Annotated in this window: 51 protein-coding genes and 1 tRNA gene (1 of these 52 only partly in view); 11 read left to right on the top strand and 41 right to left on the bottom strand. The window is 44.2% G+C overall.

Going from position 1 to position 57671, the window contains the following annotated elements:
* A protein-coding gene (locus AM279_RS17805) for a DUF4403 family protein (RefSeq protein WP_054409400.1) crosses the window boundary here: on the top strand, window positions 1-36 show its end. It extends 1356 nt beyond the left edge of the window; 36 of the gene's 1392 nt are visible here — the last part of the coding sequence; its start codon lies beyond the left edge, outside the window; it ends in the stop codon at window positions 34-36.
* Window positions 37-69: 33 nt separating this feature from the next.
* On the opposite strand, the gene AM279_RS17800 is transcribed toward AM279_RS17805, so the two are convergent.
* The 16 genes from AM279_RS17800 to AM279_RS17725 all read right to left on the bottom strand — a co-directional run bounded on the left by AM279_RS17800 (window position 70) and on the right by AM279_RS17725 (window position 19500).
* The gene (locus tag AM279_RS17800) at window positions 70-315 is read right to left on the bottom strand and encodes a hypothetical protein (RefSeq protein ID WP_054409399.1); all 246 of its coding nucleotides are present in this window, start codon (window positions 313-315) and stop codon (window positions 70-72) included.
* Window positions 315-863: a DUF420 domain-containing protein gene (locus AM279_RS17795; protein WP_054409398.1), complete on the bottom strand. Its 549-nt coding sequence runs from the start codon at window positions 861-863 to the stop codon at window positions 315-317. The genes AM279_RS17800 and AM279_RS17795 overlap by 1 nt, the downstream gene beginning before the upstream one ends.
* Window positions 864-1589, bottom strand: a complete 726-nt coding sequence (locus tag AM279_RS17790; protein WP_054409397.1) for an SCO family protein — start codon at window positions 1587-1589, stop codon at window positions 864-866.
* Window positions 1586-2242, bottom strand: coding sequence for a hypothetical protein (locus AM279_RS17785; protein WP_054409396.1), 657 nt, complete (start codon window positions 2240-2242; stop codon window positions 1586-1588). The genes AM279_RS17790 and AM279_RS17785 overlap by 4 nt, the downstream gene beginning before the upstream one ends.
* 74 nt (window positions 2243-2316) lie before the next feature.
* Complete coding sequence (locus AM279_RS17780) at window positions 2317-2670, bottom strand: cytochrome C oxidase subunit IV family protein (protein ID WP_054409395.1); 354 nt, start codon at window positions 2668-2670, stop codon at window positions 2317-2319.
* A gap of 20 nt (window positions 2671-2690) precedes the next feature.
* Window positions 2691-3671, bottom strand: a complete 981-nt coding sequence (locus tag AM279_RS17775; protein ID WP_054409394.1) for a cytochrome c oxidase subunit 3 — start codon at window positions 3669-3671, stop codon at window positions 2691-2693.
* Window positions 3672-3717: 46 nt separating this feature from the next.
* Window positions 3718-4311 (bottom strand): cytochrome c oxidase subunit 3, encoded by a 594-nt coding sequence (locus AM279_RS17770; protein ID WP_236688529.1) that lies wholly within the window; start codon window positions 4309-4311, stop codon window positions 3718-3720.
* Window positions 4311-5225 (bottom strand): heme o synthase, encoded by a 915-nt coding sequence (cyoE, locus tag AM279_RS17765; RefSeq protein WP_054409393.1) that lies wholly within the window; start codon window positions 5223-5225, stop codon window positions 4311-4313. Before cyoE ends, AM279_RS17770 begins: the two co-directional genes overlap by 1 nt.
* Before the next feature lie 243 nt (window positions 5226-5468).
* On the bottom strand, window positions 5469-6212 hold the full coding sequence (deoC, locus tag AM279_RS17760) for a deoxyribose-phosphate aldolase (RefSeq protein ID WP_054409392.1): 744 nt from the start codon (window positions 6210-6212) through the stop codon (window positions 5469-5471).
* Between the two features lie 41 nt (window positions 6213-6253).
* Entirely contained in the window at window positions 6254-6625 is a 372-nt protein-coding gene (locus tag AM279_RS17755) for a VanZ family protein (protein WP_074961388.1), read from the bottom strand.
* The gene (gene gcvH / locus AM279_RS17750) at window positions 6618-6998 is read right to left on the bottom strand and encodes a glycine cleavage system protein GcvH (RefSeq protein ID WP_054409390.1); all 381 of its coding nucleotides are present in this window, start codon (window positions 6996-6998) and stop codon (window positions 6618-6620) included. The genes AM279_RS17755 and gcvH overlap by 8 nt, the downstream gene beginning before the upstream one ends.
* A 61-nt stretch (window positions 6999-7059) precedes the next feature.
* Complete coding sequence (gene sov / locus AM279_RS17745; protein WP_054410403.1) at window positions 7060-14319, bottom strand: T9SS outer membrane translocon Sov/SprA; 7260 nt, start codon at window positions 14317-14319, stop codon at window positions 7060-7062.
* 39 nt (window positions 14320-14358) lie between these two features.
* Window positions 14359-14940 carry a Holliday junction branch migration protein RuvA gene (gene ruvA / locus AM279_RS17740; protein WP_054409389.1) on the bottom strand — a complete coding sequence of 194 codons (582 nt, stop codon included), beginning with the start codon at window positions 14938-14940 and terminating at the stop codon, window positions 14359-14361.
* A 56-nt stretch (window positions 14941-14996) separates the two neighbouring features.
* Complete coding sequence (locus tag AM279_RS17735) at window positions 14997-17288, bottom strand: NADP-dependent malic enzyme (protein ID WP_054409388.1); 2292 nt, start codon at window positions 17286-17288, stop codon at window positions 14997-14999.
* A gap of 95 nt (window positions 17289-17383) precedes the next feature.
* Complete coding sequence (locus tag AM279_RS17730; protein ID WP_054409387.1) at window positions 17384-18070, bottom strand: response regulator transcription factor; 687 nt, start codon at window positions 18068-18070, stop codon at window positions 17384-17386.
* Window positions 18067-19500: a sensor histidine kinase gene (locus AM279_RS17725; protein ID WP_082344261.1), complete on the bottom strand. Its 1434-nt coding sequence runs from the start codon at window positions 19498-19500 to the stop codon at window positions 18067-18069. The genes AM279_RS17730 and AM279_RS17725 overlap by 4 nt, the downstream gene beginning before the upstream one ends.
* A 126-nt stretch (window positions 19501-19626) precedes the next feature.
* On the opposite strand from AM279_RS17725, the gene AM279_RS17720 reads away from it, so the two are divergent.
* Window positions 19627-20235, top strand: a complete 609-nt coding sequence (locus AM279_RS17720) for a hypothetical protein (RefSeq protein WP_054409385.1) — start codon at window positions 19627-19629, stop codon at window positions 20233-20235.
* A 4-nt stretch (window positions 20236-20239) separates the two neighbouring features.
* On the opposite strand, the gene queG is transcribed toward AM279_RS17720, so the two are convergent.
* Genes queG through AM279_RS17700 form a run of 4 tightly spaced genes read right to left on the bottom strand, consistent with a single transcriptional unit; the run spans window position 20240 to window position 23157 of the window.
* Entirely contained in the window at window positions 20240-21169 is a 930-nt protein-coding gene (queG, locus tag AM279_RS17715; protein ID WP_054409384.1) for a tRNA epoxyqueuosine(34) reductase QueG, read from the bottom strand.
* Window positions 21170-21204: 35 nt separating this feature from the next.
* Complete coding sequence (locus tag AM279_RS17710; RefSeq protein ID WP_054409383.1) at window positions 21205-21807, bottom strand: hypothetical protein; 603 nt, start codon at window positions 21805-21807, stop codon at window positions 21205-21207.
* 1 nt (window position 21808) lies between these two features.
* A complete protein-coding gene (gene ruvB / locus AM279_RS17705; RefSeq protein WP_054409382.1) occupies window positions 21809-22834 on the bottom strand; it encodes a Holliday junction branch migration DNA helicase RuvB in 1026 nt (341 codons plus the stop codon).
* A gap of 29 nt (window positions 22835-22863) precedes the next feature.
* Window positions 22864-23157, bottom strand: a complete 294-nt coding sequence (locus AM279_RS17700) for a GNAT family N-acetyltransferase (protein WP_054410401.1) — start codon at window positions 23155-23157, stop codon at window positions 22864-22866.
* Between the two features lie 136 nt (window positions 23158-23293).
* On the opposite strand from AM279_RS17700, the gene AM279_RS17695 reads away from it, so the two are divergent.
* Window positions 23294-24718, top strand: coding sequence for an APC family permease (locus AM279_RS17695; RefSeq protein WP_054409381.1), 1425 nt, complete (start codon window positions 23294-23296; stop codon window positions 24716-24718).
* 457 nt (window positions 24719-25175) lie between these two features.
* On the opposite strand, the gene AM279_RS17690 is transcribed toward AM279_RS17695, so the two are convergent.
* The 8 genes from AM279_RS17690 to AM279_RS17655 are packed head-to-tail and all read right to left on the bottom strand — an operon-like array spanning window position 25176 to window position 36831.
* On the bottom strand, window positions 25176-26984 hold the full coding sequence (locus AM279_RS17690; protein WP_054409380.1) for a cytochrome c oxidase subunit I: 1809 nt from the start codon (window positions 26982-26984) through the stop codon (window positions 25176-25178).
* A 36-nt stretch (window positions 26985-27020) separates the two neighbouring features.
* The gene (locus AM279_RS17685) at window positions 27021-28229 is read right to left on the bottom strand and encodes a cytochrome c oxidase subunit II (RefSeq protein WP_054409379.1); all 1209 of its coding nucleotides are present in this window, start codon (window positions 28227-28229) and stop codon (window positions 27021-27023) included.
* A gap of 19 nt (window positions 28230-28248) precedes the next feature.
* Window positions 28249-29799, bottom strand: a complete 1551-nt coding sequence (locus AM279_RS17680; RefSeq protein WP_054409378.1) for a hypothetical protein — start codon at window positions 29797-29799, stop codon at window positions 28249-28251.
* A gap of 37 nt (window positions 29800-29836) precedes the next feature.
* Window positions 29837-30376, bottom strand: coding sequence for a c-type cytochrome (locus AM279_RS17675; protein WP_054409377.1), 540 nt, complete (start codon window positions 30374-30376; stop codon window positions 29837-29839).
* A gap of 8 nt (window positions 30377-30384) precedes the next feature.
* The gene (locus AM279_RS17670) at window positions 30385-30909 is read right to left on the bottom strand and encodes a DUF3341 domain-containing protein (RefSeq protein ID WP_054409376.1); all 525 of its coding nucleotides are present in this window, start codon (window positions 30907-30909) and stop codon (window positions 30385-30387) included.
* A gap of 5 nt (window positions 30910-30914) precedes the next feature.
* Window positions 30915-32339: an NrfD/PsrC family molybdoenzyme membrane anchor subunit gene (nrfD, locus tag AM279_RS17665; RefSeq protein WP_054409375.1), complete on the bottom strand. Its 1425-nt coding sequence runs from the start codon at window positions 32337-32339 to the stop codon at window positions 30915-30917.
* A gap of 41 nt (window positions 32340-32380) precedes the next feature.
* Window positions 32381-35464 (bottom strand): TAT-variant-translocated molybdopterin oxidoreductase, encoded by a 3084-nt coding sequence (locus tag AM279_RS17660; RefSeq protein WP_054409374.1) that lies wholly within the window; start codon window positions 35462-35464, stop codon window positions 32381-32383.
* Window positions 35465-35499: 35 nt separating this feature from the next.
* Window positions 35500-36831, bottom strand: a complete 1332-nt coding sequence (locus tag AM279_RS17655) for a cytochrome c3 family protein (RefSeq protein WP_054409373.1) — start codon at window positions 36829-36831, stop codon at window positions 35500-35502.
* 215 nt (window positions 36832-37046) lie between these two features.
* On the opposite strand from AM279_RS17655, the gene AM279_RS17650 reads away from it, so the two are divergent.
* Complete coding sequence (locus AM279_RS17650; protein ID WP_054409372.1) at window positions 37047-37424, top strand: SPOR domain-containing protein; 378 nt, start codon at window positions 37047-37049, stop codon at window positions 37422-37424.
* A 63-nt stretch (window positions 37425-37487) separates the two neighbouring features.
* Here AM279_RS17650 and AM279_RS17645 read toward each other — a convergent pair whose 3' ends face one another.
* Window positions 37488-39536 carry an insulinase family protein gene (locus tag AM279_RS17645; protein WP_054409371.1) on the bottom strand — a complete coding sequence of 683 codons (2049 nt, stop codon included), beginning with the start codon at window positions 39534-39536 and terminating at the stop codon, window positions 37488-37490.
* Window positions 39537-39548: 12 nt separating this feature from the next.
* Window positions 39549-40871 (bottom strand): M16 family metallopeptidase, encoded by a 1323-nt coding sequence (locus AM279_RS17640; protein ID WP_054409370.1) that lies wholly within the window; start codon window positions 40869-40871, stop codon window positions 39549-39551.
* A gap of 197 nt (window positions 40872-41068) precedes the next feature.
* Here AM279_RS17640 and rplU point away from each other — a divergent pair, with 197 nt between their 5' ends.
* Window positions 41069-41428 (top strand): 50S ribosomal protein L21, encoded by a 360-nt coding sequence (gene rplU / locus AM279_RS17635; protein WP_054409369.1) that lies wholly within the window; start codon window positions 41069-41071, stop codon window positions 41426-41428.
* A 28-nt stretch (window positions 41429-41456) separates the two neighbouring features.
* Window positions 41457-41717: a 50S ribosomal protein L27 gene (rpmA, locus tag AM279_RS17630; RefSeq protein ID WP_054409368.1), complete on the top strand. Its 261-nt coding sequence runs from the start codon at window positions 41457-41459 to the stop codon at window positions 41715-41717.
* A 79-nt stretch (window positions 41718-41796) separates the two neighbouring features.
* Here the strand turns inward: rpmA and AM279_RS17625 are convergent, their stop codons facing one another.
* Together AM279_RS17625 and AM279_RS17620 are read right to left on the bottom strand one after the other, a co-directional pair.
* Window positions 41797-42423, bottom strand: a complete 627-nt coding sequence (locus AM279_RS17625) for a hypothetical protein (protein ID WP_054409367.1) — start codon at window positions 42421-42423, stop codon at window positions 41797-41799.
* 83 nt (window positions 42424-42506) lie between these two features.
* Window positions 42507-42577: transfer RNA gene (locus AM279_RS17620), tRNA-Gln, on the bottom strand.
* Between the two features lie 148 nt (window positions 42578-42725).
* Between AM279_RS17620 and AM279_RS17615 the strand changes: the two genes are divergently transcribed.
* The 3 genes from AM279_RS17615 (at window position 42726) to AM279_RS17605 (ending at window position 50037) form a co-directional block, all read left to right on the top strand.
* Window positions 42726-46004, top strand: a complete 3279-nt coding sequence (locus AM279_RS17615; RefSeq protein ID WP_054409366.1) for a glycosyltransferase family 117 protein — start codon at window positions 42726-42728, stop codon at window positions 46002-46004.
* Window positions 46005-46114: 110 nt separating this feature from the next.
* On the top strand, window positions 46115-49402 hold the full coding sequence (locus tag AM279_RS17610; RefSeq protein ID WP_054409365.1) for a DUF2723 domain-containing protein: 3288 nt from the start codon (window positions 46115-46117) through the stop codon (window positions 49400-49402).
* Window positions 49399-50037 (top strand): polysaccharide deacetylase family protein, encoded by a 639-nt coding sequence (locus tag AM279_RS17605; protein ID WP_054409364.1) that lies wholly within the window; start codon window positions 49399-49401, stop codon window positions 50035-50037. Before AM279_RS17610 ends, AM279_RS17605 begins: the two co-directional genes overlap by 4 nt.
* Here AM279_RS17605 and AM279_RS17600 read toward each other — a convergent pair.
* The 9 genes from AM279_RS17600 to AM279_RS17560 all read right to left on the bottom strand — a co-directional run bounded on the left by AM279_RS17600 (window position 50034) and on the right by AM279_RS17560 (window position 55335).
* A complete protein-coding gene (locus tag AM279_RS17600; RefSeq protein ID WP_054409363.1) occupies window positions 50034-50330 on the bottom strand; it encodes a thioredoxin family protein in 297 nt (98 codons plus the stop codon). The two genes, AM279_RS17605 and AM279_RS17600, sit on opposite strands and share 4 nt — an antisense overlap.
* Before the next feature lie 86 nt (window positions 50331-50416).
* Window positions 50417-51637, bottom strand: a complete 1221-nt coding sequence (locus AM279_RS17595) for a metallophosphoesterase (protein WP_054409362.1) — start codon at window positions 51635-51637, stop codon at window positions 50417-50419.
* A gap of 93 nt (window positions 51638-51730) precedes the next feature.
* Window positions 51731-52237 carry a DinB family protein gene (locus tag AM279_RS17590; protein WP_054409361.1) on the bottom strand — a complete coding sequence of 169 codons (507 nt, stop codon included), beginning with the start codon at window positions 52235-52237 and terminating at the stop codon, window positions 51731-51733.
* A gap of 83 nt (window positions 52238-52320) precedes the next feature.
* On the bottom strand, window positions 52321-52776 hold the full coding sequence (locus AM279_RS17585) for a VOC family protein (protein ID WP_054409360.1): 456 nt from the start codon (window positions 52774-52776) through the stop codon (window positions 52321-52323).
* 63 nt (window positions 52777-52839) lie between these two features.
* Window positions 52840-53358, bottom strand: a complete 519-nt coding sequence (locus AM279_RS17580; RefSeq protein WP_054409359.1) for an SRPBCC family protein — start codon at window positions 53356-53358, stop codon at window positions 52840-52842.
* On the bottom strand, window positions 53358-53888 hold the full coding sequence (locus AM279_RS17575; protein WP_054410398.1) for an SRPBCC family protein: 531 nt from the start codon (window positions 53886-53888) through the stop codon (window positions 53358-53360). Before AM279_RS17575 ends, AM279_RS17580 begins: the two co-directional genes overlap by 1 nt.
* Window positions 53889-53908: 20 nt before the next feature.
* A complete protein-coding gene (locus AM279_RS17570; RefSeq protein ID WP_054409358.1) occupies window positions 53909-54463 on the bottom strand; it encodes a dihydrofolate reductase family protein in 555 nt (184 codons plus the stop codon).
* Between the two features lie 2 nt (window positions 54464-54465).
* A complete protein-coding gene (locus AM279_RS17565; RefSeq protein WP_054409357.1) occupies window positions 54466-54906 on the bottom strand; it encodes an SRPBCC domain-containing protein in 441 nt (146 codons plus the stop codon).
* A 12-nt stretch (window positions 54907-54918) separates the two neighbouring features.
* Entirely contained in the window at window positions 54919-55335 is a 417-nt protein-coding gene (locus tag AM279_RS17560; protein WP_074961418.1) for a DoxX family protein, read from the bottom strand.
* Window positions 55336-55496: 161 nt separating this feature from the next.
* On the opposite strand from AM279_RS17560, the gene AM279_RS17555 reads away from it, so the two are divergent.
* Window positions 55497-56456, top strand: a complete 960-nt coding sequence (locus AM279_RS17555; protein WP_054409355.1) for a GlxA family transcriptional regulator — start codon at window positions 55497-55499, stop codon at window positions 56454-56456.
* Window positions 56457-56662: 206 nt separating this feature from the next.
* Window positions 56663-57649 (top strand): beta-ketoacyl-ACP synthase III, encoded by a 987-nt coding sequence (locus AM279_RS17550; protein WP_054409354.1) that lies wholly within the window; start codon window positions 56663-56665, stop codon window positions 57647-57649.
* Window positions 57650-57671: the final 22 nt, after the last annotated feature.

The raw sequence follows: 57671 nt of genomic DNA, 5'->3' as shown, positions 1-57671 counted from the left end.
GGCACCGTAGACCTTAAAGTAGACGGTATGAAATAGTAAAAAAGGCGCTCAGTGAGCGCCTTTTTTTGTTTATGATTCAGCCTCAGCAAGAGGCTTTTTCTTTTTAGTGTACAGCCTGTAAATGGCAAATCCTACTACACCCACAAGCAGGTATGGAAATATCATAAGGTACACAATACCGTCGTTTACGGCTTCGGCCTGTCCGGTATCGCCACCGGTTTCAAGGGCAGCACGGCACATGGCACACTGGGCATTAGCCTGCACAGAAAGCAACAGCAGGAGCCCTGCAAAAATAATATGTTTTAAGCTTCGCATTAGTGGTTGTAATAAGGGGAAATCATTAAATATACTATTACACCGGTAACCGCCACATACAGCCACATTGGGTACGTTATACGTGCCAGTTTTTTGTGGCGCACAAAGCTTTTAGAAAGCGCCCTTACATAAGTAAACAATACAAATGGTATAATAATAACCGACAGCGATATGTGTGTTATAAGGATAAAGAAATACACATAACGTATAATACCCTCACCACCATAAGGCGTAGAATCAGCCGTCATGTGGTAAGCCACATACATAGCCAGGAATGACACCGAAAGCCCAATAGCAAACTTCATAAGGTTTTCATGCAGCTTTTGCTTTCCGTTTTTAATAGCCCATACTGCCGACATCAGTACCACAGCCGTTAGGCCGTTTATTGTTGCATATATAGGCGGCAGGAAACTTAGCGGCTTAACATCATACCCCAGCTTGCGCAGGTTAACACCAAACAGCAGCGCTACCACAAGGGGTATAGCCACTGAAAGGATTACAATCCAAACGTTATATTTTTTCTCTATGTTCTGAGCAGTAGTATCCATTTATTCGTCAAGTAGTTTTTTTATATCTTCTTTTAAAGCATCAACACCCGGTTTGTACTTACCCTGCGGATCTTCCTCCATACCATCGGTATCGGCATAATTAAGGCCCGAGTAATACATTATTGGGTTTCCGGTTTCATCCACTCGGCATCTTATATTCCCGTCCTTATCAATCAGGGCATAATTTCCGCTGTGTTCAAATCCACCGGCAGCCTCCTGATTTTGCCCGGCAAATAGCTTAAACCCATCGTTAGACAATTTGTGGATGTAGTCTTTATCTCCGGTTAAAAAGTTCCAATTCTCGCTGGTTATGCCCAGTTCTTTTTTGTGATTTTTCAATACAGCCGGTGTATCATATTCCGGATTAATGGTGATAGATGCCACACCAAAATCACGCTGGCCTGCAAATTGTTTTTGCACCTCTACCAGGTTTTTATTCATTATAGGGCAAATAGACGGGCAAGTAGAAAAGAAAAACTCAAGTACATAAACCTTGCCTTTATAAAAATCCTGGTTTACAGTAACACCGTCCTGATTGATAAGTGTAAACTTGGGCGCCACACCCAGTGTATACAGACCCGAATCTTTTTCACCGCCCTTAACGTTAAGACGGTCGTTTTGCACTACGGTGCCATTGCTTAACCTGTTAATTATTTTAGGAACGAAGATAATCCCGAACACTAAAATGATAAATGTTATGCCTATGTATGATTTATTCTTCATTATATTTCGCGTTTATTAGGCCCGTTGCGGCGCAATGCCAGGCGGTATTCCCTAAGTACAATCTTTAAATCATCGGTCATTTCATTACTAAGCTCAGATGGTGATAAAGAATTGTAGCAGTCTTTATATTCTTCAACCCCGGCCTTGTTTTTACCTTTGCGGCCGCGCAGCGCCTTTTTCTTATCTATTATAAAAAGGTTGCCGCTTCCGCCATCTTCGGCCAATGGCTCAACCACATTTAATGACACATAAAATTTTTTGATGTCTTCCGGCTTTGCAAATAAAAATTTCCAGTTGGTTATATCTGCCATTGATTTCAGCTTTTCAGAAACCTCTGCCACCTCTGCCTCTTTACCTTCAGGAACCAACATTACCATCTGAAAATCTTCAAAATCCCTGTACTTGGCATTAAGCTTCTGGTTAATATTAAAAATATTCTCCCTTCTTGCCAGCACATCATTTCCCAAAAAACCAACAATACTTATTTTTTCTTTTAGCTGCAATGGTTTATCATTGGCCGTTTTGCCTTTAGGCAGGTCTGCCACCTCTTTAGTGACTATAGGCAGGAAGAGCGAATTGTGTTTTACCATCGAAAAATACACATAAAGCATTAGCGGAAATGCAAGTAAAAACAAGAGCACTATTTTTCGTTTCATAAGGCAAAATCAAATACGGTACAAAATTAAAAAAGGCGGTTGAAAAAACCGCCTTTTTTATGAATTATGTGTTGTTAGAAAATCCACTTATATTGAGAATTGTGAAACACGTCAAAAACATAGTTACCTTCTATTAGTAATATTACTACAAGGTAAATAATCAGGAACACCAGCGGTGCTACTATTGACCACCTTAAGCTGGCTTTTTCGCCTTCAAGGTGCATAAACGCCCACATAATGTAGTACGCTTTTACAATAGTAAGGATAATGAATATCCAGTTAAGAAGGCTTAACCTGAAAAGGTCGCTCATGAAAAGGAAATCAGGCTTAACAATACCTAATGCTACCTCTACAATTGTTATTACAGAAAGCAGGCCGAAAACGGTCCAGATTCTTTTAGTATTAGATTCGTGAGTATGTGCTCCCATTTTGATAACTTTTTATATAATTAAACAAGGTAGAAGAAGGTAAATACAAATACCCATACAAGGTCTACAAAGTGCCAGTACAAACCTACTTTCTCTACCATTTCATAACTCCTGCGTTTCTCATAAGTACCTACAAGCACGTTAAGGAATATGATAATGTTAATGATTACACCAGAGAATACGTGGAAACCGTGGAAACCTGTAATAAAGAAGAAGAAGTCTGCAAACAGCCTGTGGCCATATTCATTGTGCGTAAGGTTAGCACCTTCTACCACAAGGGCAGCACTTTCCATTGCTTTTTCAGACTCAGCCCTGTTAAGTACGGTCTTCTTTTTGTCTTTAATTATTTCAGTCCTTACAAGAACGTTAGGATGTGTTTTAAAGCCCTCGGCAACTTCGGCTACAGAGTAGCTTGTACGTGTAGGGGCATCCTGAAACCATATACCGTTACTTTTTCTTTTCTGAATTTCTTCTGTTGGAAGGTGCACAGCAAAATCAGCAAGCGCTACCCTTTTACCGGTTTCTGCATCTACAAACTGTAGTATTGCACCACCTTTGGTTTCTATAGCACCAAACTCACCTTTTATGAAGTTTTTCCATTCCCAGGCCTGAGAACCCACGAATATTAAACCACCCACAATGGTAAGCGCCATATAAATAGCAACTTTAGTCTTTTTTAGCTGATGGCCGGCATCAACAGCAAGCACCATGGTAACTGATGAGAAAATAAGGATAAAGGTCATTAACGCCACATAATACATTGGCGCTTCTTTGCCATGCATAAACGGGAAGTGGGTAAACACCTCATCTGCAATAGGCCAAATTTCTATGAATTTAAACCTTGAAAATCCATAAGCGGCAAGAAATCCTGAGAAAGTTAAAGCATCGGATACGATGAAAAACCACATCATCATTTTGCCATAGCTTGCTCCCATAGGCTCGTTTCCGCCATCCCATGTTTTGCCAGTAGTAACGGCTGTTGTAGTAACTGTCGCTGCCATATAACGATATTAAGTTAAAAAGTTTTCAAATGTACATTTTTTTCTATTAATAGAAATAGAAAAACAGAAACAAATATACCCACAAAACATCGAGAAAGTGCCAAAACATTGCACCTAACTCTAATCCAAGGGTTTGAGAAGGGGTGTATTTTTGTTTAAAATGATTATAAATTACAACCAGCAGCACAAGCAGCCCTGCAAACAGGTGCGCAAGGTGCGCCACCACTATAACATACAGGAAAGATGTGGTTACTGTACTGTTGCTTCCGGTAAAGTAATACCCCCCGCTAACAATCTGGTCAAAGCCATAAAACTGCAACGCAACAAACGCTGCACCAAGGCCTAAAGTTGTTAAAAGCAATGCCGTTGCATTACTCCTGTTATTTTGCTGAATAGCTTTTTTAGCCAGGTAAAATGTAATACTACTGATTACTATTACAACAGTACTAAGCAGGAATGCATTTGGCAACTCAAAGTCTTTAATCCAGTCTCTGCGCTTGCTGCTTACCACATAGGCACTGGTAAGACCGGCAAACGTCATAAACATACTTACCATAGCAAACCACATAAGCATTTTTTTAGAACGCGCAGTGCGCTCATTATGCTCTTCAACACTCATTTTAACCTGCTGTGCCATCATTACCTTAAAAATTTATCAATAACATATATTACCTGAAGCAGCGATATATAAGAAACACTTACCAGCATTAGCTTTTTTGCCGTTTGCGCGTCCATTTTCTTATACAGCTTTATTGCCGCCATTAGCATCCATACTCCCAGCAACAATACTATCGCCGCAGCATAAATACTTATTTTAAACTGGCCCGTGTAGCCCGCCACCGGAAGCAAAGATGCTACTATAAGCCATATTGTATACAAAATAATCTGAATTGCGGTTTTTTTATCTTTTTTGCCTGTAGGCAACATAAAGAACCCGCCTTTTTTATAATCATCAAATAAAAACCAGCCAATAGCCCAAAAGTGCGGAAACTGCCAGAAAAACTGAATCAGGAACAGCGTACCCGCCTCTATATCAAAACGGCCCACGGCTGCCACCCACCCCAGCATAAACGGTATGGCACCCGGAAAAGCACCTACAAATACCGAAAGGGGGGTTTTAGTTTTAAGGGGAGTATAGACACTTACATATAAAAAGATAGATATAGCCCCAAACATAGCTGTTTTAGGGTTTATACTATACAATATTGCAAGGCCGGCAATGGTTAAAACTGCACCAAGTGCAAATGCGCCTTTAACCGTTACTTTACCCGCAGGGATAGGACGGTTTTTTGTCCTGTCCATAAGGGCATCAAGGTCTTTTTCTATAATCTGGTTAAAAACATTGCTGGCACCTACCATACAGTAGCCGCCCACAGCCAAAAGAAAAAGCGTTAACCAGCTAAAAGGGTGTTCATCTGAAAAACCAAGTAAGTATCCTGCAACCGAAGAAAAAACAACACTTATAGCAAGCCTTGCTTTTGTTATGGCTACAAAATCAGCAAACAGCGAACGTGCAGAAACCTCGTTATGTGAAGCTTTTAAAGTAATTTTCATTGAATTTTAGAAACTGGCGCAAAGATAACCCAAAAAAAGCGTTTCGGCAAAGCATTAATTCTTAAAAGCTTTAACCAAAAAGTATATATTTTTTTACACCCCTACGCAACCTTTCATTTTTTTATGCGTCTATTATAAAATCACACTCATAAAGGTGTTATTGATTGTTGCTATAAAAAAGAAAAATTCCTTTAAACTTGCTATGAAAAAGGATGCCTCTCCCGAAAGGGGGAGGTTTTTTATTTAGTAACCACCCGATGTGGTTTCTCCATCTACAATTTGCTTTGCAGCCGATGTGCCTATACGCATTACACCAAAGTTAACCATTGCAACAGCCTCTTCATAATTCCTTACCCCACCTGCTGCTTTTACAGATAGCGGACCCGAATTATCGAGCATTACTTTAATCGCTTCAGGCGTGGCTCCATTTGGTTTACCACCTTCGGTTTTATAAAAACCTGTAGATGATTTTACAAATATTTTTTGATAATCGGCTTCCTTAAAATTTGCCAACACAACATCACGAATCAATACAGTAAGGCCTGCAATCTGATCATTATTTAGTGCCGCAACTTCAATAATCCACTTTACTACCTTTCCCTCATTAAGACCTAAAGCAGTACACTGTTTAACCTGTGCTGCAACAACATCAGCTTTACCGTTTATAAAAGCTGTATAGTTAACTACAAAATCAAGTTCATCAACCCCATTATTTATTGCCTCTGCCGCCTCTGTCATTTTTAATTCTACCGGAGCGTTTCCGTCAGGAAAATCTATAACAGTACCCACAAGCACGTTGCTGTTAGCGTTATCAATTATATTTCTTGACAACCCAACCATATCCGGCCTTACCATTACCAGCTTATAACTTTGTTCAACAGCCTCCTGCACAAAACGGGTTAAAATTTCCCGGTTTTGCTTGGCAGTAACACCAGCCTGTTCTGCTGTTTTTAAATAAGTAGCATCTAAATATTTCCTGATATCCATGTTATAAAAATAAGTAATCCCGGCCAAAACCGGGATTACTATTATTTCTTTTTTGAGAGTTTATCTTTAAGCCACATAAACAATACAGCCCCTGCACTGCCCGATGTATTAGCAATTACATCACCAATATCTGCACTACGGTCTTCAGTTAAAAACTCCTGGCAGGCTTCAATTATAGCACCAAATGAAAAGGCAAAAGCAAAAACAATTAAACGTATTTTAAATGAATTTCCGTTTTTGCTTTTAAGAAAAAAGCACCACAATATAGTAAAGATAAAGTAGAAGGTAAAATGAACATATTTATCTGCCGATCCAATATCTGCAGCCCCCTCAAACGTTTTAATACTTACGAGGCAACAAATAGATATAACTACTGTCCAAAATATCGCTGCCCAAAAGTATTTATTATGCACCTATAAGTTCTTTATATTGTTCGCTATCTAAAAGTTCACTAATTTCAGCCTCATTACTGATTTTTACCTTTACCATCCAGCCTTCGCCATAAGCATCGCTGTTTACAAGTTCAGGATTGGTTTCAAGCGCCTCGTTAAATTCAACTATCTCGCCTGATAATGGCAAAAACAGGTCAGATACCGTTTTAACCGCTTCTACAGTTCCAAACACCTCGTCTTTATCAAGAGTCTGGTCAAGGGTTTCAACCTCTACATATACAATATCACCAAGTTCTTTCTGGGCAAAATCTGTAATGCCTACAATGGCTGTGTCGCCTTCAATCTTAACCCACTCGTGGTCTTTGGTGTACTTTAAATCAGCAGGAATATTCATGTTTGTTGTTGTTTTTGGCAAATGTATGTTTTATCCTAATATCTCAAAATAGTTTTTACAATTAATTACCAAAATTATACCTTAAGGTAAAGCCCGAACGGATATTGGTAATAGGATATGCTGTTGATATAAGCGCTTTACTAAACTGATGGTCATAAAAGAATATGGCAGTAAGGTTTTTGCTAAACGCATAATCTGCCGTAAGCTTAACCGACCACATATCCTGGCCACCACCAAGCTGGTTGTTATCATAGTCCAGATAGCGGATAATAGTCATGTTTTTCCTTAACGTAACATCTGCCTTCAGGTTTATATCACTCTTTATGGTGTTAGTAGGGTTATCTGCCAGGCTTGAGTGTATAATTACATCTTTTATACGATAGCCCAGCCCTATAACATAATCATTACCCCTAACCTCTGTAAGCAGGTTGTTATCAAAACTCATGTTTAGGGTACGGTCTTTTCTAACCTCGGCATTAACACTAACCGAGTTTTTCATTTGCATATTTACCCTTATAAGCGGGCTAAACTGCTCGGTAAGGTTTATGTTAGATATAATGTACTTATTATTAAAGTTACCTACACCGTTATTGTCCTGCCCACCCGGGTTTTCATTATACTCAAGGTTAGAGCGGAAACTGTTTATGTTGTAAGAAGACTTATAGGCACTTTGCAGCGAGAAGCTCTTAAACCTGTCTTTAAAGAATTTGTAACGCATAAGCCCGGTGTACTTAATAGTCCAGTTAGGCAACGGAATATCTCTAAACAACCCGGTAGATGAAGACGAAGCATCTTTACCCGAATAAGCGGCTATAAACGCAGGCAGCAACACGGCCTGGTTGTTTCGGCCAAAACCTACAGGATAACCGGCATTAGCGGTTGCAAATTCATTAGCACCGGCCTGGTACCTTGGCAGCTGGCTTGCCGGCACACCATAATATTGAGAGGCAAGGCGCTCGGCAATTACCATCCTGTTTTGCCTGAACTGGTCAAACGCAGCCGAACCGTTTACATCGCTCTTTTCAAAAGCGGTATTTATTATAATGGTAGAGATTTCAAAGTTACCGTATGTATAAGGCGACCTTGGCATGTACATGCCATCATCAGTTACATCATATTGCTCAGAAAGGTTATTCTGGCGCATTCTTTTAGCAAGAAGCTCAATCTTAAGGTCAGGAAACAGGTCTACCGTAGCAGTAAGATCAAGCGTTTTTGTAGACGTTTGCGTAAAGCTCTGGTTAAATTCCTGGTAAGGTGTAAGGTAACCCAGCTTAGCGGCCTCATACCTTACATCTGGATCCTGGCTACCCCATACAAAGCCCAGTGTAGGCTTAGTAGTACCTAAAAACCCTATAGAAGGCAGGTAACCCGGCAGTATGGTACCATTATTTTCTGTATAGTTAATATCAATACTTTTTACACTGGTTAATACCCCCACAATACCATTTACAAATACATTACCGCTACTTTGTGGCTTTGGCGCCGCCGTTACTTTTTCACCCGGTTTAGGGGCTGCTTTTGGCGCTGCCTTAGGCGCTTTTTTAACCCCTATACCCAGGTATTTGTACAGCATATCCATACTAAATTTAGTATTAAGCCTATGCTGGCTGCTGTTTTGTATGGTATTACCTAACGCTATGCCATCTATAGTATAAGCTAACGCATCGGTAGAGCGAATCCAGTTATAGGTACCATTGTAAGTATAAGTTCCTTTAACAAAGCTCAGCACCGGTATTTTATTTAGCGGCAGCTCATAGTTAGCCGTAAACTGCTGTGTATGGGTATTAGGCTCACCGGTATTCCAGAAATCCTGCCACACAGTATACTCATCTATAGGCCTGTTGTATTCATCAAGATAATTGCGCACTATATTGCTGGTAGCCACCTGGTAGTTAAACCTAAGCGACTTGGTAAGGTTATAATTTAAGCCATACTGATAGTTAAAGAAATAGTTTCTGCGGTACAGCGGCGATATAGGTATACCCTCTACCTCTATATTTCTAAACTGCTGCATGTTGTACTGCCTTAGTATGGTTGAACTAAACGAAATACTGCTGGGCAGGTAATTAAAGTTAAAATCGCTTAATGGTTTCCAGTAGCTGCTTTTTTTCATAAAGCCCGTATTTTTAAACGGCTCTACCGGCTTGTTCTGGAAATTAAAGGTATAATCTGCCGAGGCACGCACCTGGTGGTCTATCATGTTCTCTATCTGGTAGTCATGGTGCTCTGTCTGGTTGTGCGACATTGAAACCGTAACGTTTTCAATATCATACACGTGTGGCTTTTGCTCCGGTGCCCTTTCTTTTTTAAGGCCTATAACGTTTATACTTTTTATCTTGGTATAGTCTATAGCCCTGTCTTTAATATTTTGACGCTCTGCTTCGCTGGTCGCAAGGTCCATAGCCTGCTCAAGCTTAATATCCTGGTAGAACGGATCGTACTCTGGCGTAATAATTTCTTCGCCTACGCTGTAATTAAACGGAACATTAAGATGCCAGCTTTTAGGCAATAGCTTGCCCGCATTAATATTAGTTACAAGGTTGTATTGTTTGCGGTCTTCCCTGCTGCGCTCATTAGGGCTTTGGTCTACACTGCCAAATCCTATCGTGCTTAGGTTACCCGTAGCCGAAAGCGTTAAAAAGTCGGCCATGTTAGTATCCATGGTAGCAGTTGCGGCCATACCGCCCTGGCTATCCATATCACTAAGGCGAAGCTCGTTAAACCACACCTCACCCCTTAAGTGGCGTGCACCGGCATCGCCCGGTTCATAACCGTTTCTTACACCCACCATAAGGGTGCGCACATAACCAAAGTTAGGGTTACCTTTTATACGTATCCTTATCCTTTCGTCTATGTCTTTATACACGGCATTTTCAGCATCAAGCGGAAGGGTTTCACCCCTAAGCATGGCCAGCTTAAGCGCCGTAAGCTCATCAAGCGGAATTACAAGGTCATTAGGCCACACCTCTTCTTCACTAATGGCATTAAATGCCGTTAGGTCAAGGCGCATTTCAACCTGGTAGAAGTTATCTGTAAAGTCGTTACCAAAACGGATAAAGGCTTTCATTTCCTGGTTTTGCAGTGCGTTGCTCTCCGGTATACTTACACTTGAAGTACTTGGCAGTGCCTCGGCATGGAAAAACATACGCAGTTTTTTGTACTGGCGCATATCTACGTTTACATTTTTGAATACTGCACGCGAGTCGCCCGGTTCAAGGCCGCTGGTATCGCTTGTAGAACCTGTGGTTGAATACACCCTAAGCGAAAGCGCCTGCTCATTCTGGTTAATAACCGCATTGTTACTGTAAAGCTGCTCGCGCATTACACCCGGCGGCGACACATAGCCTATAGGCCTCTTTTGCGCGTTTTCCTGTATACTTAGCGAAACCACATCAAAACCGGTTTCTTCATCGGTTGGATCACCACCAGTAAGTTCATCAAAAGAGTTGGTGTACCTCCTCCATTCGCCCCTTACAAGGTCCATAGCACCAAAACGCAGGGTTACATCATCTTTAAAGCCTGTCATAAACACCCTCATGAAACGGATAGAGCGCACGCTGCTTATACCACCCACAATACGGTCTGTATCGGTTGTGGCAATATCAATAGGTATTTTATATTGCAACCAGCGTGCAGGTATTGTTTGCCCGTTGGTAAGCTCTACATCACTAATCCTTTCATCTACAAGGTAGCCGCTGCCTACAACAGCGCCGGGCTCTATATTGATAGTATAACGGTAGTAGGCATCAATAGTGTTCATGGTGTTGTCCCTATTAATGTCTTCGGTATCCGGAAGGGTAGAGTTACCTCGGTTTGTATTGCCTACTTCTACAGGCGAGTTGCCCTGCGTGCCGTTATAGTTTTTATAACGGTCTACAACACCACCGGTAGCCTGAAGGTAAAACTGGTAGTTATCCTGTGCAGGGTCTTCAGTATTCTGGTAAACTGTACCTACACCTTCTGCATTATCAAGGCGGCCGTCAAGGCCTGCATCCTGCAGTGCACGGTTGGCATTATCTGTATCAAATGCATAAATAAGCGATTGCGAAACCGGCACTTCTCCCCACTCTGTAGTAAAGGTTGTAGCCTGGCCATCGGCACCCGGAAGACCGTTTTCATATTGCTTACGGTTATCTTTAAGTATATCTTCGCTTATTTCACCCAGGTTTATTTCAAGTACCCCGGTATTGGTAGGGTCTGCAAGGCTGGGGTCTGAAGATGCTCCATAATACGGGTCAAGTACCCAAAGCTGTATATACTCAACGTTAGTCTGCTCAAAGTTAGTAGAGGTAATAGCCCTTGTAATACCACCCCAATTTTGTACAGCCTGGGCATCGGTAATACCGTTTAGGTAGGCAGGGTTAAAGTTGTAAGGCCCCCTTTCTTTAGGGAAGTAAGATAAATCCAGCGTGGTTACAACCGCGGTTGAGCCGGGCACAACATCTACTTGCGGATATAACTCATCCATAAAAATACGCCTGGTGCGGCTCAATGCCAGGTCATCGCTGGTAATACCGCTTGGCAACTGGCTGGTTACATAAAAAGTAGGGTCTATATTATACCATGCCAGCTTACCCCTTTTATAGCCCGCCTCAAGATCGTTTACAAGTGGGTTAAGCTCTTCAAAAGCCGTTTTAACCGGCACACTTGAAAGGTTCCACCCGCTAACACCACGCATGTCTATAGTGGTTTGCGAACCTTCAAAATCGTCTACATAAGTAGTAGCCTCTCCATTAAACTGGTCTGCCTTGCTGGCGCCCGGCTTAAGGTATGCCACCTCTCCCCTGAACGAGAAGTTAGAAGGCACATCGGTATCAATATTAGGCAGCTTGTTTACCAGCCTGGTAAAGAACGGCACCTCTGTACTGTAATTGGCATTAAGGCCAAAAATGGTATTGTTTACTGATTCCTGGCCGTAGTTGGTTTTATTGGTAAACGGCCTTTCAGACATGTTGATAATAGTACCACCCAAAAGGAATTTATCTGTAAACTTGTGTTCTACGTTAACACCGGCAAAGCGGCGTGTTTGCTGACCAAAGGTAGCATTGTTTTCTACCGAAACCTCAATAGGGGTATTAGATGCCGCAAGTGATGGGTCAAGTATCTGCACGGTACCGGCCTGGTAGTTTACGGTATAGTCCTGCCCTTCTACAAGGGTACGGCCACCCGTTGTTACCACTACCGAGCCCTGCGGCACGTTAAATGCACCAAGCGATATATCGCCACCGGCACCCGATGACTTAAAGCTACCCTTAAGCTGGAATTTGTTTTTGTGGCTGTCCTGCAAAGCATCAGCCTGTGTACTGTTATAGAGCTTAGGGAAAACGTATTTTTTCTGGTTGGGATTAAAGCTTGTTTCGTTAACAGAGTTATAGTCTTCAAGGGGGTCTAATCTAAGCTTTTCAAACAAGTGTTCACCAAATGGCTCCACCGTAGTAAATATAATACGCCCGTTTTGGGTATCTACCGTTAAGCCCGGTATAAAGTCAAAGAAACCATCGCCGGCAAACTGCGGGTCGTTAGTATAATTAAGGCGGTCTACATTAAACACGCGTAAAAGCGGTGTATCTGCCACAGAAAGTTCCGGGTTTATATCCGGGTCTACGGGAGGGAAGCTTGTTCCCGGCACCGGTGTAATGTAATTAAGCGGAGACGGGTCTGTATACAATATATTAAACCTGAAGTCTTCCTGCGAAAGCTGGTAGGCGTTAGGCAGCTGATAAACGTTTTTCATCATCAGGTCCCAAACCGGCTCATTTACATTTACCAGATTACTCTTAAGCATTTTAAGTATCAGCGTTTGCGTGCTTACGTTATTTACAGCACCATCAGGGGCCTGGTCTACCACAGTGGCAGCAACACCATCTGTAGCAAATTCACCCACCTGATATACATCTGCACCTACAGTATACTGGTAAGCAACCGCAAGTACTTCATCATTATTAAGCCTTTGGTTAAGCGATATATACCCCAGCTGTGTGTGCACGGTATATTCATTTGCACTTAGCTTACGGGCGTTTTCAAGCTTAGAATAATCTGTACCCTCACTGGCTACAAGGCCGTTTGTAAAGCTGCTGTTATCTACCGTTACAATCTCACGGATTGAAGACGAAAGCCATCCGCCCGGTATAATTTCGGGGTTTAGCTTGTTGTTGCCGTTATCCGGGTAGCTGTTAGCCTGTACATTAAAAAATGCGGGATTTGGCGGGGTTGCAAAGCCCACAGCCTGTTGTGTAATATCTGCACCGTTACTATTTACCACAGCTGATTCACCTAAATCCTGTAATGCTATAATATTACGGCTGTTGTTTTCGGTTGCATTAATACGGTTTTGCCTGTTTGTTACCCAAACCTCTACACGGGTAATTTGCACGCGGCTATCAATAAGGGGGTAGCCCCTCAACGACCTGTCATAATTATTACGGAAGTATTGCGAAAGGAAGAAGTGCCTGTCGGCATCATACTCAAGTCCAAAAATATTGAATTCCTGCAGTGTACCTCCACCCTGTGCAGTAACCGTTTTGGTTTGAGACCTTTGCTCAGAGTAAATACCGGTAATGGTGGTTTTACCAAACTGAAACTGTGCCTTAACACCAAAAAGGCTTTGTGCACCCCTAACTAATGAGTTAGACAGCGGGAAACTCACATTACCCACTTCTATCTTTTGAAGGATATCATCTTCTGTTGGGGTATACTCAAGCTTTATAAGGTTTTGGAAAGCAAAACTGCTTTCGGTATCATAATTAGCTGTAACGTTTAGCCTTGTACCCACCTTACCCATAAGGCTCATGCTTATGCGCTGGTCAAAATCAAAGGTAAAAGTGCTGCGGTTTCGCGGAGATATTTGCGGGTTGTCCTGCTTGGTATAACGCACACCAAGGTCCATTTCTACCGAACCCTGGGGCTTTATATCTATGGTATTACCACCAAAAAGGGTTTCAAAAAAGCTTGACCTTACATAATACCTGGGCAGCAGGTCTTTTTGCTGATCTGGGGTGGCATTAGGGTCTAACGCCTTAGATTTTTCACGGTAGTAGTTGCGCATATTTTCGCGCAATACAAGCTCTTCATACTGTTCTGGCGTTAGTATAACGGGGTAATTAACGTTGTAGCCGCTAAGCACACTGGTAAGTATGTAGCGGTTTGTAACGGGGTCATAGCTATAGGCACTAACAATACTGTTTGGGTCGCCTATGGCAATTTGTCCTGTATTATACCCCTGCACAGAATCCTGCGCCTGTTCATATTCTTCTTCCTCTGTAATTTGAGCATTAGCTGCAATACCCAGAAATAAAAAAAAGACTGAAAAAGTATATTGAATCTTCTTGAAAAACTCGGTTGGGTAATCTGTTCTCAAAGACTATAAGTTTTTTAATGCTTGTTTTATAATTGCCTCAACCGTAGCGCCCGGCGTTGCTGCCAGCACTTTATCAACTGCCTTTTCGGCCAGTTTGCGGTTAAAGCCCAATACCTCCAAGGCAGATAACGCTTCATCGCGATTTGTATTGTAACCCGGATGCGAAACTTCTTCCAAATCATACACTTTTAACACTTTATCCTTCAGGTCGAGAATAATGCGCTGAGCTGTTTTTGCGCCAATGCCTTTAATTCCCTGCACAATGGCAACATTACCCGAAGCTATGGCCTGTATGATGTTTTTTGGCTCAAGCGAAGACAACATGGTCCTGGCTGTGCCTGCCCCTACACCCGAAACGGATATGAGAAGCTTAAAAAGTTCGCGCTCAGCTTTTTCAGCAAACCCAAAAAGGGTATGTGCATCTTCCTTTACCTGTAAAAAGGTATATAGTTTTATATGCTCAGAATCAGTAAGCAACGAATAGGTATGCAGCGAAATATTAACCTGGTAGCCCACGCCATGGCAGTCTATTACCACCTCTGTGGGCGATTTCTCTACCAGCCTTCCCTGTAGTTGTGCTATCATATCTGTTTTTTAAGGAGTTTCAAAAATAGCAAAATTATTTAACCGTGCATCACGGCTTATTTTTTTGCCATTTTAAGGCGTTTTTCTTTTTCCTGTGCATCAACCACAGCCACAGCACTCATGTTTACCATTTCTTCTACACTGGCGTTAAGCTGCACAATGTGCACCGCCTTGTCCATACCCATCATTATAGGGCCTATAGAAACGGTTTTGTTAAGCTCTTTCAGTAGCTTGTAGGTTATGTTAGCCGACTCCAGGTTAGGGAATATCAATATGTTAACCTTTTTACCCGACAACTTACTGAACGGGAATTTTTCGGCCAGCATTTCCGGGTTAAGGGCAAAGTCTGCCTGGATTTCGCCATCCACAATAAGGTCAGGGTGGTTTTTATGCAGGTAAGATACCGCCTGCCTTACCTTTACAGCACTTGGGTCCTGAGACGAACCAAAGTTTGAGAACGACACCATAGCGATAACCGGATCAAGGCCAAACATACGGGCTGTGCGCGCCGTCATAAGGGCAATACGCGCCAGTTCATCGGCAGTTGGGTCTGGGTTTATGGCTGTATCTGATATAAAAATCGGGCCCTTTCCGGTAAGCATAAGGTTTGTTGTTGCTACCCTTTCTACACCCTGAGAGCGGTCTACCAGCTGTAATATAGGCTTAACCGAAGCCGGGTAATTGCGCGAATAGCCTGTTATCATGGCATCGGCATCGCCCTGGTTAACCATCATAGCGCCAAAATAATTGCGCTGGGTCATCATCTTTTCGGCATCAAGCTGGCTCACGCCCCTGCGCCTGCGCGCCTGCCAAAAGGCATCGGCATACGCCAATAGGCGCGGATGTTTAGACTCTACACGCGGGTCTATAATAGTAACCTCATTGTCAAAACCTATCTCCTCTTTCATAGATTCAATAAGCTCCCTGTTACCCAAAAGTATAGGTTCGCCTATACCCTCTTCCTTAACAATCTGTGCTGCCTTAAGCACCTTAAGCTGGTCTGCCTCAGCAAACACAATTCGCTTAGGCGCACTCTTGGCGCGGTTGGTAAGCAGGCGTACAATTTTATTATCGTTACCAAGGCGCTCTAAAAGCTCCTCAGTATACTTATCCCAGTCGGTTATAGGCTTTTGAGCCACGCCGCTGTCCATGGCCGCTTTTGCAACAGCAGGGGCTACAACGGCAATAAGCCTTGGGTCAAAGGGTTTTGGGATGATGTAATCGCGGCCAAAAAGCAGCTTGGTTTCGCCATAAGCAATATTTACCTGCTCCGGCACAGAGGCTTTTGCAAGCTCGGCAAGTGCATGTACCGCAGCCATTTTCATGGCCTCGTTTATTTTGGTTGCCCTAACATCGAGCGCTCCGCGGAATATGTATGGAAAGCCCAGCACGTTGTTAACCTGGTTAGGGTTATCGCTGCGGCCGGTAGCCATTATCACGTCTTCGCGGGTGTTAATGGCCAGGTCATAATCAATTTCAGGGGTTGGGTTGGCCATAGCAAACACAATAGGGTCGTTTGCCATGCTCAGCAGCATTTCAGGCGAAAGCACATTGCCCACGCTAAGCCCAAGGAACATATCAGCCCCTTTTACGGCTTCTGCAAGTGTTTTCTGTTCGCCATCCTTAGCATACCTGCGTTGCACAGGCAGCAAATCTTCGCGGCTGGTAACCAGCATGCCGTTAACATCGAACATTACAATGTTTTCTACCTTAACGCCAAGCAGCACATAAAGGTTGGCACATGCCAGCGCCGCCGAACCGGCACCACTAACCACCACCTTTATTTCATCAAGCTTTTTACCGGCAAGTTCGGCAGCATTTATAAGCGCTGAAGACGATATAATAGCCGTACCGTGCTGGTCGTCGTGCATAACCGGTATGTTAAGCTCTTCAACAAGCCTGCGTTCTATTTCAAACGACTCCGGCGCCTTAATATCTTCAAGGTTAATACCTCCAAAGGTTGGGGCTATGTTTTTTACGGTTTCAATAAAGGCATCTACATCTTTAGTATCCACCTCAATATCAAACACATCAATATCGGCAAATATCTTAAATAAAAGGCCTTTGCCTTCCATTACCGGCTTACTGGCTTCTGGGCCTATATCGCCCAGGCCAAGTACAGCCGTACCGTTAGAAATTACTGCCACAAGGTTACCTTTGGCCGTATATTTATATACTTTATTAACGTCTTTTGCTATTTCAAGGCAGGGTTCTGCCACGCCCGGAGAGTAAGCCAGCGATAAGTCGCGCTGGGTTGCATAGGGCTTAGTTGGGGTTACCTGTATTTTGCCCGGATGGGGCTTGGCATGGTATAATAGCGCTTCGCGGCGCTTGCTGTATTGGTTCATGCTGTTTGGCTTTTGTACGAATGCACAAAGGTACAGGTATGTATGTAACTTTGAAATTTTTAACGGTTTTCTTTTTCGGTAATCGTTTCAGACCGTCAGCACACCAGTTTATAGCCATACCCGCGGATGTTGAGTATCTCAACCGAGGCATCGTTGTGCAGCTTTTTGCGCAGTTTTGTTATATAAACATCCATATTACGGGTGTTAAAAAAGCTGTCATCGCCCCAAAGTTTCAGCAGGGCATCCTTTCGGTTAAGCACTTCATTTTTGTTCTGGAGCAACAGCAACAGCAACCCGCATTCTTTGTGAGAAAGCTTCTGCACTACGCCATCACCGCCTTTTAGTTCCTGCCTGCGTTGGGAAAAGGTATAGCCCCCAACCATCAGCTCGTCCTGGGTTTCGGCAGGTGCAGACCGGCTGCGCCTTAACAACTCTGCCACCCGAAGGAATAGCTCATCAAGGCTAAAGGGCTTGCGCAGGTAATCGTTGCCGCCGCTGGCATACCCTGCTGTTACATCTTTAATATCGGCCTTTGCGGTAAGGAACATTACCGGAGTTTTGGAATCGCCCTGACGTATTTGCTGCGCCAGCGTAAAGCCGTCTTTATGGGGCATCATTACATCAAAAATACACAGGTCAAAATTACCTCCTGCATAAAGCTGTAATGCCTTTTGCCCATCGGGTGCTAATACCACCTCATAACCTTTCTTCTCAAGGCTTTCCTTTACCACCTTCCCAAGGAAAGGCTCATCTTCGGCTAAAAGTATCCTGTAGGGTTTCATAAGGGTAATAATAAGGTAAAAATGGCACCATGTGGTGTATTATCTGATACTGAAACGCTACCACCATGCATTGTGGCCACTTTTTTTACATAGCTAAGGCCAAGCCCGTAGCCTTTTATATTGTGCACATTACCGGTGGGGATACGGTAAAACGTATCAAACACCTTATTTTTAAACCCGTCAGGTATACCCGAACCGTTATCTGTAACGCTTATACACAGTGTGCTTTTCTCTACCTTGCACGAAAGTACAACCTGCTCCTCGCTATACTTCAGCGCGTTATCAAACAAATTGGCTACCGCCCTGCCCAAGTGGTTTTTATAGATACTTACGGTTATATTAGGCATAGCTTCAACATTTACCCTCGCTGCCTGCCCCACTCCTTGCACTACATCCTGCAAAAAGCCGTCAATCCCTACACTTTCCTTTTCCTCATTATCAACACCTAAACGGGCTCCGGCCAGTATTTCATCGGTAAGGGCATTGAGCTTATCGGCCTGGTAAAGGATGATATCAAGATAGTTTTGCTGCTCTTCGGGGCTATGGCTAAACTGCTTCAATGCCTGTGCCGTTACGGTAATACCCGCCAGGGGCGTGTGTATTTCGTGGGTCATGTTATTAATAAAATCATCCTTAAGGGCATTGAGCTTCTGCTGGCTGAGCAGCGTTTTAAGTGCATACCAGAAGCAAAAGAGTGTAATGCCTATTAACAGTAACGAGCCGGCAATAACCCACTTGAGCCTGTCAAGCAGGAAAACGCCCGTATTGGTAAAGCCTGCCCAAATATAGCGCTCGCCATCTGTGCCTATATTAACACCAAATGTGGTGTGGTCATAACCCAACCCCGGTTTCTTTTCGGTAAGTACAAAAGGCAGGGTAATGTTTTTGTGGCTTAGCGCCATGTGGTATTGCTGCCGCAAAACCACTGTATCTATTGGGGTTTTATTGTAGGCTTTGCTAAGCCTGTCGCCGAGTTCCTGTGTAAAATACCATACTGTGCCCCGGCTAAGGCCATCGCTAACGCTTTTCATTATATGGTTTATAAAAAGCTTTTTAGCCTGTGGGGTTATAGAATCAAACCGCTGGTTTAAAGTACTTATTGACATAGACATTTCATGTGCACCGCCAAGCTTTTCTATCGGTTTCAGGTGCTTCATTTTGAATACGGTTTCCTCTTTTTGGGCATCCCAATGGCAGGTAATGTTTACATAAGTAGTATCCTGAAGCCAGCCCCTGAACTCTTTTTCAAGCCTGCGGCGGTTTAAGGCCATGGTGCTGTCACGCGCGTCAAGGAACGCCTCGTCGGCATCCCTCTTAAAAATACCCTCTGCCACCGTATAGTTTACATAACTGTAATACAGCTGCAATGCCGTAATACCTATTACGCATACCGTCATCAACACAAAGGCCAGGAGAATCTTCCGTTTCATAAGTGCCAAAAATAACGCTTAAAAACCAAGCCCAAAATTTCTGTTAACACTAATTAACCTTAATACGGCTTAGTTAACCTAACAGCCTGTACGCAGGCAATACTTTTGCCAAAAACATTATACATTATGAAATCAATCCTGTTTAGCCTGCTGGCTATGGCACAAATTACACTATGCACTGCACAACAAAAACCCAAAGGCTCTATTGCCATGACTTCTAAAGTCTATTCTGAGAACAACGAAATAATGGACCTGATGCGGTTTGAGAACATCAACTATTTCAAAACGCTTTTTAAAGGTGACAGCCTAAAAAACAAGAAGTTTACCATTACGGCAAAACAATTCTGGAAAGGCAAATTGTCTAAAACGGACACCCTCTTAAATACAAGTATTTTTGAATACGTTGGTGTAAACAAAACTGATTCACTGCCACTTAGGGTTATAAGCAAGACACAGGGCAAAAACATTGAGGTTAAGTTTATTTTCGACCGTTTTGAAGTACCACATACGTTTAAAGGCCTGAAAACAAGTGATTACAGCTTACGTGATTTTGGCACCGACCTACCAATTGAGCCTAATAAGCCCTTTTATGCCTTTGCCTATATTTTACCCTATGAAAAAGACGGCGGAAAGTACTGGTGTGCGGTAGAAAGCAGCGGAAAAGACATAGAAACCTGGGGCAAAGAGTTTGGTATTAAGCACTATATACTTTTTGAGATGAATTTTATTGAGTAGTTAATCAAGGGGCTTTCAGGAAATCTATATTTCTCTTAAGCCCCTCAAATTTTGTGCGTTTTACTGCTGAGTTTTTAAACACCGCCCTAAAGGTATCTTCGGTAATTTCCTCCCAGTCTTTTTTACTAAAACCCAGTAAATCAGGATGCGGATTGAATAACGGCTCGCGGTGTGGCTTGCTGAAACGGTTCCACGGGCACACATCCTGGCACACATCGCACCCAAAAGCCCAGTCGGCAAAGCTGCCTTTCATTTCCTGCGGGATGTTTTCCTTAAGTTCTATGGTAAAGTACGATATACATTTAGAGCCATCCACCACATACGGCTGAATGATGGCCTGTGTGGGGCACGCATCTATACAGGCAGTGCAGGAGCCACAGTGGTCGGTCACAGCGTGGTCATACTCCAGTTCAATATCCACAATCAGTTCGGCTATAAAGAAAAACGAGCCCACCTGCTTGCTCAGCAGGTTGCTGTTCTTTCCTATCCAACCAAGGCCGCTTTTGGCTGCCCAGGCTTTGTCGAGTACCGGGGCACTGTCTACAAAAGCCCTGCCGCCTACTTCGCCAATGTGTTCATTTATAGAATACAAAAGCCCTTTAAGCCTCTCTTTTATTACGAAATGATAGTCCTGCCCGTAGGCATATTTAGATATCTTAAATGTATCAGAAACCTGTTTTTCTTCAGGGTAATAGTTGAGCAACAGCGAGATAACACTTTTAGCACCATCAACCAACAACGTAGGGTCGAGCCGCTTATCAAAGTGGTTCTCCATATACTGCATCTTGCCGTGGCGGTTCTCGTTGAGCCATTTTTCAAGCCTTGGAGCCTCCTCCTCTAAAAAGCCAGCTCGGGATATCCCACAAGAAATAAAGCCGAGCCTCTTCGCCTCAGCCTTAATTAAAGCACTATATTTCTGTTTGTTATCAATCATTCAGCATTAGCTCTCATCAAATTTGCCTGCTATCATTAATCGTAATCATCTGCTGCAAATATTATCAAATCATCATTTCTAATAATAACAAAGCAAACAAACCATCCTATAAAAAATTTACCCCACGGCGTTTTCGTTTCAAAAATTTTGTAAGGGCTATGAGATAAAAGCTTTTCTTTAAAATCATTAGTAATGGTTTTAATTTCCTTACAATCATAATTTGGTCCATAACAGGAACCCAACTGGAAAACACTTTCTAGTTCGTTGGCAAATTCATCAGCTGAAATTTCCCAAAAGTGAACGTCCCTAAAACGTTCCCTAGTATTAAAACGGGGAGACATATCGGTAAAACTGTCATCATCAAGGTATTTCCACTTTCCTATGATATCTGTATGAGTAAGAATATCAAAGGCAAAGTCCTGTATTGTTATATTTTTATCAGGATTAGTGTTTCCAGAAATATTGACTATATTATGAAGGTTTTTAACTTTTTCTTCAAATAATGACTGCGGAATAATACTCAGTCTTTTTAACACAGTACCTCTGTTGAAAGGTAGGGCTGAATAAGTAGAATAATAGTATGTCTCCTCCAGTTCGGAAGCATCAATTTCAATAATACTATAATTGTTGGATTCCATTTTAATCAAATAACCCACTTTGGTTGCCAAGCTTCACCTTACCTAAGTGCCTGTACGCTTTATCGGTAACTTCACGTCCACGTGGGGTACGGATAATAAAACCCTCCTGTATCAGGAACGGTTCATACACTTCCTCGATGGTTTCACCACTTTCCGAAACCGCTGTGGCTAAAGTAGATAAGCCCACCGGGCCGCCTTTAAACTTATCGATGATGGTATTCAGGATTTTATTGTCCATTTCATCAAGGCCGTGGGCATCAACGTGCAGCGCCTTAAGCGAATAGCGTGCAATTTCTATATCAATTTTACCATTACCCTTAATCTGGGCAAAGTCGCGCACGCGGCGCAGCAATGCATTGGCAATACGCGGCGTACCCCTGCTGCGGCCTGCAATTTCAATGGCAGCCTCCATGGTTATAGGCATTTTAAGGATGGCCGAACTGCGCTCTACAATAGTGGTAAGCAGCTCAGTAGTATAGTATTGCAGCCTGCTTTGTATACCAAAACGCGCCCGCATAGGCGCCGTTAACAATCCCGAGCGGGTAGTAGCGCCCACCAGTGTAAACGGGTTAAGCCCTATTTGTACCGAACGCGCATTGGGGCCGCTCTCTATCATGATATCAATCTTGAAATCCTCCATTGCACTGTACAGATATTCCTCAACCACAGGGCTCAAGCGGTGAATTTCATCTATAAAAAGTATATCGCGTTCCTCAAGGTTGGTCAGCAAACCCGCAAGGTCGCCGGGTTTGTCTAATACGGGCCCGCTGGTAATCTTAATCCCCACGCCCAGCTCATTGGCCAGTATGTTGGCCAAAGTGGTCTTACCAAGCCCCGGAGGCCCGTGAAACAGCGTGTGGTCAAGCGCTTCGCCACGCATATTTGCTGCCTGCACGAACACCTGCAGGTTGTCCAGAACCTGCTGCTGGCCTGTAAAATCGTCAAATGACAGAGGCCTCAGCCTCTTTTCCAGGTCAAGCTCTTCGGGGTTATAGTTTTGGTTTGTAGGGTCAAGATTCGCGTTCATAGGGCAAATATAACGCAAAATCAGTTAGCTTACATTTGGTAACCTTCAGAAAGGATAGCACGCCACTCAGGGTTATGGTTAACATAATCCGCCACAAAAGAGCAGGCCGGCACTACCACATACTTATGTTGTTTAGTATGTTCTAAACTACGCTTAACCAACTCTTTAGCATAGCCTTTACCACGAAGCGATTTAGGGGTTTCGGTATGGGTAAGGAAGATTTTCTTGCCTTCAAAAAAGTATTCCAGGTAGGCCACCTCGCCTTCAACGTGCAGTTCAAACTGTTTCAGGGTGTCATTTACCTTAAATTCAACGGGTTCCATAGCAGTGATTTTAAGGCAAAGGTACATTGTTCTATTGTTAAAACACCTTATTGCAATTGTAATGTTGTGTTATAATCAACGTGTTACCATAAGGTTAAAAAGCCTATCTTTAGGCCACACTAACCAATAAACAACAATGGATACACAACACGAAGACAAGCACTTAAAGCGTGAATTAGGCCTTTTAGACGGCACTATGCTGGTGGTGGGCAGCATGATAGGCTCGGGTATTTTTATAGTGAGTTCAGACATAGTGCGGCAGGTGGGCAGCGCGGGCTGGCTTACGCTAATATGGGTAATATCAGGGTTTATGACCATGATTGCCGCCGTAAGCTATGGCGAACTGAGCGCCATGTTCCCCAGGGCGGGCGGGCAGTACGTTTACCTTAAGGAGGCCTATAACAAGCTGGTGGCGTTTCTCTACGGCTGGAGCTTCTTTGCAGTGATACAAACCGGCACCATAGCCGCTGTGGGTGTGGCATTTAGCAAATTTGCAGCCTACCTGTATGAGCCTTTAAGCGACAAGCACATACTATGGCAAATAGCTGATTTTAAACTCAATGCCGCGCAAATAGTATCCATTGTAACCATAATACTGCTTACTTACATCAACAGCCGTGGGGTAAAAAATGGCAAATGGATACAAACCATTCTGACAATCACCAAGATAGCCTCATTGGGCGGGCTTATAGTATTTGGCTTTATAGCCTTTGACTCAGGCGTTTGGAGTGCCAATTGGGCCAATGCCTGGGAGGCGAAATCGTTCATTAAAGAGGCCTCGGGAGATGCCGGAACCTGGCTTACAATCGGTGGAACAGCCCTGTTTTCGGCCATTGCGGCCAGTATGGTTGGGTCGTTGTTCAGTAGTGACGCGTGGAACGGCGTTACCTTCATTTCAGGCGAGATTAAAGACCCGCAACGCAACGTAGGGCTTAGCTTATTCTTTGGCACACTGATAGTTACTATTATTTACATCAGCGCTAACCTGATGTACCTGGCCGTTTTACCGCTCGATGGCATTGCCTTTGCGGCAGATGACCGTGTGGCCGTAGCCGCTTCCCAACCCATTTTTGGCAACATTGGCACCTATATTATAGCCGTAACTATCATGATATCAACGTTTGGCTGCAACAACGGGCTCATTCTGGCCGGTGCGCGCGTGTACTATACTATGGCAAAAGACGGGCTGTTCTTTAAGCAGGCTGCTGGCCTAAACAGCGCCAGTGTACCCGGCTGGGGGCTGTGGTTTCAGTGCATCTGGGCATCAGCACTGTGCCTTACCGGAAAGTACGGACAACTACTTGACTACGTGATGATTATTGTAGTCATCTTTTACATCCTTACCATTGCCGGAATCTTTATTTTAAGGCGTAAAATGCCCCATATGCCGCGTCCTTACAGGGCTTTTGGCTATCCGGTGCTACCTGCGCTATATATAGTGTTGGCGGCCGCATTCTGTACGTTTTTACTTATAGATAAGACCGAAACCTGCGGCTGGGGCGTACTAATTATGCTGGCTGGTGTTCCGGTGTATTACCTTACAAAACCAAAAGTACAATAACATATCCATACATTCTAAAAAAGCCTGCCGGATGCATTTTCGGCAGGCTTTTTTATTGCAGTAAAAACCTACAATAAGATCCCAAAAAGTGCTTAATATTTCACTTTTGGACATTGAGATTGGTTAAGAAAGTTTAAGGTTTCAGGTCTAACGTTTCAGGTTTTGGAACCTGAAAATTGGATTGAAAATATCCCACCCAAAATCCGGTATCAAAAAACGTCTTTTTAGACAAATTTCAGCATCCCCGGTTAAGGTCAAAATACATCAGAAAGGATAAAATTCACGACATATCGTGAATTTTTTAAAAACCCATATTCGCATATAGCATCAAAAAAACTAAACCCACCTCGTATCCCACCTCAAAAAAAATTCACGATATATCGTGAAAATGGTTGCCTGAGGGTATAAAAAAAGCGACAGGATAACCTGTCGCTTCTATATGGGGTAAGATTAAATCTTAGTGGTGAAGTTGCTCCTCGCCTTCTTTCATAGGCACTGTTTGAGGTACAAAGTCTTCGTCATGCCCGGGCTTGCTGTAGTCATACGGCCACCTGTATACTTCAGGTATTTCACCCGGCCAGTTACCGTGTATGTGCTCAACCGGTGTAGTCCACTCAAGTGTGTTACTCCTCCATGGGTTTTGCACGGCGCGTTTACCTTTAAATATGCTGTAGAAGAAGTTCCACAGGAATATAAGCTGGAATGCAGCACCTATTATAGCAAACATGGTAATTAGCACGTTAACGTCCTGTAGCTCATCAAACAGCGGGAATGCCGAGTTTGAGTAGTAACGCCTTGGTAAGCCGGCCATACCTATAAAGTGCATTGGGAAGAATACACCATAAGCACACACCGCAGTTACCCAGAAATGGATGTAACCAAGGGTTTTGTTCATCATACGGCCAAACATCTTAGGGAACCAGTGGTAAATACCGGCAAACATACCGTATAGTGCAGAGATACCCATTACAAGGTGGAAGTGAGCAACCACAAAGTACGTATCGTGTATGTTAATATCCAGCGTAGAGTCACCAAGTATAATACCTGTAAGACCACCAGAGATGAATGTAGACACAAGGCCTATTGAAAACAGCATGGCAGGGTTCATTTGCAGGTTACCCCTCCATAGTGTTGTAATATAGTTGAATGCCTTAACCGCAGACGGTATAGCAATCAGTAGCGTAGTAAAGGTAAATACCGAACCAAGGAATGGGTTCATACCCGACACGAACATGTGGTGTCCCCAAACGATGGTTGAAAGGAATGCAATAGCAAGTATTGAAGCAATCATCGCGCGGTAGCCAAAGATAGGCTTACGGGCGTTGGTTGCAATAATTTCAGATGTAATACCAAGGGCAGGTAGCAGTACAATGTATACCTCCGGGTGGCCAAGGAACCAGAAAAGGTGCTCAAACAGTACCGGAGAACCACCCTGGTAGTGGGTAACCTCGCCTGCAATAAAGATATCAGAAAGGAAGAATGAAGTACCAAAGCTCCTGTCCATGATAAGCAGCAATGCAGCTGAAAGCAGTACAGGGAACGATACGATACCAATGATAGCCGTAACAAAGAACGCCCATATTGTAAGCGGTAGCCTTGTCATGCTCATACCTTTAGTCCTTAGGTTGATAACCGTAACAACATAGTTAAGAGAACCCATTAGCGATGAAGCAATGAATATGGCCATAGATACCAGCCAAAGCGTCATACCTGCACCCGAACCGGGAATAGCTTCAGGGATGGCAGAAAGCGGCGGGTAAATTGTCCATCCAGCAGAGGCAGGGCCAGCTTCAACAAAAAGAGAGATAACCATGATAACGGCAGACAGGAAGAACAACCAGTAAGAAACCATGTTCATAAAGCCTGATGCCATATCTCGTGCACCAATTTGCAACGGAATAAGAAGGTTACTAAAAGTACCGCTCAAACCGGCTGTTAGTACAAAGAATACCATTATGGTACCGTGTATGGTAACAAGGGCCAGGTAAATATCGTTTTTCATTACACCTCCCGGTGCAAACTTATCGCCTAAAAGCACTTTAAATACGGTAAACGACTCCTCCGGCCATGCAATTTGCATACGGAATAATAATGACATAACGATGCCTATTATACCCATTATGGTACCTGTAATCAGGTACTGCTTGGCAATCATCTTGTGGTCTATACTAAATATGTATTTAGTTATAAACGTTTCTTTGTGATGATGGTCGTGAGCATCGTGGTGGTCGTCGTGGCCGTGTATTTCGTGTCCTACTGCTGACATATTTCTTTAATTAAGAGTATTTAAAAAAATTATATTTTAATGAGCCGCAGGCTGTGCCGCCTGTGCTACCGGTTTAGTGGTGTCCTGTGGTATAACTGCTGCGGCAGTGTCTTTAGCTGCAGTATCTGTAGCAGGAGCGCCTTCGCCGCCTTCAGCCGGTTTTTCCTGGCTTTCCTTAACAGCTGTGCCCAGTGTTTTCTGGTCTGCTATCCACTTGTCAAAATCAGCTTTCTCGTCAACTACAATTTTCATTTGCATGTTGTAGTGAGACGGGCCGCATATTTTGTTACAAAGCAGCAGGTAGTCAAATGTATAAGGCTCAAGTGCAGGTTTGCCATCGGCAACCAGTTCCTCGCTCTTTTTAGAACGTATATCGTTAATGTGCGCCACCTTGTTCATTATCTTCTGGTCTTCGCGCATTTCGGCTGTAGTAAGTGTAGGTATAAAGCTAAACTCTGTTACCATGCCCGGCACCACGTTCATCTGCGCACGGAAGTGTGGCATATAAGCAGAGTGCAGTACATCCTGAGAGCGGAACTTAAATATAACACGCTTGCCTTTTGGCAGGTGCAGCTCGCTTGCAGGGATATCATCGGCAGCGTGAGGGTCGGCCATATCAACACCCATGGTGTTTACGCCTTCAATATACCTTACGTTAGCCTTGCCCAGTACACCGTCTTTACCGGCATAACGCACTTCCCAACTAAACTGTTTGGCATATACCTCTACATACAGTGCATCTTCTTTATCTTCATCGGCCACAAACATAATGTTAGTCCATGCATATAGCCCGTAAAGGATAAGTACAGCAAGAACAATAACCGGGATTATGGTCCATACAAACTCAAGTTTGTCGTTATCGGCATAGTAATATGCCACATTGCCCTGCTTGCCCCTGTATTTAAAGCTAAAGTAGTGTAGCAGGAACTGGGTTAAAAACTGAACTGTAAATATAATCCAGAATGATATGGCAAGAAGGTTGTCATACTGCGGGCCGTGCTCAGAAGCCGGTGTGCCCAGTGCAAAGTGACCCCATTTAACAAGGCCCACTATGGTGAAGATGTAGATGAAGGCTACAAAAGCAAACATCAGCCATCCGTTTACATTATTATCCTTATCGGTAGCAACTTCGCTGTTTTCATTATAAACTGCGGCGCCAATCTTGGTAAGCTGGAATATCTTAGATAGCTGCCAGATGGCAACGCCCAATAAAATGATAACTGCAAATATCAATAAACCTGTCATTTGTTTATTTCTTTAAATATTAATAATGAAAATGCTTACTTTCCTCAATTAGCGGGTTGCGCTTGGCAAGCAGCGGCTGCTTGGTTAGCGTAGTAAATACTACAAAGATAAACAGGCCAAGGAAAAACAGTACAGCACCTATTTCGCCTGCGCCGATAAACCACTGGTCGCCCACGGTAGCCGGCATAATCATGTTATAGAAGTCAATGTAGTGGCCCGTAAGGATAATAATACCTGCAAGGGTTACAATCCATGAAAGGCGCTTAAAGTCGGTATTGATAAGTATAAGAACCGGGAACACAAAGTTAAGTGCCACCATGCCAAAGAACGGCAGGTTATAGTTTTCTATACGCATTTTAAAGTAAGTAACCTCTTCCGGTATATCAGCATACCACATTAGCATAAACTGAGAGAACCAAAGGTACGTCCAGAACACGCTTATACCAAACATAAACTTGGCAAGGTCGTGTATGTGGCTTGTGTTTACATACTCAAGGTAGCCCCTTGATTTAAGGTAAAGCGTTATAAGGGCAATTGTAGTGATGCCGCTTACAAAGAAGCTTGCAAACACATACCAGCCAAACAGGGTGCTGTACCAGTGCGGGTCAACCGACATGATCCAGTCCCAAGATGAGATAGATTCTGTTACAATAAAGAATACAAGGAATGCAGCGGCAGCTTTAAACGCTTTCTTGTAAGAAAGGTTATCTGTAGCCTCGTCTTGTGCAAGGGATAGCTTGCGAGAGTAGTAGCGGTAAAAAATCCAGCCACCCATAAACACAACAGCACGGATTAGGAAGAACGGCCCGTTAAGGAAACCTGTTTTACCCTGTATAAGGTGGTCATGGGCAACAACCTCAGGATCCATCCATATAAAGATGTGGTGTATTTGCAGCACACCTGCAACAAGAAGGGCAAGCACTATGGCAGCACCCCAAACCAGGTAGCCTGTTATACCTTCCATAACACGGAAAAGTACCGGAGACCATCCTGCCTGTGCAGCGTTTTGTATAGCGTAGAAAGCAAGTACGCCAAGTGATATCAAAAAGAAAAACAGCGCAGCAACATAAACGGCAGCCCATGGCTTGTTTTGCAGCTGGTGGAATACGTGCTCAGCGTGGTGGTCTGCATCGTGGGCAGCATGAGCCTCATGTCCTGCATGGGCATCGTGGCCTGCGTGTGCAGCCTCAGCGTGTGCATCGTGGTCATGGCCTTCGTGGCCGGCCTCTGCGGTAGCTGTAGCATGAACCGTGTCTGTTTCAGCCTTAATTTCAGCAGCACCCACACTGTCATGGGCAGTTGCAGCCACTTCGGCTTCTGTTTTTTCAACTACTACTGTTTCGGCATGTTCAGCGTGCGCATCATGGGCCGCTTCTGCATGGTGGGCATCATCATGGTGAGCATCGCCATGGGCTTCAGCGCCGTGGCCATGTGCATGTTCAGCCTCAATAATAGCCTTGGCATCGTCAAGGGTTTTCGGTGCAGTAAAAAAACTATAGCCTACGCCCAGGGCACCAAGCACCATAAGCACAAAGGCAAAAGTTTTTAATTTACTAGAAAATGTGTACATATTTATATGCTTTCTGTGTTCTACAATTTAAAATTTACTATTGGCCCTTAAGCTGCATAACATACTGGGCTACCTGCCAGCGTTCAGCCTGTGTAAGCTGGTTTGCGTGGCTACCCATCATGTTAAGTCCGTAAGTTTCTACATGGAAAACGCTTCCCACGGTAATTTGCCTTGCCTTATAATCGGGCACACCGGCAAACTTCTCACGCTTGGCAAGGTTTCCTTTGCCATCGCCTTTATCGCCGTGGCATATAGCGCAGTAAATGGTAAACAATTCTTTGGCTTTAGCCTCGTCATAAGCTCCTGCCTCTGCCGGTACCGGGTTAGCTTTAGAAGCCTCATACCCTTCCGGGGTGTTAGGAATTTCATACGGCACAAAGCCCCTTTTAATAGAGCCTGTGGCAGGCAGCTGGCCTTCTTTGCCGTTAGCAAAAGCATTAGACTCTGAATAAGTTTCATAACCTGCACTTTCATACATGTTAGGCATGTACTGGTAGTTAGGTTCCCTTGTATCAAAGCACGAGGCAAGTCCTGCCGAAACAGTAACTGCAAGTGCTATCTTATATATTGCTTTCATACGTCTTATTAATGCTTTTCAATTACTTTAACTTCAACGGCACCGGTTTGCTGAAAGAACGAAACAAGTTCGTTTTCATCTCCGTGTACAGGCACTTCCATTAAAAAGTGGTCGTCTGTAGTCCTTACGTCTGGGTTCTCAGCTTGTTTAAACGGCCATAGCCTGCTCCTCATATAAAAGGTTATTACCATTAAGTGAGCCGCAAAAAATACGGTCATTTCAAACATTACCGGCACAAAGGCAGGCATGTTCATATAGTAGGCAAAGCTTGGCTTACCACCTATATCCTGTGGCCAGTCTACAATCATGATGTAGTACATCATTGACGTGGCAACAGAAAGACCCACAAGCCCGTATATAAACGCGCATATTGCCAGCCTTGTAGGCGCCAGGCCCATTGCCTTATCAAGGCCGTGTACCGGGAATGGCGTAAAAACTTCTTCAATGTGATGATGAGCGGCGCGGGTTTTTTTAACCGCATCCATCAGGATATCATCGTCATTGTACAATACGTGTAATACTTTATTGCTCATGGATATTAATGATGGTTATGTTCTGAATGTGAATGATCGTCGTGTGCGTGTGCAGCATGAAGCTTCTTATACGTTTCGCTGCTTGTTTTCATGATAGATTTTACCTCGGCCTGTGCAATTACAGGGAAACTCCTTGAATAAAGCAGGAACAGCACGAAGAAGAAACCTATTGTACCAATATAGAAACCGGCATCTACCCATGTAGGCTGGAACATGGTCCATGATGACGGAAGGTAATCGCGGTGTAGTGATGTAACAATAATTACAAAACGCTCAAACCACATACCTACGTTTACTACAAGCGATATAACAAACGATACCGTAATGCTTGTACGTATCTTTTTAAACCACATTACCTGCGGAGAGATAACGTTACATGTCATCATCAACCAGTACGACCACCAGTAAGGGCCCGTAGCACGGTTAAGGAAGGCATACTGTTCGTATTCAACGCCCGAGTACCAGGCAACAAACAGCTCTGTTATATACGCCACACCCACAATAGAACCCGTAATCATGATTACTATGTTCATAAGTTCTATGTGCTGTATGGTAATGTAAGCTTCAAGGTTAGACACCTTCCTCATGATAATAAGTAGCGTGTTAACCATGGCGAAACCAGAGAAGATTGCACCGGCAACAAAGTACGGAGGAAGGATGGTGGTGTGCCAGCCCGGTATTACCGAGGTAGCAAAGTCAAACGATACAATGGTGTGTACCGAAAGTACAAGTGGCGTAGCAAGGCCTGCAAGTACAAGCGATACTTCTTCAAAACGCTGCCAGTCTTTAGCACGGCCACTCCAGCCAAAGCTCAGGATTGAGTAAACGCGTTTTGTAAAAGGTGTTATAGCCCTGTCGCGAAGCATTGCAAAGTCAGGAAGAAGGCCCGTCCACCAGAACACAAGCGATACCGAAAGATAGGTTGAAATCGCAAATACGTCCCAAAGTAGTGGTGAGTTAAAGTTTACCCATAGAGAGCCATACTGGTTAGGTATAGGCATTACATAAAATGCAAGCCATGGGCGGCCCATGTGGAATACAGGGAACATAGCTGCCTGTACTACCGAGAAAATGGTCATCGCTTCTGCAGAGCGGTTAATGGCCATCCTCCATTTTTGACGGAATAATAGCAGAACCGCCGAGATTAGTGTACCGGCGTGGCCAATACCTACCCACCAAACGAAGTTGGTAATATCCCAGGCCCAGCCTACTGTTTTATTTGATCCCCATGTACCGATACCGTGACCTACCGTATAGGCAACACTCGCCACGCCCCATAAAAAGGCGGTAAGCGATATGGCGAACGCAATCCACCACTGCTTATTTGCCCTGCCTTCTACCGGCCTTGCAACATCAACTGTTACATCGTGGTAATTTTTGTCACCTATAATTAAGGGTTTTCTAATGGGTGCTTCGTAATGAGACGACATAATACTTTTATGTTTGTTTCTTTATTAATACTTTTTTACTACTATGTATTCCTTACTTTAACGTGGTAGAATACATTAGGCTTGGTGCCAATGTGGTCAAGCAGGTGGTAAGCCCTGTCATCTTCCTTAAGCCTTGTGATAGGGTCTTCGGCATTGTTAACATCGCCAAATACCATAGCACCGCTTGAACATGCAGCACTACAAGCGCAAGCATCGTTAAACTCGTCTTTACCTACTACCCTGCCATCGCGCTTAGCCTGAAGGATAACCGCCTGGGTAGCCTGAATACAGAACGAACATTTTTCCATTACACCGCGAGAGCGCACCACCACATCCGGGTTAAGCACCATACGGCCAAGGTCGTCGTTCATGTTAAAGTCAAAGTCTTTGTTGTTGTTGTAAAGGAACCAGTTAAAACGGCGCACTTTGTAAGGACAGTTGTTTGCACAGTAACGGGTACCCACACAACGGTTGTAAGCCATGTGGTTCTGGCCCTGGCGGCCGTGAGATGTTGCAGCCACAGGGCATACAGTTTCACATGGTGCGTGGTTACAGTGCTGGCACATTACCGGCTGGAATACTACCTGAGGGTTCTCAGACGGGTCTTCCATACTGGTAAAGGTGTCGATAGAATTCATAAGGCCATGGGCCGCATCTTTCTTCTCAACATCACCTTTAAACGTTTCTTCAGATGAGTAGTACCTGTCAATACGCAGCCAGTGCATATCGCGGCTACGGCGAATTTCGCTCTTACCTACAACCGGTACGTTGTTCTCGGCGTGACATGCAATTACACACGCACCACAACCTGTACAGGCATTAAGGTCAATCGATAGGTTAAAGTGGTGGCCTGTACTCCTGTCAAACGATTCCCAAAGGTCAATCGAAGCAGCAGGAACCTCCTGGTGGTCATACGATACCTGTGGCATCTCATTCCACTCTGCCGGAGATTTAGCACCAAAGTCAGCCAGTGTAGTTTCTTTCACAATGTCGCCACGGCCCATAAGGGTTTTCTGAAGCTGTACACATGCAAACTCATGTTCGCCTGCCTGCTTGGTTAGCTTAACATTCTGGAAAGAATTAAAGTTATTATATAGTGTGTAGGCATTAACACCCACTACCATTTCAGCTTTCATGCCTTCTGCACGGCCATAGCCAAGTGCAAGGCCGGCAGTACCTTTAGCCTGGCCCGGTTGTATAATTACCGGAACATCTTTAAGCTCAACACCGTTAACCGTTACCGTAACAACGCTACCGTTAAGGCCACCGTTAGCTACGTTCCAGTTCTCAAGGCCAAGGGCTTCAGCATCAGCTTTAGATACTGTTATGTAGTTATCCCAAGACGTCCTTGTAATAGGGTCAGGGAATTCCTGTAGCCATGGGTTGTTAGCCTGCTGGCCGTCACCAAGGCCTGTTTTTGTGTAAAGCACAAGCTCAAGTGTGCCGTTAACCGCCTTAGCGCTTGCAAGTGTTGCAGCAGCACCGCTAAAATCAGCAGCACCTGTAGCCGTTGTTGGGGCCACCTCGCTAACAGCAACACCATCGTGCACCAGCTGGTTCCACGTTTTGCCTGCTACAGCAGTAGCGGCAACCGCTTTAAGGTAATCATAATATGGGGTAGTATTGCCACTCCATGAAAGAAGGGCATCCTGGAATTGCTTAGTATCAAACAGCGGACGGATGGTAGGCTGCGTTACAGCATAATATCCTTTTGCTACGCTAACATCTCCCCAAGACTCAAGGTAGTGAGGGGCAGCAGCAGCAACTGTAGTGTGCTTGGCCGTTTCATCATTCCTTAGTGTGAATGATACAGAAAGTTTAACTTTCTTAAGGACTTCAGCAAACTCAGCACCGTTTGGAAGTGTGTAAACCGGGTTTACGTTGTTTAGGATTAGCGTGTGAACCGCACCGGCTTTCATATCAGCTACAAGCTGCTTAACCGCTTTGGCATCGCCTTTACGCACATAGCGTGGCGCACCCGGGTTGAAAGCCTCAGAAGCAAGCTTCTGGTTGATGGCAAATGCAAGAAGCTGCGCATTTACATCATCAAGGCCGGTTACAAACACACCGCGGGTACCTGCTTTAGAAAGCTGCTCAGCGGCTTTTATAACTTCCTGCTCATACGCCTTGTTTACAGCAGGCACAGGAACACTTGAACCGGTTACAATATTAAATATTTTAACTACAGCATATTTTTGCTCGGTTACCGTAAGCGGTATACGCTTATCAGCATTAGCACCAGAAAGGGTCATGTTAGACTCTATCTGTATATGCTTAGACATATACGTTTTAGTTGCAGTCTTTTTAGGGATACGGTTTTGGGCATAGCCACCGTCAAATCCGCCACCCTGCCAGTCGCCAAGGAAATCAGCACCTACAGCAAGGATAACATCAGCCTTACCGAAATCATAATCAGCAAGGGCCCTTTCGCCATACACCTGCTGGTACGCGTCAAGCGCTTCAGAAGACGATACGGCATCATATACAACATGCTTAAAGTTAGCGCCGTATTTGGCACCAAACTCAGCAATTAGTTTTTCAGTAGACGGGCTGGCAACAGTACCGGTAAGTACCACTACCTGGCCACCACCCGCAGCAGCTTCGGCAAGGCCTTTAGCTACTTTAGCATCAACCGTTGTCCATGTAGCAGGCTTGCTGTCTACAAGGGGTTGCTTAAGGCGCAGGCTGTCATAAAGTGAAAGTACCGATGCGTGCACACGGCCGTTAGCCGAGAACTTAGCACCTGCAAGCTTGTTAGCCTCTACTTTAATAGGACGGCCCTCGCGGGTTTTTACAAGAATGTTGGCAAAGTCGAAACCATCTGCCATTGTGGTTGCATAGTAATCCCACACACCCGGAATGATTTCCTCCGGCTGTACCACATAAGGGATAGATTTTATAACGGGGCCCTGACATGCAGCAAGAGATGCAGCTGCAGTACTGAAGCCTACAAATTTCAAAAAGTCACGACGGCTTGTAGATGAATTTGACAAAGCTTCTTTGTCGCCAAGGAATTCGTCAACAGGAATTTCTTCTGCAAACTCGTTATTTCTCAGCGTCTCAACAATGGGGCTGTTTTCATTCAGCTCCTCAACACTTTGCCAGTATTTTTTGTTTGATGCCATGGTTTTATATAGATATTAGCTTCTTAGTAAATTGATTAATAGTGACATTTTCCACACTCTGTAGCACCCATATCGGCCGCTGTAAGCTTCTGCTTGCCAAACTTCTTAGCCAGCTCATCGTGGATTTTTGTGTAGTAGGCATTACCCTCAACCTTAACATCAGTTTCACGGTGACAGTTAACACACCAGCCCATTGTTAGCGGAGAGAACTGCTTCATTACTTCAAATGTTTCAACAGGGCCGTGGCACTTTTGGCACTCTACACCTGCAACGCTTACGTGCTGAGAGTGGTTGAAGTAAACAAAGTCAGGAAGGTTGTGTATCCTTACCCATTTAACCGGGGCAGTTTTGCCTGTATATTTTTGCGTAGCACCATCCCAGCCTACAGCAGTGTATAGTTTTTTGATTTCGCCGGTGTAGAATTCTTTAGAGTGGTCGTAAACCGAATCTTTATCACCTGCAAATTCTGCAATGTTTTTGTGGCAGTTCATACACACGTTAAGAGAAGGGATACCTGAGTTTTTACTTACCCTTGCAGCAGAGTGACAGTATTTACAGTCAATACCGTTATCACCCGCGTGAATTTTGTGAGAGAAGTGGATAGGCTGTACCGGCTGGTAGTTTTGGTCTACACCCACCTGCATTAGCCACCCGTAAAGGTAGTATGAAGAAGCAAGCAGCAACAGAATAGCCGTTACAAGCACAAGGAACTGGTTTTTAGCATACGCTTTCCAAACCGAAACACCCGGCTCTTTAACAGGCACTACAACACCGTTTGCAGCAGCAACCCTTTTAAGGGTGCGGTTTACAAGAACCAGCATTACAATAAGTACCGCAAGCACAAGGATAAGCGCACCAAGGATAATGGTTTCAGAAACACCAGAACCAGAAGCAGAAGCAACAGGCCCAGGCTTATTCTCAACCACAGGGGCAGGAGCACTTGTGTAAGCAAGTATGTTATCAATGTCAGCCTCGCTCAACTGAGGGAAAGCCGTCATTGTTACTTTATTGTTTTCATTAAACAGCTTTACAGCCGCAGCATCGCCAGATTTGATCATCTCGCTGCTGTTATGAATCCACTTGTAAAGCCATTGCTTATCGTGCTTTTCAGCAACACCCCTAAGCTTAGGGCCGGTAGAGGCTGCATCAAGTTTGTGGCACGAAGCACAGTTAGCGTTAAACAATTCTTTACCCTTTACCGGATCTCCGGCCGCTGCAGGAGCAGCAGCTTCGGCAGCAGGGGCAGCAGCCGCGGGAGCGGCAGCAGGTGCATCCTGCGCAAATGATGGTAGGGAAAAAGTTAGCGAAACCGCCAGGCAAAACAGTAAAATTCTTGAAATCGAAGTATGGTTACCCACTTTTTTCATATTATAGATGATTATCGACAGTATTTTTGGCACAGTTTTTAATGGTATTTTAAAGATACTATGCACTTTTAAAAAAACTTTAGCAAAAATACGACTTAAGGGCAATTCTCAAACCTTAAATAAATGTTAGTGGTTAATTTATAACAATTCTAAATAAATTGCATTTACCCCACAAATATAGATATGTCGTACATTTGTTTTAAAGATACTTAAGTATGAGAATTTTAAAATTAAGCACCACACTGGGTGTCACGCTTTTTGCCATTTTGGCAGCAGCAAAAACCCAGGCACAAACCGTAACGCAAGACCCAAAATTTGAGGAATTGCTCAATGACAAGCGCAAGATAAGCTCGCAGATTACCCTGAACGACAAATACAAGGTACAAATATTTTATGGCGACAACGAAAAGGCCCGCAAAACCATGCAGGAATTTAAAAAAGCCTTTCCGGAAACCGATGGCACCATAATATTTGAAAGCCCTACCTATAAAGTACTGGTAGGCAGCTACGCCAGCCGCATAGATGCCGAAAGGGCGCTTGAGGAAATACACAAAAAATACCCGTATGCCCTTGTGGTACAACCCAACAAGTAAGCACTACACAATAAAAAAAAGTCCCGCTGTATGGCGGGACTTTCTATTTTACAACGGTTCTTCTTACTGGAAATCAGTAGCAGAAACACCTTCGTTTATTTTAGCCTCTTTAACCGTAAGGTCAAGCTCAAGTCCTATATTCATTATTACATGGTGCGGCACTTTTACACCCTTCACCTCTTTGTAGTCAGAATAATAAGTAGTGCTTACCTGCTTTTCAGCACCTGCGCCCTCTTCATGGGCCTCCCCTATTTTAAGGCCGGTTGCAACATCATAATAGTAGCTACCGGTTCCTTTCTTAACCACATAAGCATCGGTTCCGTTTACAGCCTCAATACCTGTTAGCTTAACAGCAGCATCGGTAAGGAAACCAAGCTCCTCAAACGGCACAGCGCTTGCCTGAAGCTCTTTTAGCTCATCGCCGGTAACTTCTTCTTTACCTGCCTGCCCATTTCTGTAGCCTGCCTTATCATTAACCACCTGCTTGTACACCGAGCCATAACCTTCAATAGTCATATCTACCAGCTGCTTATGGTCTGCCACTTTCATAGTAAACACAATAGGGGCCGGTATCTGCGCCGACTTACCGGTTGACTTAGTATAAATAGACTTAACTGCCTTAACCGCTTTTTCACCACCAATAGCCTTTATATAGTTATCAAGAACCGTTTTGGCCGTTACACCCGCAGGTATAGGCTTGCTGGTTACCGGTTTTTCGGCAGCCTTACCCCACTTATCAAAGTAGTTGATAGGAATACCCGTTTTCTCAAGGCCCGGAAGCACATCGGCCGCCTTGCCCACTACAACAATACGTGCGTTGTCTACAAAGAAGAATTTCTGGGCAGCAGCCCTTATATCTTCTGCCGTAACCGCATTGATATTCTTAATGTAATTTTCATAAAAATCAGCAGCAAGCGCCTGTGTTTGTGTTAGCAGTGCATAACGCGCTACAGTAGCCGGCTTTTGAATTTGCATTACAAAGCTACCTATATATTTAGCCTTTGCATTTTCAAGGTCTTCCGGCGATACAAGGTTTGTCCTTATATTTTTGATTTCGTTAAGCATTTCTACAATAGCACTATCAGTAACCGCATTCCTTACAGAAGCCGTTGCACCAAAGTTGCCCACATACTTATCACCACCTATAGACGAGTACGATCCATACGTCCAGCCGTGTTTTTCCCTAAGGTTAAGGAAAAGCTTACCGCCGCCGCCGCCAAGTATCTGGTTACCTATAATAGTAGCAAAATACTCTTTATCGGTCATTTTAAGATTGGTAACATTAAGCACACTGATTTCGCTTTGTACAGCATTTGGCATATCTACAAAGTTAATTTGCGTGTATTGCACATCTTTAGGGTCGCTGTAGGCAATGCTTGGCGCCTTGCCGGCAGTCCAGTTGCCAAACAGTTTAGTAACCTGCTTTTTAACATCTTTAAACTTTACGTCGCCCACCACAACAAGATATGCGTTGCCCGGAACGAAATAAGTATCATAGTTTTGCTTTACATCAGCCAGGGTAACGTTGTTAAGCGTTTCTTCGCTCAGGTATTCACCATTAGGGTGGTTTTTACCATACACAAGGTTGTTTTTTACCCTGCGGGCAATGCTTGGCACGTTTTTCTCATTGCTTTTAAGATCTTCTACAATAAGGTTCTTTTGCTTATCAAACTCCTCCTGCGTAAACACCGGGTAAAGCGCCGCTTCGGCCATAAGCTCTAAAATCCTGCCGCTGTACTTGCTAAGGCCGTTTGCAGCAGCACCGCTACCCCACACATTAACATCGGCACCCAGCTGGTCTACCTCTTCGTTAAACTTGTCTTTAGGCATGTTTTTAGAACCCGTACCCATAAGGGCGCTGGTCATGTTAGCCACACCTTTTTTATTACCCTCTGCATAAGGGGCGTTATCCATAGTAAGGCTGTAAGACACCCTTGGCAGCTTGTGGTTTTCTACCACCATTACCGTTAGGCCGTTAGGCAGGGTAAAGGTTTCTGGCTTACCTACGTTTATCTTGGGTGCCGGGCCGGGTTTAGGCATAGGTATTACCTGGGCCTGGGCTACATTTGCAGTAAGCGCCAATCCGGCTAACAGATATAGTATTTTCTTCATGATGTTGTATTCTTAGTTTTCAGCTTTTTCTTGAGCAGGTAAATAATCTAAAATCAGTCGTTGGTTAGGCTTAAGATATTTGTTAGCCACCGCCTTAATGTCTTCCCTTGTTATTTTACGGTAAATATCAATTTCCGTATTAATAAGGTTAACATCGCCATACAGCATGTAGTACGTAGCAAGGTTTTCGGCCACACCGTCTACACTGGCATTCTGGCTTACATAGCGGCTCTCAACCTGGTTCATAAGCTTCTGGAACTCTTTTTCAGATACAAGCTCTGTTTGCAGCTTTACAATTTCGTCATCAATTTCTTTTTGTATTTGCTGGGTGGTAAAGCCCGCCATAGGTATACCATATACAAAATACAAACCGTAGTCTTCCTGGCTGTAGTTAAACGCACCTACCTGCATAGCCATTTTCTTGTCATCTACAATTTTCTTGTACATGCGCGAACTCTTACCATCGCTAAGTATAGACGAAATAAGGTCAAGCACGCGGGCATCTTTAGTAGTCATGGCCGGGGTGCGGTATGCTTCAACAATCATAGGCGTTTGCACGTTAGGGTCTTCATAGCTTGCGTGGAATTCCTGTGTTATAGGCGCTTCCTCATATTTTTTACGCACAACAGGCTCGCCTTTTTTAATTACGCCAAAATATTGTTCAACCCATTTTTTGGTTTGTTTGGTATCTATATCGCCCGCTACAACAAGCACAGCATTGTTAGGCACATAGAATTTTTTGTTGAACGCCAAAAACTCCTCAAGCGTGGCAGCATCAAGGTGCTCCATAGACCCGATGGTAGCCCAGCGGTAGGGGTGCACCTTAAACATATTCTTTTTTACTTCGGCAAAAAGGTTACCATAAGGCTGGTTGTCTACACGCATCCTTTTCTCCTCTTTTACCACTTCATTCTGGGTATCTACACCTATCTGGTTAATAACAGGGTGCAATAGCCTTTCGCTTTCCATCCACAGGCCCAGCTCGGTATTATTGCTCGGGAAAAGCTCATAATAATAGGTGCGGTCATCGGTAGTGTTAGCGTTTCCGGTACCGCCATGTGCCGCCTGGATTTTATCCCACTGGCCTCTCTCAATATTCTCTGTACCTTCAAAAAGCAGGTGTTCAAAAAAGTGCGCAAAGCCGGTCCTTTCCGGGTTTTCATCCTTAGCCCCAACATGATACATTACGGCCGTAACCACAACCGGTGCGCTTTTATCCTGGTGCAGGATAACATGCAGCCCATTGCTTAAGTCAAATTCTTCAAACTCTACCTTTTGGGCATGGGCAGCGCCAAGCACCAAAAGAGAACCTAAAGCCATTATGGATTTTTTCATAAATGTTATTGATTATGTATTTTAAAAATTCGTGTGCAATTTCGATATTTTGTTACAAAGGTGTAAGCTATTTTTTGTGATTTTGCACAAAAACAGCCTTTTAACATTACCAAAGCTATATTTTTTCAGGAGCCCGTTGCCTGATAAATAATAAGTTGTATATTTGCAGCCTTAAAAATTAATTAAACCTAATTGTTATGTACGCAATCGTAGAGATAGCAGGGCAGCAATTCAAAGTTAGCAAAGACCAAAAGGTTTATGTTCACCGTCTTGAAGGCAATGAGGGAGACGCGGTTTCATTCGCAAAAGTTCTTCTTCTTGACGATAACGGAAGCATTACCCTTGGCGCCCCGGCTATAGATGGTGCTCTTGTAGAGGCCAAAGTGCTTCAGCACCTTAAAGGAGACAAAGTTATTGTTTTCAAAAAGAAACGTAGGAAAGGCTACAAAGTAAAGAATGGCCACCGCCAGTCTCTTACCCAAATTCAGATTACAGGCATTACAGGTGCAGGTAAAAAGAAAGCCACTAAAAAAGAGGCTGCTGAAAGCGCAGAATAATTACTAACAATTTTAAAACCAAAACATCATGGCTCACAAGAAAGGTGTAGGTAGTTCTAAGAACGGTAGGGAATCAGAATCGAAACGTCTTGGCGTTAAGATTTTTGGCGGCCAGGCTGCTATTGCCGGTAACATTATTGTTAGGCAAAGAGGTTCTAAGCACAATCCAGGCGAAAATGTTTACATGGGTAAAGACCACACACTACACGCTAAGGTAGACGGTGTTGTTAAATTTCAAAAGAAAGGCGACAACAAATCCTTTGTATCTATAGTTCCGTTTGAAGCTTAAGACTCAAGATTTTTAGCTGAACCCCAGGTTGGTTTAGCCCCTATATAAAAAAGGCGGTAAGTTTTACTTATCGCCTTTTTTAATGCCTTTTCTCTACAGGAAGCAGGTGCGCCGTTAAATAATAGCTTAAATCTTTTGTAAACTGCGCCTGTAGCACATTAAAGCCACCTGAATCATAGCATTCATCATTTTGTTCTTCCCCCGGCGTAGGGCTCCACCTAATATCATCCAGACTACCATCCTCATTATATTCAGCCGCAATTATTCTGGGATAACCCCACTCCTCGCTATAATCATCATAATTATAAAAATACTTAGTAGTTCTTTTAAAGAGCGGTTTAAGGGTAGCCTTATCAAGAGGCTGTATGCAAATTGTATTGCCATACATATCGCGCACTACATCTCCAACAGAAACCAACTCCCCTTTCACATAATACCTGCCACGCTCAATCACTAAACCCTGCACCTCTTCCATTCTTTCCCTAACCGAAACACCTTCAACATACAGCTTTGCAATTTCAGCCTCATTTTCGCCGGGTTCTAAGTAATAATCAATACCATCAACCCTACCTTCAAGCACCGTGTAAATTCTTTTAGGCAAACCTGTAGCCTCATCAACATAACAAACCAGGTACTCATCAAGCAGCTCCGCCTTTTCTTTCGGAATCACAAAATTTGAGAAGTAATTGCGGTATTCGATTTTCATTTTTTTTACCGAAAATAACAAAAATACCCTGAAAATCAAAACGGTATAAAAACAAAAAACCTCCCGTATTTGGGAGGTTTCCGTTGGTCTACTAGGACTCGAACCTAGAATGACTGAACCAAAATCAGTAGTGTTACCATTACACCATAGACCAGTTATTTGCTCATTGCGGGTGCAAATGTAGCACTATTTTTTAGTTTCGCAAACTTTACCCCAAAAAATATGAAAAAAACTTTTTTAACGTTGTAGTACCAACAGAAAACAGTTTCTTTGCATATACAATAAAAAGTTGCACAAACCGTATGGACAACCTTACTTTTAAAAAATGGAATACCATAACAGGCTGGGCGCTCTTTGCAGTGGCCTTTGTGGTATACAGCCTCACAGTAGAACGCACGCTTAGTTTTTGGGATTGCGGCGAATATATTTCCACCGCTGCCAAGCTTGAGGTGGGCCACCCTCCCGGAGCCCCGCTTTTCCAGATGGCCGGTGCAGTAGCCGCCATCTTTGGTTCAGAAACCACAACCGCACTAATGGTTAACATGGTTTCGGTACTATCAAGCGCGTTTACCATACTGTTTATGTTCTGGTCGCTTACTATTGTACTTAAAAACGTTATTACAAGCTACACCACGTTTGATAAAAACAACGCCGTTGCAGCCCTTGGCGCTTCTGCCATTGCGTCGCTGGCCTTTTTATTTTCAGACAGCTTCTGGTTTAACGCTACCGAGGCCGAGGTATATGCCATGGCATCGTTATTTATAGCCCTTTTACTGTGGGCAGGCCTTAAGTGGGGCGAAGAAATGCACGGCCCGCGCGGCAACCGCTGGCTGCTGCTTATATCGCTGCTTGTAGGGCTTTCGTTTGGCGTGCACTTTATGGCACTCCTTACCATCCCGTCAATAGGGCTTATTTACTTCTTTAAAAACTACAAAACCGTTACGGTTAAAAACTTCATTATAGCCAATATTGTAATTGTGCTGGTGCTGTTCTTTGTGTTCGCCTTCCTGGCCCCTTACACCCTGGCGCTTTTCGGTAAAACCGAAATATTTATGGTAAACGAACTAAGGATGCCGTTTAACTCGGGTACCATCTTTATGTTCCTGCTTTTGGGTGGCGGTTTTTACTACGGCCTTACCTACACTAAAAAGAAAGGCTTTGCCATGGCCAATACCGTGGTGCTGTGCCTGCTGTTTATAATAATAGGCTTCGCCACATGGTTTATGCTGCCGCTGCGCGCTAATGCCAACACGCCTATTAACGAAAACAACCCAAGCAACGCCGCCGAAGTACTGGCCTACTACAACCGTGAGCAGTACCCGGAGCAAAAAACATTCTTCGGCCCGCTGTATACTGAAAAGTACAGTGGCCTTGACCCTAACACCCCTTATACTGACGGCAAGCCCAACTATGAGCCCAACCCGGAAACCAAAAAGTATGAGATTGTAAACAAAAACTACAAGGGCTCTAAACAAAACCTTGACGACAAACATAAAGCATTCCTGCCGCGCATGGGCAGCAGCGACCACGCCGCTAACTATATGCGTTTTACAGGTGCGCCTAAATACCGCATAAACCCTGATTATGACTTTGCTACCGAGCTTATGCAACAGGGCATAGATATTGAAGCCATTTCACCTGAAGAAGCCGGTATGGCCATTGCCGCCATGCAGGAGCAGTTTAACGGCCTGCTGGGCCAGGTAAGGTCGGGCTACTCGCGCCACGAGATAAGCGCCGAAGACCTTGACCATTTCCTTACCGAAAATGCCGACAAACTTATTGTAGAAAAACCTGACTTTAGCCAAAACATGGCCTTTATGTTTGAATACCAGTTTGGCTATATGTACTGGCGCTACCTGATGTGGAACTTTAGCGGCCGCCAGAGCGATGAGCAGGGTAATTATGACAATGTAGAAGGCAACTGGATTACCGGCATTAAATTTCTTGACGAATCAAGGCTTGGCCCACAGGACAAGCTTACCGATGATATGCAGAACAACAAGGGCCGCAACGCCTACTACATGATTCCGTTTGTGCTGGCCGTTGTGGGTATGATTTTCCATGCACGCAAAGACCTTAAAAGTTTTTATGTACTGCTGGCACTATTCCTGTTTACAGGTATTGCCCTTAAGATTTTCCTTAACGAAAGGCCGTTTGAAGTACGCGAGCGTGATTATGCGCTTGTAGGCTCATACTATGTTTTTGCCATGTGGATTGCCTTTGGCGTATATGCCATTTATGACGGCATTAAGCAATACCTTTCGCCAAAAGTAGCACTGCCTGTAGTATTGGGCGCAACCCTGCTGGGCGCACCGGTGCTTATGGCCAGCCAAAACTGGGACGACCACGACCGTAGTGGCCGCTACACCGCCATTGCCATGGCTAAGGCCTACCTGGCATCATGCGAGCCAAACGCCATACTGTTTACCATTGGCGATAACGACACGTTCCCGCTGTGGTATGCGCAGGAAATAGAAGGTTTCCGTACCGATGTACGCATTGTGTGCTCTACCCTGCTGCCTACAGACTGGTATATAGACCAAATGCAGCGCAAGGCTTATGAAAGTGCCCCGCTGCCAATAAGCTTTAAGCACAGGCAGTATGTAGATGGTACACGTGATTTTATGATTCACGACTACACCAACCCGCACGGCCGCGATACCATATCTATAGGCACCCTGTTAGACTCTATAAAATCTAACAAATACCAGATTCAGTATGCCCGCGATAAGTATACCAACGCATTCCCAAGCAAGAGTGTGCGCATCCCGGTAGACCGTAACCAGGTTATAAAAAACAAGGTAATACCGCAAAGGCTATATGATTCTATTGTTCCATACATAGACATCAAACTGCCAAACGCCATTTACAAGCACAACATGATAATGCTTGATATAATCCGCAACAACAACTGGGAGCGCCCTATACACTTTAGCGGCGGTAGCTTTGATGCAGAAGACTACATCTGGATGAAAGATTACCTGGAGCTGGTGGGTGTTACCTATAAGCTGGTGCCAGTAAAAACCAAAGGCGGCTCAGATCCGCTGGGTATGGGCTATGTAGACGGCGATACCATGTATGATATCATGACCAAGCTTGATTGGGGCAATGGTGGTAGTACTGATATTTATCACGACCCACAAACACGCCGCAACAGCCTTAGCTTCCGCAAAAACCTGGCAAGGGCCATGCAGGCGCTTATAGACGAGGGCAAGCCGGAAAAAGCACGCAAGGTTATAGACATTGCCATGAAAAATTTCCCGTTAGACTACTATGGCTATTACTTTATCATGGAGCCGTTTGCCGGTGGTTACTACCAGGTGGGCGATAAGGCGGCTGCACGCCAGCTGCTTGAAAAGCTTATGGCCAAGTACAGGCAAAACCTTGAATACTATCGCAGCCTGCCTGTGGGCGACCAGAATGTGGTACAGCAGGACATAGGCCGTGATATTGAGCAATACCGCAGCCTGCTGCTGGTAATGCAGGAAAATAACGACACCGAATTCTACAACAAGCACAAACCATTGTTTAACCAGGCAAACGGCTGGTTTAAGCGCCTTGGGCTTGAAGATGAAAAATAAGAATACCAAAAGCGGCGGTTTTACTGCCGCTTTTTTGTTTTAATAAACCCCACACACCGCGTGTTTGCTAAAAAAGCAGTTTCTTTGCAAAACAAACACAGCAATTGCTAATGATAACATTCAATTTCAAAAAGTGGGACACCATACTGGCGTGGGCCGTTTTTTTTATTGCACTGTTAACCTATACCTATACTGCCGACCCATCTGTTAGCTTTTGGGATTGCGGCGAATACATCTCTACATCGGCCAAGTTGCAAATAGGCCACCCGCCGGGTGCACCGCTGTTCCAGATTATAGGGGCATTTTTTGCAGCCTTTGCCACCTCTAAGCAAAACATAGGCTTTATGGTTAATATGGTCTCGGTACTTTCGAGCGCGTTTACCATATTTTTTATGTTTCGCTCCACTACCCTTTTGCTTAGGAAACTGGCTTCAAAATCAGCTACAAATCTTACAAACCACAACGCCATAGCCATATTAGGGTCGGCCACTGTTGCCACCCTGGCCTACACCTTTAGCGACAGCTTTTGGTTTAACGCTACCGAAACTGAAGTCTATGCCGCAGCATCGCTCATCATATCGGTACTTGTATGGCTGGGCCTGCGCTGGGAGCAAGAAATGCGCACCGCCCGCGGCAACCGCTGGCTTTTATTAATTGCCTTTATAACAGGGCTGTCGTTCGGGGTGCACTTTATGGCGCTGCTGGCACTGCCATCGGTAGGCTTTATTTATTATTTCAAGCATTTTAAGCGGGTAACGGTGCTCAACTTTATCGTGGCCAATATTGTTATTGTAGCCATAGTAATGTTCATATTCCTGTTCCTGCTGCCGTTTACCATGGGGGCTTTGGCTTACGCCGAAATCTTTGCCGTAAACCGCCTGGGGCTGCCGTTTAATACAGGCACTATCGGCATTTTTACCACCATTGTTACGTCGTTTATTGTTACACTTTGGTTTACCAAGAAGAAAGGCTGGGTAATGCTCAACACGGTACTGCTGTGCATGATGTTTGTGCTTATAGGCTTCTGTTCGTGGGCAATGGTACCCATACGCTCTAACGCAGGCACCTCCATAAACGAAAACCGCCCCGATAACGCCGCCGAAGTACTGGCTTACTACAACCGCGAGCACTATGGCGAGCAAAAGCTGTTTTATGGCCCTATGTACACCAAAACATACGCCGGTGCAGATAAGGAAAACCCCTATCGCGATGAAAAAATAAACTACGAGCGCAACTACACCAAGGGCTGGTATGACACCGTAAACACCAATTTTAAAAATGCCGAGGTAAACTCAAGCCGCAGCCAGTTTGGCTTTATGCCACGTATGTGGAGCAACGTGCCCAACCATATTTACAACTACATGGTGTTTACACAGCCGCCTGCCTATACCATTAACGATAAGTATGATTATCATGACGAGTTAATAAGCCGTGGTTTTGACCCCGACAGTACAGACGTTGCCACTTTAAATACAGAAAAAACAAAGCTTAAAGCCGAAACCGCCACTGCTGTTGAAGAGTTTAACGTAGGCTACCACAGCGGTAAATATGGCTTTAAAGAATACGACAAGTTTTTACACCAATATGGCAACTACCTCAACATAGAGCCGCCTTCTTTCGGGCAAAATATGTCGTTTATGTTTGAGTTCCAGTTTGGCTATATGTATTGGCGCTACCTGATGTGGAACTTCAGCGGAAGGCAAAACGACATCAACGGGCACTATGACAGCATGGACGGCAACTGGCTGAGCGGCATAAACGCGCTGGACAACCCGCGCATGATAAGCCAGGAAAACCTGCCGCCCGATCTTAAAGATGCCAAAGGGCGCAACATTTACTACATGCTGCCTTTTTTCTTTGGCATAGCCGGACTCATATACCATTTTTACAAAGACTGGAAAAACGCCTATGTGGTGCTCATGCTGTTTTTATTCACAGGCCTGGCACTTAAAATATACCTTAACGAACGCGCTTTCGAACCCCGCGAACGTGATTATGCCCTGGTAGGTTCGTTTTATGCTTTTGCTATCTGGATAGGTTTTGGCACGTACTGGCTCTACACCCTTGTAAGCCGTTTTATTAAGCCAAAGGCATCGCTTGTTATAGTACTTACAGCAGCATTGCTGGCCTGCCCGGTGCTTATGGCCAAAGAAAACTGGGACGACCACAACCGCCACAACCGCTATTCGGCACTGGCCATAGCGCGTATGTACCTCGACTCCTGCGAACCAAATGCCATACTCTTTACCCAAGCCGATAATGATACCTTCCCGCTGTGGTACCTCCAGGAAATTGAAGGCTACCGTACCGATGTGCGCATTGTAAACACGCTTTTCCTGAGTGCCGACTGGTATATTGACCAAATGAAAACCCGCCAGTACAACAGCGCACCACTACCCATATCTTACGGGCACGACCAGTACAAGCAGGGCAGCCGCGAACGCCTGTTTTACGGCCACAACAGCAACAAACGCATGAATCTTGAAGATTTTATTGCCTACACCAAGCGCGATGACGATACGGTAAAAATTGAGCTTAAAAACGGGCATAGGGTAAACACCTACCCCACGGTGCGCATTCGCTTTGAGGTAGATAAAGATGTGGTTATAAAAAACAAGGTGATTAGTGAGTCGCAATACGAAAATATTGTGCAAAACATCAGCATGACATTGCCTAAAAGTGCGGTGTTTAAAAACCGCCTTATTATGCTTGATATTATTGCAAACAACAATTGGGAAAGGCCCATATGCTTTACCGGCGGTGTTTACAATAAAGATGAATATGCCTGGATGCAGGACTACCTGCAACTCGATGGCTATGTGTACAAGCTGGTACCGGTTAAAACCACTTTCCCCGAAAGTGGTGGCGATATAGGCGGTATAGACAGCAACAAGATGTACAATACAGTAACCAAGTGGTACTGGGGCAACAGCAACAACCCTGATATTTATCTTGACCCTGAAACCCTGCGCAACTTTAGGGTAGTACGCAAAAACATGGCGCGCCTTGCAAACAAGCTTCTTGATGAAGGCAAAAAACAAAAAGCCGAGAAGATAATAGACCTTGCGGTTACCGAGCTTACCTTCCCTAACTATGGGGCATACCACCTCATGAACCCGTTTGCCGAAGGCTATTATCGCGTCGGGGCTACCAAAAAAGCACAACAGCTTGCAGAAAAAACCGCCCAAAAATACAGCGAGGCATTAGCCTATTATGTAAGCCTGCCTGTACATGAACGCAACGAAATAAGCAGCCGGGTTATACAGGACCTGCAAAGCTTTAAGGCGCTTCTCGCCATCCTTAAAGAACATGATAAGGCACTACACGCCGGGCTGGCTAAAAATTTCAATACCTTTAATGCACAACTCCCATCATTTGGGATTGAAAATGAGTTATGAAGGCATATTGGGTAAAGACATCGGTTGTGGTAAAAAAGCTGTTTCCCCGCCTGGTTTGGGATGTTCCCAATACAGGTAAAACGGTATACCTTACCTTTGATGACGGCCCGGTGCCTGAAGTTACACCCTGGGTGCTTGAAGTTTTAAAGGAGCATAACATTAAGGCTACGTTTTTTTGCATAGGCGATAACATCCATAAACACCCGCAGGTTTTGCAACAGGCCATTGCCGAAGGCCACACCATAGCCAACCATACCTTTAACCACCTCAACGGCTGGCATAATGACACCCCAAAATACCTTGATAATTTTGCAGAATGCGAGGCCATTATTGCACAACACGTAACCACACCGGCAAAATTGTTTCGCCCGCCTTATGGCAGGATCCGCTCAGCCCAAAGTGCACCGATAAGGGATAAAGGCTATAAAATAATCATGTGGGATGTGCTTAGCGCTGACTTTGACCAAACCATTACGCCACAGCAATGCCTGCAAAATGTTATCAATAATGTGCAGCCGGGCAGCATTATTGTTTTTCACGACAGCATAAAGGCATCGGTAAACCTTAAGCACGCGTTGCCACAGGCCATACAATGGCTTAAAAAAGAAGGATATACGTTTGGTGTGTTGTCTTAAATCTGCTCCTGTACCAGCGATATAATGGTGTTGGCATCAAGCTCGCCGCTTTGCCTCCATACCATTTGGCCATCCTTATAAATCATGAGTGTAGGAAGCCCTTTAATCCTAAGTGCTTCAGCCAGTTCCTGGTTTTTGTCTACATCAATCTTTATAACTTTTGCCCTGTCGCCAAGCGCCGCAGCCACATCCCTTATTACAGGGTGCATAGATACAGACGGTTCGTTCCACTCTGTGTAAAAGTCTATCAGGACCGGAACGCGGGAGCTAATAAGTTCTCCGAATTTTGACATAAAAACGGTGTTTTAATTTAAAATAAAAACCTTATTATGGTATATTTTCATACAAATATAGCATTTTTACTATAGTGTGCGGTTTTTTAGGCTTTTTTTAGCGTGATTACGGTAATTTCCGGCCATATACCGGTACGCCCGCTATAGCCGTGAAAACCAAAACCGCGGTTTACATAAATGTATCGTCCAAGGTGCTCATACATACCCGCCCACTGCTTGTATACATACTGCACGGGGCTCCACTTTATAAAGCCGGGTATTTCTATGCCAAACTGCATGCCGTGTGTGTGGCCGCTAAGGGTAAGGTGGTAATTAAGGTCGCTGTCTTTAACCTCATAAGCCCAGTGGCTTGGGTCATGGCTCATAAGTACCTTGAAGTCTTCTTTTGCAAGCCCTTCCGATGCCTTTTTTAAATCGCCCGCCTTACGGAAGTTATGCCCCCAGTTTTCAACCCCTACAAGGGCAATTTCCTGGTTGCCTTTTTTAAGCTTCACGTTTTCATTAAGCATCAGCCTGAAATCAATTTGCCCGTGCAATGCTTTTATGGCCTCAAAGTTTTTGGCCTTTGCATCCGGCGAAAGTTCTATATACTCGCCATAGTCATGGTTACCCAGGGTAGAATACTTGCCAAACTGTGGGGTTTCAATCTTTTTAAAGGTATCAATCCACGGGTGCATTTCTTCGGCTACGTTGTTTACAATATCACCGGTAAAGAGTATCACGTCTTTATGTTCCTTATTAATCAGGTCAATGGCATATTCTACCTTTTCCCGGTTATCAAGGCTGCCGCTGTGCACATCGCTTATCTGTACAATGGTAAAGCCATCAAAATTATCGGGCAGGTCAGGAAACTGAAGCGTTTCCCTGCGCACTTTAAAGTTGTACTTGCCCCGCGTAATGCCATACAGCATAGAGAGGAACGGTACCGCCGCAACACCTATGGCCATAAGGCTTACAAAGCGACGCCTTTCGGGCAAAAAGTCGCCCTGGCGCGTGCCGGTTACGGTAGAATAAGTACCTGTAAATATCCTTACAATGTCTTCGCCCAGCATTACAATAGCAATAAGCAGTTTAGGGATAAGGGTTATGAGCAGCAGCGCCATGGTGTAGAGCGACTTTTTTGTTTGCCCCACACGGCTGTCATAAGATGCGAAGGAATAGAAGATGTAAAAAATAACACCCGCCGAAACAGCTATGTAAAGCCATTGTGCCCATCTGGGCTTGATTACGGTTTTAAGGGCCTGGAATGTATATATTTCTGCAATGAGCAATAAGATGCCCAAAAAAATTAAACCTCTGCGAAACATTAATAAAAAATTAGATAGCTGACAGGCAGCATAAAACGTGCCATACTATTTATGTCAGTTGCGGCTTACATTTTGTCAGCTATCTCATTTATTTTAGTTTACCACAATGGCCTTAATTTTTTCAATCTGGTTGTTGTGGCGCAGGGTGTGGTAGGTAAAGAAATGCACAATTTCCAGCTTGGTACTGCCTGCCAATGGGTGCCCCTCCGGCAGGGGTGCCAGCTGGGCAAGGTTGCTTTCTTTAATAGCGGCAACAGCTATCTTGTTAGCCTCCGTAAGCGACTCTATAAGCCTGTCTTTATCAAACAGTTTGTCTTCGGGTACTAAAAACTCAGGGGCGTTCATTTTACTCTCAAAGTTCATAAGGATTTCCCTGTAATTTTCAGCACGCTCATCTACAGCCCTGCCTGCTTCGGGGGTTGGGGCGGCAAACATCTCATCGCTGCCTGCCGTGGCTTTATACAAGTGGCGGGCCACCTGGGCTACACTCCAGCTGCCATCGGCCGGTTTTTTATTGATGTTAGCATCATCTACACCTTTAAGCAGGTATAGGGTTTCGTTAAGCGCATTTTCAAGCTGCGCAATTATTTGCTGTGCCATACTTTTTAATTTAAAGGTTAATTTGAGGTTCCGGGTTATCTAAAAACCATGAACCCCGAACATTGAACTCTTAACTGCAATGCCTACCACTGAGTGCTGTAATTCATCATCCACTGTATACCAAACTTATCGGTTAGCATGCCATAGTAATCGCCCCAAAACATATCCTGCATGGGCATTTGTATTTTTCCACCTTCGGCAAGGGCGTTAAAAACACGGTCTGCTTCTTCCCTGCTTTCAGCACTAAGCGTTAATGAAATACCGTTACCGTGGTCAACCTGCGGCATATTGCTGGTAACGTCGGTACCCATAAGTATACTGCTGCCAATGGGTAGCGCAATGTGCATAATGCCGTTTTCTTCCCCGGCAGGCACACCTGCATCGGCACAGCCTTCGCCCGCCTGGTCTTGCGTGGCTTCGGCAGGAATATCTTTAAAGCGCATCAGCATGGCAAACTCGCCACCAAAAACACTTTTGTAAAAATTAAAAACCTCTTCGGTATTACCGTTAAAGTTTAAATACGGATTAACTACTTTCATGATGTATTGTTGTTTTTTGTTTGTTATTTGAGATTTGGAATTTGGTGCTTGTTTTTTAGAATTTTAATGCTCCAGATTCTGCTTTAGCGCGTTAAGGCTAAAATCAAGGTCTTTACCCAGCCCGCCTTTTAAAAGCGCTGTCACAAGGTTAAGCGGATACGGGCTTGTACCCGTCATACCCCATACCAACTTTGTACTATGCTCTGTAAGCGGTTGCGTAGTCTGGTAGGTATGCGAAACGGTTTTAAACGGCCTTACAAACCTTATTTCGGTTGTTATGCGTTCGTTTTCGGCAATACCGGTAATTTCCTGTTCGCCTTCGCCGCCTTTGGCTTCGCTGTTCCAGGCATATATAAAGCCAATAGTACCATCAGTACCCGTAAACACCTTTTGCATTTGCGGGTCGGCCATAACCCATTTGCTGTAATAGTCCTGGTTCTTAATGTGCTTAATGTATTCAAACACCTCGGCCACAGGCCTGTCTACCACAATGCTGCGCTCAATGCCATAGTTTTTCGGCAAAAACAGGGCAATAACAAACGGAATGGCCAGCAGGGCTACAATAATTATAACTATGTTCATTACTTACTTTCTAAAAGTTTTTTAAGGTTGTCAAGGTTGGCCTGTAGGTCTTTGCCCAGCATACCATCCATCATGGGGTTCATAATATTAAATGGATAGCTGCTTTCTCCATAAATAACCCAGCTGGTTTTAGTGCCACCATCAACATCTTCTGTGCTTAGATAACCGTCCATACTGTCTTCAAAAGGCTCTTTAAACGTTACCCTGAAGTCTAACTTTTGCCCTTCAGTAACGCCGGTAATTTCCTGTGTGCCTTCGCCCACATCATCATTGCCCTTCCAGTAATACTTAAAACCCACAGTACCGTCTTCGCCGGTTGCAACAACCTTTTTATTGGGGTCGGCCATGTTCCATATGCTATAGTTATCCTGGTTGCGCACCAGCTTAATATAGTTAAACACCTCTGCCTTTGGCTTGTTGATAACCACTTCGCGCCTTACTTCATATTTCTTGTCCATAAACAGGGCAATTATGAGCAAAAGGGCAATAAGGGCGGCAATGCCAATTAAAATTTTCTTTACGATTTTCATTGTTTGTTTTTGTTTTGGGTTTATTGTTTTTTGTAGTGCAGCACCGTTATACCACATTCAAAGCCAATGCTTTCTACAAGTGTAAGCGGCAGTTTTCCGGCTACCTTATCAAATATAGGAAGGCCTTTGCCCAGTATTACAGGGTTTACAAAAAGATAATATTCGTCAATAATATTCTCTGCAATAAGCGATGATACAAACGTAGCCCCGCCATACACCATGGTATCGCCCTCGGTTTCAGCAACAAGGGTGGCTATATCATCAATATTATCTGCCACCGAAACATTGTTGCCCTCAATCTTTTTCAGGGTACGGCTAAACACCACCTTGCGGGTATGTGTAAACTTGTGTGCCGCCTGGTTTTCTGGGTTAGCGTCGAGGGCGTTTTGCCAGTGCGGTATAAACCCTTCGCTCATTTTACGCCCCAGGAGTATAAGCTGTATGGGGTCGGTTAATTTACCCACATAATCTATAAGCTTTTCATCCCAGTTCCAGGTCATCCAGTCCATTTCGCCGGCTGTACCGCCTATGAATCCGTCAACCGATATTTGCACCTGTAGTTTTAGTGTTGCCATTTTTAGTTGCTTTCAGAAAGTTGTTTGATTTGTTTAAGGGCCTCTTTCCACGATTCGCTCATCGATTCAAACCATGCCTCATCCATATCGGCACTGGTGTGCAGCGTGGTAACGCCGTTTTCTTCGTTAAGAACATAACGTTCCTGTGCCAGCCCCAGCGCTTTGGCATCATCACTTTCATAATCTTCCACACCATCTATAAGGAGGCCTTTCATGTCGATACGGATTTCCTTATCCTTGTCAAAAACCGCAATATTTCCAATAAGCCCCATACCTTTATCATCGGCAAAAATTATCTTTTCGCCCTGTTTCCATTCGCCTATGGCCTGGCTGCCCATACCAAATGCCTCATACCATTTCGAATAGTACTGCCTATCTGTAAGCACCTGCCACACCTTACCGGCCGGGGCATCTATCTGCGTTATGTTCTCAATCTTTTTCATAATATAAGTTGATTAATTGTTTCGGTTTTTATCAAATATCGCTGCATCAAGCGAATACCTGCCACTGCCAAGTATAAACACTACAAAGCAAAGCAGCATGTACACAAACGGCAGCATTTTTACCATAAAGTCATCATTGCCATGAGCTACAAAATAAGCCACGAGCATAGTTATAAATACCGGTATAACTGCCAGCCTTGTAAACAGTCCCAGAACTATTAAAATGCCGCATATAAACTCGCCAAAAATGGTAAGCACCAGCGAAAGTTCTGTACCAAGGCCTATAGGGTCGCCAAACATCTTAAGCATTTCATCATACATGGCCAGCTTGCCCCAGCCATGATAGGTAAACATACCGCCAAAAATGAGCCTTAAAACCAGCGTGGCTAAATCAGTGTTTAATGAAACGGGAGTAAATAATTTTTTCATAATTAATTGTTTTTGGTTAAAAATTACATGAATGTAATAATTTTTTAGGCTCATTACAAAGGTATACCTAATGCATTTTTTGGGGCGTGTGCTAAACAGTCAACCAAAGGGGGCATTTGCGCCAAAAAATGTATATTTGTGCTACAACCAATATTTTAACTATGGAAATAGGCATTGCCCTTACCAAAAACCACCGCCTTATAAGCGTGGCAGCCCTGCTGGATGTATTTGAAACCGCCAACCGTTTTTATATGCAGGAAGGCCTGGAGAAACCCTTTAACATTAACCTGCTGTACCTGCCCGAGCACGCCAAACCTGCTTATGACGGGTATACCCCAAAAACTATTGACAATACCGATTATGGCCTGCTCCTTGTACCCTCTTTTAAAGATGAGCTGGCTACCGGCCTTGCCGAAAACCGCGGTTGGGTGCCTTTCCTTCAAAAACAGCACGCCAATGGGGCTGCCATAGCCAGTTTTTGCACCGGGGCCTTTGTATTAGGTATAGCCGGCCTGCTGGATAACCGCCCGGCCACCACACACATTAATGCCGAGGGTGTTTTTGCAAAGATGTTCCCAAATGTAGAGCTAAAGGCTGAGGCCGTAGTAACCGAAAAAGATGGAGTGTACACCAGCGGAGGGGCTACTAATACGTTTCACCTGCTTATGCTGCTGCTCGAAATTTATTGCAGTAAACAGGTGGCCGTACGTGCTGCCAAAGTATTTAGCATAGACCTTGACCGCAACCGCCAAACGTATTTTGGCTCTTTTACACCCGCCGAAGACCACGGAGACGACCTGGTTAAAAAAGCCCAGCAGGAAATTAAAAAGAACTTTAGCAAAGCCAATACCATTGAAGAAATTATTACCGATGTGCCCGCCAGCCGCCGCAACCTGGTACGCCGCTTTAAGCAGGTTACCGGCATAACACCTATTGAATATTTACAAAAAACCCGCATTGAGGCCGCCAAACAGCTGTTGGAGCAATCGCGCTACAGCATACTGGAAGTAATGCTGGAAAGTGGGTATAACGATTTGAAAACGTTCCGCACGCTGTTTAAAAAAACAGTGGGTATGACCCCTAAAATGTACCGCGATAAGTTTAGCGGGCAAATGGTATAATTTATAGAATTTTGGAATTTTAGATTATTAGTACATAGACCGCAAGTAATTTAGCAAGTCTTCAATTTTTGAAAGCTCATAATAGATATAATTTAATTGTTTTTAAATGATGTTACAAGTTGCATAATCTAAAATTCTAACAATCTAAAATTCCAATAATCCAATTCAAATTAGGTATCTTTGCAGCCATCAATCAAAAAAGCGAAATGACTAAAGTTTTAGCTGCAATTACAGCAACCGGCGGCTACGTTCCAGATACAGTACTTGATAATGCTGCCCTTGAAAAGATGGTAGACACCAGCAATGAGTGGATTCTTACCCGCACGGGCATTAGAGAACGCCGTATTGCCAGCGACCCGAATATGGCTACCAGCGACATGGCCAGCCTTGCCATTAAAGACCTGCTTGCACAAAAAAACATAAACCCTGAAGAAGTTGAGTGTATTATACTTGCTACTTCTACCCCTGATTTTCTTTTAGCGCCTGCTGCAGCCATTGCTGCAAGTAAAGCAGGGCTTAACAATGCCTTTGCGTTAGACCTTAATGCCGCCTGCAGTGGCTTTTTATATGCCCTGAGCACCGGTGCCATGTTTATTGAAAGCGGCCGCTACAAAAAGGTTATTGTGGCCGGTACCGATAAAATGAGCAGTATTGTAAACTATAGCGACCGCAATACCTGTGTGCTTTTTGGCGATGGAGCCGGAGCCGTATTGCTTGAGCCTGCCAAAGAGGGCTACGGGCTACAGGACAACATTTTTAAGACCGACGGAAGCGGCAGCGAAATACTGGCTGTTCAGGGTGGTGGTTCTAAAAACCCCGCTACTGCCGAAACCGTTGCCCAAAACCTGCACTATGTACAGCAGGATGGCCGCACTGTGTTTAAAAATGCCATTAAGGGCATGAGCAGTGCCTGCGCCGATATTTTAGCACAAAACAACCTTACAGCCGATGATATTGACTGGGTAATACCACACCAGGCCAATATGCGTATTATTGATGCCGTGGGCGACCAGCTGGGCATACCTAAAGAAAAGATAAAAGTAAATATAGACCGCTACGGCAATACCACAGCGGCTACCCTGCCTTTAGTGCTTTGGGATTATAAAGACGATTTTAAGCCGGGAGACAAAATACTCCTGACAGCATTTGGCGCCGGATTTACCTGGGGTGCCAGCTACCTGATATGGCAATAAAAAACGCCGCACTGTATAGTGC

Origin of the sequence: Flavobacterium akiainvivens (assembly GCF_001278115.1) — a bacterium.
Taxonomy (GTDB): Bacteria; Bacteroidota; Bacteroidia; order Flavobacteriales; family Flavobacteriaceae; genus Flavobacterium; species Flavobacterium akiainvivens.
The sequence above is the reverse complement of the archived record's forward strand: the minus strand, read 5'-3'. Positions and strand labels throughout refer to the sequence as shown.

Excerpts from the sequence above, each read along its gene's own strand:
- AM279_RS17655 (WP_054409373.1), bottom strand. The coding sequence starts at position 36,831 with ATGAAAAAAGTGGGTAACCATACTTCGATTTCAAGAATTTTACTGTTT.
- AM279_RS17695 (WP_054409381.1), top strand. The coding sequence starts at position 23,294 with ATGGATACACAACACGAAGACAAGCACTTAAAGCGTGAATTAGGCCTT.
- AM279_RS17725 (WP_082344261.1), bottom strand. The coding sequence starts at position 19,500 with ATGAAACGGAAGATTCTCCTGGCCTTTGTGTTGATGACGGTATGCGTA.
- cyoE (WP_054409393.1), bottom strand. The coding sequence starts at position 5,225 with ATGAAAATTACTTTAAAAGCTTCACATAACGAGGTTTCTGCACGTTCG.
- AM279_RS17605 (WP_054409364.1), top strand. The coding sequence starts at position 49,399 with ATGAAGGCATATTGGGTAAAGACATCGGTTGTGGTAAAAAAGCTGTTT.
- nrfD (WP_054409375.1), bottom strand. The coding sequence starts at position 32,339 with ATGTCGTCTCATTACGAAGCACCCATTAGAAAACCCTTAATTATAGGT.
- AM279_RS17710 (WP_054409383.1), bottom strand. The coding sequence starts at position 21,807 with ATGGAATCCAACAATTATAGTATTATTGAAATTGATGCTTCCGAACTG.
- AM279_RS17720 (WP_054409385.1), top strand. The coding sequence starts at position 19,627 with ATGAAATCAATCCTGTTTAGCCTGCTGGCTATGGCACAAATTACACTA.
- AM279_RS17610 (WP_054409365.1), top strand. The coding sequence starts at position 46,115 with ATGATAACATTCAATTTCAAAAAGTGGGACACCATACTGGCGTGGGCC.
- AM279_RS17615 (WP_054409366.1), top strand. The coding sequence starts at position 42,726 with ATGGACAACCTTACTTTTAAAAAATGGAATACCATAACAGGCTGGGCG.
- rpmA (WP_054409368.1), top strand. The coding sequence starts at position 41,457 with ATGGCTCACAAGAAAGGTGTAGGTAGTTCTAAGAACGGTAGGGAATCA.
- AM279_RS17670 (WP_054409376.1), bottom strand. The coding sequence starts at position 30,909 with ATGAGCAATAAAGTATTACACGTATTGTACAATGACGATGATATCCTG.
- AM279_RS17645 (WP_054409371.1), bottom strand. The coding sequence starts at position 39,536 with ATGAAGAAAATACTATATCTGTTAGCCGGATTGGCGCTTACTGCAAAT.
- AM279_RS17800 (WP_054409399.1), bottom strand. The coding sequence starts at position 315 with ATGCGAAGCTTAAAACATATTATTTTTGCAGGGCTCCTGCTGTTGCTT.
- AM279_RS17575 (WP_054410398.1), bottom strand. The coding sequence starts at position 53,888 with ATGAAAATCGTAAAGAAAATTTTAATTGGCATTGCCGCCCTTATTGCC.
- AM279_RS17660 (WP_054409374.1), bottom strand. The coding sequence starts at position 35,464 with ATGGCATCAAACAAAAAATACTGGCAAAGTGTTGAGGAGCTGAATGAA.
- AM279_RS17550 (WP_054409354.1), top strand. The coding sequence starts at position 56,663 with ATGACTAAAGTTTTAGCTGCAATTACAGCAACCGGCGGCTACGTTCCA.
- AM279_RS17780 (WP_054409395.1), bottom strand. The coding sequence starts at position 2,670 with ATGGGAGCACATACTCACGAATCTAATACTAAAAGAATCTGGACCGTT.
- queG (WP_054409384.1), bottom strand. The coding sequence starts at position 21,169 with ATGATTGATAACAAACAGAAATATAGTGCTTTAATTAAGGCTGAGGCG.
- AM279_RS17585 (WP_054409360.1), bottom strand. The coding sequence starts at position 52,776 with ATGAAAGTAGTTAATCCGTATTTAAACTTTAACGGTAATACCGAAGAG.
- gcvH (WP_054409390.1), bottom strand. The coding sequence starts at position 6,998 with ATGAATATTCCTGCTGATTTAAAGTACACCAAAGACCACGAGTGGGTT.
- AM279_RS17795 (WP_054409398.1), bottom strand. The coding sequence starts at position 863 with ATGGATACTACTGCTCAGAACATAGAGAAAAAATATAACGTTTGGATT.
- ruvB (WP_054409382.1), bottom strand. The coding sequence starts at position 22,834 with ATGAACGCGAATCTTGACCCTACAAACCAAAACTATAACCCCGAAGAG.
- AM279_RS17680 (WP_054409378.1), bottom strand. The coding sequence starts at position 29,799 with ATGTACACATTTTCTAGTAAATTAAAAACTTTTGCCTTTGTGCTTATG.
- AM279_RS17770 (WP_236688529.1), bottom strand. The coding sequence starts at position 4,311 with ATGATGGCACAGCAGGTTAAAATGAGTGTTGAAGAGCATAATGAGCGC.
- ruvA (WP_054409389.1), bottom strand. The coding sequence starts at position 14,940 with ATGATAGCACAACTACAGGGAAGGCTGGTAGAGAAATCGCCCACAGAG.
- AM279_RS17690 (WP_054409380.1), bottom strand. The coding sequence starts at position 26,984 with ATGTCAGCAGTAGGACACGAAATACACGGCCACGACGACCACCACGAT.
- AM279_RS17675 (WP_054409377.1), bottom strand. The coding sequence starts at position 30,376 with ATGAAAGCAATATATAAGATAGCACTTGCAGTTACTGTTTCGGCAGGA.
- deoC (WP_054409392.1), bottom strand. The coding sequence starts at position 6,212 with ATGGATATCAGGAAATATTTAGATGCTACTTATTTAAAAACAGCAGAA.
- AM279_RS17595 (WP_054409362.1), bottom strand. The coding sequence starts at position 51,637 with ATGTTTCGCAGAGGTTTAATTTTTTTGGGCATCTTATTGCTCATTGCA.
- AM279_RS17625 (WP_054409367.1), bottom strand. The coding sequence starts at position 42,423 with ATGAAAATCGAATACCGCAATTACTTCTCAAATTTTGTGATTCCGAAA.
- AM279_RS17735 (WP_054409388.1), bottom strand. The coding sequence starts at position 17,288 with ATGAACCAATACAGCAAGCGCCGCGAAGCGCTATTATACCATGCCAAG.
- AM279_RS17580 (WP_054409359.1), bottom strand. The coding sequence starts at position 53,358 with ATGAACATAGTTATAATTATTGTAGCCCTGCTGGCCATTCCGTTTGTT.
- AM279_RS17565 (WP_054409357.1), bottom strand. The coding sequence starts at position 54,906 with ATGAAAAAGATTGAGAACATAACGCAGATAGATGCCCCGGCCGGTAAG.
- rplU (WP_054409369.1), top strand. The coding sequence starts at position 41,069 with ATGTACGCAATCGTAGAGATAGCAGGGCAGCAATTCAAAGTTAGCAAA.
- AM279_RS17560 (WP_074961418.1), bottom strand. The coding sequence starts at position 55,335 with ATGAAAAAATTATTTACTCCCGTTTCATTAAACACTGATTTAGCCACG.
- AM279_RS17590 (WP_054409361.1), bottom strand. The coding sequence starts at position 52,237 with ATGGCACAGCAAATAATTGCGCAGCTTGAAAATGCGCTTAACGAAACC.
- AM279_RS17555 (WP_054409355.1), top strand. The coding sequence starts at position 55,497 with ATGGAAATAGGCATTGCCCTTACCAAAAACCACCGCCTTATAAGCGTG.
- AM279_RS17685 (WP_054409379.1), bottom strand. The coding sequence starts at position 28,229 with ATGACAGGTTTATTGATATTTGCAGTTATCATTTTATTGGGCGTTGCC.
- AM279_RS17640 (WP_054409370.1), bottom strand. The coding sequence starts at position 40,871 with ATGAAAAAATCCATAATGGCTTTAGGTTCTCTTTTGGTGCTTGGCGCT.
- AM279_RS17785 (WP_054409396.1), bottom strand. The coding sequence starts at position 2,242 with ATGAAACGAAAAATAGTGCTCTTGTTTTTACTTGCATTTCCGCTAATG.
- AM279_RS17775 (WP_054409394.1), bottom strand. The coding sequence starts at position 3,671 with ATGGCAGCGACAGTTACTACAACAGCCGTTACTACTGGCAAAACATGG.
- AM279_RS17650 (WP_054409372.1), top strand. The coding sequence starts at position 37,047 with ATGAGAATTTTAAAATTAAGCACCACACTGGGTGTCACGCTTTTTGCC.
- AM279_RS17730 (WP_054409387.1), bottom strand. The coding sequence starts at position 18,070 with ATGAAACCCTACAGGATACTTTTAGCCGAAGATGAGCCTTTCCTTGGG.
- AM279_RS17700 (WP_054410401.1), bottom strand. The coding sequence starts at position 23,157 with ATGGAACCCGTTGAATTTAAGGTAAATGACACCCTGAAACAGTTTGAA.
- AM279_RS17570 (WP_054409358.1), bottom strand. The coding sequence starts at position 54,463 with ATGGCAACACTAAAACTACAGGTGCAAATATCGGTTGACGGATTCATA.
- AM279_RS17600 (WP_054409363.1), bottom strand. The coding sequence starts at position 50,330 with ATGTCAAAATTCGGAGAACTTATTAGCTCCCGCGTTCCGGTCCTGATA.